The 57,671-nt window shown below is 43.1% G+C and carries 44 protein-coding genes (2 of these 44 cut by a window edge); 13 read left to right on the forward strand and 31 right to left on the reverse strand.

What is annotated here, in order from left to right; genetic code table 11:
* The 3 genes from PAENI_RS16605 to PAENI_RS16615 form a co-directional block, all read right to left on the reverse strand.
* Nucleotides 1-722, reverse strand: partial view of a glycoside hydrolase domain-containing protein gene (locus tag PAENI_RS16605; protein ID WP_149646052.1) — the beginning only. Its footprint begins 4,723 nt before the window's first position; the window shows 722 of its 5,445 coding nt (coding positions 1-722); its start codon is at nt 720-722; its stop codon lies beyond the left edge, outside the window.
* Nucleotides 723-907: 185 nt separating this feature from the next.
* Nucleotides 908-2,623 carry a cache domain-containing sensor histidine kinase gene (locus PAENI_RS16610; RefSeq protein WP_060623177.1) on the reverse strand — a complete coding sequence of 572 codons (1,716 nt, stop codon included), beginning with the start codon at nt 2,621-2,623 and terminating at the stop codon, nt 908-910.
* Nucleotides 2,620-4,191, reverse strand: a complete 1,572-nt coding sequence (locus tag PAENI_RS16615) for a response regulator transcription factor (RefSeq protein ID WP_149646053.1) — start codon at nt 4,189-4,191, stop codon at nt 2,620-2,622. Before PAENI_RS16615 ends, PAENI_RS16610 begins: the two co-directional genes overlap by 4 nt.
* A 244-nt stretch (nt 4,192-4,435) precedes the next feature.
* Here PAENI_RS16615 and PAENI_RS16620 point away from each other — a divergent pair, with 244 nt between their 5' ends.
* The 3 genes from PAENI_RS16620 (at nt 4,436) to PAENI_RS16630 (ending at nt 7,543) form a co-directional block, all read left to right on the forward strand.
* Nucleotides 4,436-5,755: an ABC transporter substrate-binding protein gene (locus PAENI_RS16620; protein ID WP_188114601.1), complete on the forward strand. Its 1,320-nt coding sequence runs from the start codon at nt 4,436-4,438 to the stop codon at nt 5,753-5,755.
* A 68-nt stretch (nt 5,756-5,823) separates the two neighbouring features.
* On the forward strand, nt 5,824-6,711 hold the full coding sequence (locus PAENI_RS16625; RefSeq protein ID WP_076286224.1) for a carbohydrate ABC transporter permease: 888 nt from the start codon (nt 5,824-5,826) through the stop codon (nt 6,709-6,711).
* 1 nt (nt 6,712) lies between these two features.
* Nucleotides 6,713-7,543: a carbohydrate ABC transporter permease gene (locus tag PAENI_RS16630; RefSeq protein ID WP_149646055.1), complete on the forward strand. Its 831-nt coding sequence runs from the start codon at nt 6,713-6,715 to the stop codon at nt 7,541-7,543.
* A gap of 271 nt (nt 7,544-7,814) precedes the next feature.
* On the opposite strand, the gene PAENI_RS16635 is transcribed toward PAENI_RS16630, so the two are convergent.
* Nucleotides 7,815-8,321, reverse strand: coding sequence for a DL-endopeptidase inhibitor IseA family protein (locus PAENI_RS16635; protein WP_188114602.1), 507 nt, complete (start codon nt 8,319-8,321; stop codon nt 7,815-7,817).
* A gap of 508 nt (nt 8,322-8,829) precedes the next feature.
* Here PAENI_RS16635 and PAENI_RS16640 point away from each other — a divergent pair.
* Nucleotides 8,830-9,405, forward strand: coding sequence for a hypothetical protein (locus tag PAENI_RS16640; RefSeq protein ID WP_149646057.1), 576 nt, complete (start codon nt 8,830-8,832; stop codon nt 9,403-9,405).
* Between the two features lie 254 nt (nt 9,406-9,659).
* Here PAENI_RS16640 and PAENI_RS16645 read toward each other — a convergent pair whose 3' ends face one another.
* The 7 genes from PAENI_RS16645 to PAENI_RS16675 form a co-directional block, all read right to left on the reverse strand.
* Complete coding sequence (locus PAENI_RS16645; protein ID WP_149646058.1) at nt 9,660-10,220, reverse strand: DUF4303 domain-containing protein; 561 nt, start codon at nt 10,218-10,220, stop codon at nt 9,660-9,662.
* Between the two features lie 42 nt (nt 10,221-10,262).
* Nucleotides 10,263-10,721, reverse strand: coding sequence for an SMI1/KNR4 family protein (locus PAENI_RS16650; protein WP_149646059.1), 459 nt, complete (start codon nt 10,719-10,721; stop codon nt 10,263-10,265).
* Between the two features lie 62 nt (nt 10,722-10,783).
* A complete protein-coding gene (locus tag PAENI_RS16655; protein WP_149646060.1) occupies nt 10,784-11,350 on the reverse strand; it encodes a hypothetical protein in 567 nt (188 codons plus the stop codon).
* A gap of 37 nt (nt 11,351-11,387) precedes the next feature.
* Nucleotides 11,388-12,137 (reverse strand): hypothetical protein, encoded by a 750-nt coding sequence (locus PAENI_RS16660; RefSeq protein ID WP_149646061.1) that lies wholly within the window; start codon nt 12,135-12,137, stop codon nt 11,388-11,390.
* Nucleotides 12,138-12,175: 38 nt separating this feature from the next.
* Nucleotides 12,176-13,183 (reverse strand): leucine-rich repeat domain-containing protein, encoded by a 1,008-nt coding sequence (locus PAENI_RS16665; protein WP_149646062.1) that lies wholly within the window; start codon nt 13,181-13,183, stop codon nt 12,176-12,178.
* Complete coding sequence (locus PAENI_RS16670; protein WP_149646063.1) at nt 13,146-13,814, reverse strand: hypothetical protein; 669 nt, start codon at nt 13,812-13,814, stop codon at nt 13,146-13,148. Before PAENI_RS16670 ends, PAENI_RS16665 begins: the two co-directional genes overlap by 38 nt.
* Before the next feature lie 68 nt (nt 13,815-13,882).
* Entirely contained in the window at nt 13,883-14,455 is a 573-nt protein-coding gene (locus tag PAENI_RS16675) for a hypothetical protein (RefSeq protein WP_149646064.1), read from the reverse strand.
* 340 nt (nt 14,456-14,795) lie between these two features.
* Between PAENI_RS16675 and PAENI_RS16680 the strand changes: the two genes are divergently transcribed.
* The 4 genes from PAENI_RS16680 (at nt 14,796) to paiA (ending at nt 17,555) form a co-directional block, all read left to right on the forward strand.
* The gene (locus tag PAENI_RS16680; RefSeq protein ID WP_149646065.1) at nt 14,796-15,503 is read left to right on the forward strand and encodes a glycosyltransferase family 2 protein; all 708 of its coding nucleotides are present in this window, start codon (nt 14,796-14,798) and stop codon (nt 15,501-15,503) included.
* Nucleotides 15,500-16,216, forward strand: a complete 717-nt coding sequence (locus PAENI_RS16685) for a glycosyltransferase family 2 protein (RefSeq protein ID WP_149646066.1) — start codon at nt 15,500-15,502, stop codon at nt 16,214-16,216. The genes PAENI_RS16680 and PAENI_RS16685 overlap by 4 nt, the downstream gene beginning before the upstream one ends.
* Nucleotides 16,217-16,558: 342 nt before the next feature.
* On the forward strand, nt 16,559-17,011 hold the full coding sequence (locus PAENI_RS16690; RefSeq protein WP_149646067.1) for a MarR family winged helix-turn-helix transcriptional regulator: 453 nt from the start codon (nt 16,559-16,561) through the stop codon (nt 17,009-17,011).
* Between the two features lie 25 nt (nt 17,012-17,036).
* A complete protein-coding gene (paiA, locus tag PAENI_RS16695; RefSeq protein WP_149646068.1) occupies nt 17,037-17,555 on the forward strand; it encodes a spermidine/spermine N(1)-acetyltransferase in 519 nt (172 codons plus the stop codon).
* Between the two features lie 93 nt (nt 17,556-17,648).
* Here paiA and PAENI_RS16700 read toward each other — a convergent pair whose 3' ends face one another.
* From PAENI_RS16700 to PAENI_RS16730, 7 genes are all read right to left on the reverse strand, one after another.
* On the reverse strand, nt 17,649-18,941 hold the full coding sequence (locus PAENI_RS16700) for a galactokinase (RefSeq protein ID WP_149646069.1): 1,293 nt from the start codon (nt 18,939-18,941) through the stop codon (nt 17,649-17,651).
* A gap of 245 nt (nt 18,942-19,186) precedes the next feature.
* Nucleotides 19,187-20,794 (reverse strand): S-layer homology domain-containing protein, encoded by a 1,608-nt coding sequence (locus PAENI_RS16705; protein WP_188114603.1) that lies wholly within the window; start codon nt 20,792-20,794, stop codon nt 19,187-19,189.
* A 135-nt stretch (nt 20,795-20,929) separates the two neighbouring features.
* Entirely contained in the window at nt 20,930-22,531 is a 1,602-nt protein-coding gene (locus tag PAENI_RS16710; RefSeq protein ID WP_149646071.1) for an ABC transporter permease, read from the reverse strand.
* Nucleotides 22,524-23,237: an ABC transporter ATP-binding protein gene (locus tag PAENI_RS16715; RefSeq protein WP_042189353.1), complete on the reverse strand. Its 714-nt coding sequence runs from the start codon at nt 23,235-23,237 to the stop codon at nt 22,524-22,526. Before PAENI_RS16715 ends, PAENI_RS16710 begins: the two co-directional genes overlap by 8 nt.
* A 197-nt stretch (nt 23,238-23,434) precedes the next feature.
* The gene (locus PAENI_RS16720; protein ID WP_149646072.1) at nt 23,435-24,214 is read right to left on the reverse strand and encodes a sporulation protein; all 780 of its coding nucleotides are present in this window, start codon (nt 24,212-24,214) and stop codon (nt 23,435-23,437) included.
* 153 nt (nt 24,215-24,367) lie between these two features.
* Nucleotides 24,368-26,107, reverse strand: coding sequence for an ABC transporter ATP-binding protein (locus PAENI_RS16725; RefSeq protein ID WP_149646073.1), 1,740 nt, complete (start codon nt 26,105-26,107; stop codon nt 24,368-24,370).
* Nucleotides 26,104-27,840 (reverse strand): ABC transporter ATP-binding protein, encoded by a 1,737-nt coding sequence (locus PAENI_RS16730; RefSeq protein ID WP_149646074.1) that lies wholly within the window; start codon nt 27,838-27,840, stop codon nt 26,104-26,106. Before PAENI_RS16730 ends, PAENI_RS16725 begins: the two co-directional genes overlap by 4 nt.
* A gap of 151 nt (nt 27,841-27,991) precedes the next feature.
* Here PAENI_RS16730 and PAENI_RS16735 point away from each other — a divergent pair, with 151 nt between their 5' ends.
* The 4 genes from PAENI_RS16735 to PAENI_RS16750 all read left to right on the forward strand — a co-directional run bounded on the left by PAENI_RS16735 (nt 27,992) and on the right by PAENI_RS16750 (nt 30,529).
* Nucleotides 27,992-28,861 carry a LysR family transcriptional regulator gene (locus PAENI_RS16735; protein WP_076286242.1) on the forward strand — a complete coding sequence of 290 codons (870 nt, stop codon included), beginning with the start codon at nt 27,992-27,994 and terminating at the stop codon, nt 28,859-28,861.
* 179 nt (nt 28,862-29,040) lie between these two features.
* On the forward strand, nt 29,041-29,691 hold the full coding sequence (locus PAENI_RS16740; protein ID WP_223178965.1) for a class I mannose-6-phosphate isomerase: 651 nt from the start codon (nt 29,041-29,043) through the stop codon (nt 29,689-29,691).
* Nucleotides 29,692-29,831: 140 nt separating this feature from the next.
* Nucleotides 29,832-30,071, forward strand: a complete 240-nt coding sequence (locus tag PAENI_RS16745) for a hypothetical protein (RefSeq protein WP_149646076.1) — start codon at nt 29,832-29,834, stop codon at nt 30,069-30,071.
* Nucleotides 30,072-30,100: 29 nt separating this feature from the next.
* Nucleotides 30,101-30,529, forward strand: a complete 429-nt coding sequence (locus tag PAENI_RS16750; protein WP_262495638.1) for an ROK family protein — start codon at nt 30,101-30,103, stop codon at nt 30,527-30,529.
* 57 nt (nt 30,530-30,586) lie between these two features.
* Here the strand turns inward: PAENI_RS16750 and PAENI_RS16755 are convergent, their stop codons facing one another.
* The 12 genes from PAENI_RS16755 to PAENI_RS16810 all read right to left on the reverse strand — a co-directional run bounded on the left by PAENI_RS16755 (nt 30,587) and on the right by PAENI_RS16810 (nt 54,821).
* Complete coding sequence (locus PAENI_RS16755; RefSeq protein WP_149646078.1) at nt 30,587-33,994, reverse strand: glycoside hydrolase family 2 protein; 3,408 nt, start codon at nt 33,992-33,994, stop codon at nt 30,587-30,589.
* Between the two features lie 129 nt (nt 33,995-34,123).
* Complete coding sequence (locus tag PAENI_RS16760) at nt 34,124-37,276, reverse strand: alpha-mannosidase (RefSeq protein ID WP_149646079.1); 3,153 nt, start codon at nt 37,274-37,276, stop codon at nt 34,124-34,126.
* A 37-nt stretch (nt 37,277-37,313) separates the two neighbouring features.
* On the reverse strand, nt 37,314-39,608 hold the full coding sequence (locus tag PAENI_RS16765) for a glycoside hydrolase family 3 N-terminal domain-containing protein (RefSeq protein ID WP_149646080.1): 2,295 nt from the start codon (nt 39,606-39,608) through the stop codon (nt 37,314-37,316).
* A 27-nt stretch (nt 39,609-39,635) separates the two neighbouring features.
* Nucleotides 39,636-42,080, reverse strand: coding sequence for a glycoside hydrolase family 38 N-terminal domain-containing protein (locus PAENI_RS16770; RefSeq protein ID WP_149646081.1), 2,445 nt, complete (start codon nt 42,078-42,080; stop codon nt 39,636-39,638).
* A gap of 24 nt (nt 42,081-42,104) precedes the next feature.
* Nucleotides 42,105-44,843 carry an alpha-mannosidase gene (locus PAENI_RS16775; protein ID WP_149646082.1) on the reverse strand — a complete coding sequence of 913 codons (2,739 nt, stop codon included), beginning with the start codon at nt 44,841-44,843 and terminating at the stop codon, nt 42,105-42,107.
* A 19-nt stretch (nt 44,844-44,862) separates the two neighbouring features.
* Nucleotides 44,863-46,182 (reverse strand): glycoside hydrolase family 125 protein, encoded by a 1,320-nt coding sequence (locus PAENI_RS16780; RefSeq protein ID WP_149646083.1) that lies wholly within the window; start codon nt 46,180-46,182, stop codon nt 44,863-44,865.
* Nucleotides 46,183-46,233: 51 nt separating this feature from the next.
* Nucleotides 46,234-47,220 (reverse strand): glycoside hydrolase family 130 protein, encoded by a 987-nt coding sequence (locus PAENI_RS16785; protein WP_149646084.1) that lies wholly within the window; start codon nt 47,218-47,220, stop codon nt 46,234-46,236.
* Between the two features lie 152 nt (nt 47,221-47,372).
* The gene (locus PAENI_RS16790; protein ID WP_149646085.1) at nt 47,373-48,437 is read right to left on the reverse strand and encodes a glycoside hydrolase family 18 protein; all 1,065 of its coding nucleotides are present in this window, start codon (nt 48,435-48,437) and stop codon (nt 47,373-47,375) included.
* Nucleotides 48,438-48,441: 4 nt separating this feature from the next.
* Nucleotides 48,442-51,057 carry a transglutaminase domain-containing protein gene (locus tag PAENI_RS16795; RefSeq protein WP_316502825.1) on the reverse strand — a complete coding sequence of 872 codons (2,616 nt, stop codon included), beginning with the start codon at nt 51,055-51,057 and terminating at the stop codon, nt 48,442-48,444.
* A 6-nt stretch (nt 51,058-51,063) separates the two neighbouring features.
* Nucleotides 51,064-52,089 (reverse strand): carbohydrate-binding family 9-like protein, encoded by a 1,026-nt coding sequence (locus PAENI_RS16800; RefSeq protein ID WP_149646178.1) that lies wholly within the window; start codon nt 52,087-52,089, stop codon nt 51,064-51,066.
* A 29-nt stretch (nt 52,090-52,118) separates the two neighbouring features.
* Complete coding sequence (locus PAENI_RS16805) at nt 52,119-53,405, reverse strand: alpha-L-fucosidase (RefSeq protein ID WP_149646086.1); 1,287 nt, start codon at nt 53,403-53,405, stop codon at nt 52,119-52,121.
* 27 nt (nt 53,406-53,432) lie between these two features.
* Nucleotides 53,433-54,821, reverse strand: a complete 1,389-nt coding sequence (locus tag PAENI_RS16810) for an alpha-L-fucosidase (protein ID WP_149646087.1) — start codon at nt 54,819-54,821, stop codon at nt 53,433-53,435.
* A gap of 216 nt (nt 54,822-55,037) precedes the next feature.
* On the opposite strand from PAENI_RS16810, the gene PAENI_RS16815 reads away from it, so the two are divergent.
* Nucleotides 55,038-57,302 (forward strand): helix-turn-helix domain-containing protein, encoded by a 2,265-nt coding sequence (locus tag PAENI_RS16815; protein ID WP_149646088.1) that lies wholly within the window; start codon nt 55,038-55,040, stop codon nt 57,300-57,302.
* 76 nt (nt 57,303-57,378) lie between these two features.
* Here PAENI_RS16815 and PAENI_RS16820 read toward each other — a convergent pair whose 3' ends face one another.
* Nucleotides 57,379-57,671, reverse strand: the 3' end of a protein-coding gene (locus tag PAENI_RS16820) for an extracellular solute-binding protein (protein WP_149646089.1). Its footprint extends 1,321 nt past the window's final position; the window shows 293 of its 1,614 coding nt (coding positions 1,322-1,614); its start codon lies off the right edge, out of view; the stop codon is at nt 57,379-57,381.

The following is a 57,671-nucleotide window of genomic DNA, read 5'->3' on the forward strand; positions in this document are numbered from 1 at the left end:
TAGTTCTCGCCAACGTCATAACTAGACTGAGTTAAAGGATCATCTACAATCTCAGGTGGATTACCTCCAATCATAAAACCATTCGTCATCGACCATTGATAATTAACGAAATTAGCCTCAGAGGTTGGAGGGATTGCAGCGTTAGCAACTTCAACGTTAATAGGTACTTGATAATCGCCCAAAGTTGATTTCACCGTAACTATACCGAAATAGAGGCCAGGAACAGCATCGGCAGGGACATAATTCGTTATTAAGATGGGCTGAGTTGAATTTGCTGCCACATCTATAGAGGGTTCGTTCGAAAGCGGGTCGGGAATTTCAGATAAGGGGTAGATTTGCGTGCCTACCAAATCCGGTCGATATTGATTGGGCTGCACGGTATCCTCAAGCATGTATTCTTCAAAATGATAGCTTAAGTTGCTGTTTGAGATCGTATTGCCAGGAGACACCAGATCGGAAAATTCAATTCCCGTAATCTTAAAATCGCTTGCACCTCTTACAACAATTTGCTCACTTTCGTATTCGTTTTTGGCTGAAACAAGATCAATGCTGTTTCCAGCATTTGCGGGAATCGTGCTGGTCCTATATACGGCTTTCAATGCATTTTCCACCCACACGTCCAGGTTGCTACTGTCAGCATGGACACTAGGCGCATTGCCCTGGAAAAATGTACTTACTAGAATCATGAAACAGATCATTGTATACATTGTCCGTTTGAACATAGATCAACCATCCTTTCATATTCATTTAATTTTAGAACACATTTAAAGCGCTCACATTATGCATTATAATCTCAATTGAAGTCTTGCTAAATAAGAGTATTTTTTGAAATCTAACAGATTTCGATTGTAAACCAAACTAAAACGCCTTTGACGTCCTTATAAGGACGCCAAAGGCGCTTATGTGATCATGAATCTTCTTCTCTGATGTGACGATACTGCGGTATGCGTACGATAACTGAAGTGCCAATCCCAGGTTGACTATGAATATTGATCCCGTACTCAGATCCAAATAAGAGCTGTAATCTTTCTTGCACATTTTTAATCCCATAGCCGGAACTTTCATGTTCAAGAATACGTGCGATCATATACGGTTCCATACCGACGCCATTATCCTCCACGACAAAAACAATATCCTCACCGTCAAGACTTGCCCGCAGGATGAGTTTACCTCGCCCCTCCCGCTTCAGATCGATGCCATGCATAATCGCATTTTCAACTATCGGCTGTAAAATCAAATGGATCATTTCAAATTGAAATACCTTGTCGTCGGCATCGAATTCTACGTCAAATCTTGAATTGTGCATCGCTAATTGAATATGTATGTATGCTTGCACGTTATTCCATTCATCTTGAATCGCTATAATCTGCTTTCCTTTATTTAAAGTCGTTCTGTAATAACTAGAAAGGTGATTCACCAAGTCACTAATTTCTTGGGCATCGATACGCAGCGCTTTGGAATTAATTAAAGATAATGAATTGTATAGAAAGTGGGGATTGATCTGAGCTTGCAGCGCTTTGAGTTCGGCCGACTTTTGCGTGACCTTTGTTTGATATACTTCCGAAATGAGTTGATTTATTTGTTTAAGCATAGAACCGAATCGATCGGTAAGCTGCCCGATTTCATCTTTGGAATTCGTGGAAACAACAACTGTAAGATCACCATCTTCCACCATCTTCATTTTGGTGTTTAATTTCTCGATTCCTCTTAACAGCGTCTCAGAGAACAAGAAGATAATAATACTGAGGAAAACCATACAGATGAGTACAATGATACCCGTGGCGCTTAAAATATTGCGAATGCCTGTATTGTATTGATCATCGGAAACCAAATAATGCAGGACCCAATCGGTTTGCGGAATATCTTTGTTTATAACTAGGTAGGATTCGCCACCTAAGCTTGCTTTTGAAGTACCACTCCTTGAAAGGGATTGAAGCTGAACATCATCCATCTGCGGGGCATGCTCTGTTAACACCGGCTGATTCTTTTGATCGGTAATAATGATGCCCCTACCTTCATTCATCTTGCCAATGAAATCACCGAAGATTTTATTGTAATCAAACCGGACGTAAAGTTCAGCGCTCACGATTTGAAGATCGATATCGCGAATCACTCGAGTGGCAAACAATTCTCCATCCTCGAACCACCACTTCGTTGACTCGCTGCTCTTTGTCGCTTCATACCAATCCTTATCCTTAACTGCTGAAGAAGGCGTAATGAAGTTTCCTAATTCGGATTGCCGATTCTCAGAATACAACATAATCTCAGTCATATCCCCAACCATATACATTAAATTAAAAAAAATAGGTTCAATTTTATCATTCAACGTCTTAAATTGAGCGTACAAATCCTGATCTGGATTACTCATCAAATCAAGAAGCGCAGGATGAAATACAATCGATTTCATGGATACATCCTGTCTCTGAAGACGGTAACTAATTTCTAACGCCAGCTTCCTCGCCTCGTTATCCGCGCTTTGCTGAACCTGGCTTTTCAATGAAGCTTTGGAACTTTGATAGGCATACAAGCCCAGTACAATCGTTGGCAGGAAGATAACAATCACATATGAAAGCAATAATTTCTGACGCAGGCGGATATTACGAATAAATTTGAGCAGACTCATCTTCTTCCGCCACCCTCCCGATATTGAATAGGAGTCAGGCCGTTATGCTGCTTAAACATTAAATTAAAATAGGAAGTATTCGCAAATCCAACTGTACTGGCAATATCAACAACTTTAATCGTTGAATCTCGCAGTAGCTCCTTCGCTCGCTCCATACGTACAGCTGTAATATATTTGATTAGGCTTTGACCTGTACTTTTTTTAAAGAGGAAACTTAAATAACTTGGCGATAAAAAGACACGATTAGCTAAATAGTCAACCCCAATATCATTTCCGTACTCCATCTGGATGAGTATCTGTACATCTTCAATTACTTTGCGGCATTGATCATCTGTATTCGTTTTAATTTGCAGCAAATGTTCCTGAAAAACGGATAAAATGACTTGCCTCAACTCAGCAATTGAATTGCAAAGTGCGATTCGCTCCAAACCTTCCTTTAGTAAACTGCTGCTTTTTTTGCCTTGAAGCTCTACTACTTTTTTCAATATTTCTGTAAATAAAAGTTTGGCATACATAGAACTAAAGCGCTTACTATTTCGCATACTCGCAATGAGATACTCTATTTGATGCTCGAGTGTACGATATTCATTTCGTGCAATGGAAGTATAAATCTCCTTAAGCATAAGCTCTAACGATTCGTCGTCTATATGGTCATGAATGCTTTCGGCATCTTTGGAACAAACGACACTTCTATCCATAAAAAACCGAAAATTCATTAACTCTTCCATTTGGGTGAACTCGTCATGAAGTCCCTCTAGCTTATCTACTGGACTACCGACAATAATTAAACATCGCCGGTCGAAGCGAGTCTCCAGCCATTCTTTAACCTTTTCTCCATAAGTCATAAGCTCTTGCCCGTTATCGCTGTTCTTTGAAGCGGGATCAATTACGACGAGCATGATGCTTTGGTATTCATTGATATGTAATAAAAGCATCTCATGTTTACTAGTCGATTGAAGAAATTCAAACGCTTCTGTATGATGTTGATCAAAAAAGTGATTTTGCAATCCAATCATAATCATATACATCCGCTTATTTTCCAGATGATTTAGTCCAGCAAAAGCTGCCCGTTCCTCATAATGGACGTCACTCTCACGACCTTGAATGAGATCAAACAGGAGCTTTTGTTTCTCATACGCCACTCCTTTATGAAAACCTTTGATCAGCAACTCGTCCTTCTCTCTCTGAAGTCGTTCGTCCTCTAGTATAGCGATTATGGATTGGAATACTTTGAGGAATTCCTTCACATCGATTGGCTTCAACATATAACTAACCGTTCCAAGTTGAATCGCTTTTTGTGCATATTCAAATTCCCCATAAGCACTGTAAATAAGCACCTTAAGGTCCGGTATGACTATCTTTGCCTGCTTGATTAACTCTAGACCGTCCATGAATGGCATGCGAATATCCGTGAATAACAGATCTACATGATGGCCCCTTATATATTCCAGCGCTACTTCCCCATCGTTGGCCTGAGCAACAGAAAAGGGTAGAGCATGCTTCTGAATAAGCCATTCAATAGCATCGATTTCGGCTTGTTGATCATCGACTACTAGAATATGATACATATTTTCCTCCTAACCGTTCATCGGGCGGTATTTACTCGCTTCCAGAGGATACTCACTACAAACCAAAGCATAGCACACTAGGCATTCCAATTCATACCATGTTACATTAACCACATGATTTGGTTTCTATTGTCAGATGGATTCTGTTAGATTTCGCAAAAATCTGTTATTTCGATGGAAATGGTATTTACATTACAATGAAATCTATACCGCAAAACAAATTTTAAATTTGGGAGGTCTTTGTATGAAGAGAACGTGGTTAATTCCCACTACTGCTTTACTCGCCTTGTCAATCCTCATAACAGGCTGCAGTTCCAACAGTACGAACAACAGCAGCACAAAGGAAAGTGCAACACCAAATGATACGGCGGCGCCGAAAGAATCAAAGGCTCCCGAACCGGTAAAAAAAGTGAAGGTTAGATTATCATATTGGAACAAAGAAGACAGTGTAAAGGCACTTCTGCAATTATTCAAAGATAAACTTCCCGATATAGATGTAGAGTATCAGTTCATCGATAACAAGACTTACGTAGATGTCATCAAGACCCAGCTTGCAGCAGGCGAAGGTCCTGACATTATCGGTGGAGTAATCGACGCAAATACCGTCAAGACAGGATATTTCGAAGATTTAACAGAACGTTATGCTAGCAAGTATTATGAAACCGGCACGTCCACCGCGACATTTGATAATAAACTGTACGGATTGCCGCAAGCTAGTTGGTTTAACGGGGTTTACTATAATGTTGATCTATTTGCCAAATATGACCTAAACGTACCAACAACGCTTGATGAGTATTTCCAAGTAGCTGAAGTACTTAAGAAAAATGGAATTAAACCGCAAGCAATCGGTCTAAAAAATCCTAACGTAGCAGGCCAGTCGTTCCTTGGTTTAGCACTTAATGAATTTATCGGCACAACCGAAGGAAAAAAATGGAACGATGATTTTGGTAAAGGAAGCTCAAAAATGGTCGATGCCCTGGAGCCTGCTTTGACGACATGGACCGAATACTTGAAACGTGGTGTCTTCACCAAAGATATGCTTGGGCTTGAAGAAGAACAAGCGATTGACGAGTTTACAAGTGGCAAGGCAGCTATGTTCCAAGCAGGACCTTGGTATATGGAAACCTTTAAGCAAAAGGCGCCTGACATGAAGATTGATATGTTCCCGAACCTGGGTACAAAAGGTGGCCCGGGTTGGATGGTCGGTGGTCCAGGGGTATCGTTTGGTTTGAATGCGAAGTCCAAAGTCAAGGATGCAGCGTACAAGGTGCTTGACCTGTTATCTACACCAGAAGGTCAGAATGCTTACTGGGTCGATAATAAAGGAGGTTCCTCTTTTTTGAAAGGGGTTACTTTTGAAATGCCAGCAGAGTACAACGGTGCTCAAGAAGCTTTCAAGGCGGGCAATGTCATGTACCCTGTTAATAATTGGGGCGTTGCTGGTCCTGCTTTCTCAGATCTAGGAAAAGGTATTCAAGAAATCATAGCAGGTACTAAAACACCTCTACAAGTGCTAGAAGCGGTAGACAAAAAAGCAGTTGAACTGTTGGAGAAATCTAAATAGGTCGTATAAATTACAAGGGGCAAAGCGATTTGCTCCTTGTACATCCTATAAGCTAAAGGTTGTTGCATATGAACAAACCAAACATTTTCAAACGAGAAATCAATTATGTTCTGCTTCTGCTTCCTGCCTTACTTATTTATTGTACCTTTTTCATATATCCGACGTTAAAGACCGCTGTATACAGCTTTACGAACTGGTCAGACGTGCATCCCGTTGTTGTCAAGTATGTTGGACTAAACAATTATATCGCTCTATTTAAAGATTCCCTCTATTTAACAGGGATTAGCAACACTTTAATCTATGCAGTACTCGCGATGCTCGGACAGAATTTGCTAGCCATTCCATTAGCGGTATTTCTCAATAAAAAATTAAAAACAAAAAATCTGCTGCGGGCTGCGTTCTTCCTTCCTGCGGTGTTCAGCGTATTGGTTATCGGTTTTCTCTGGAATTTTATGTACTCACCTTCCGACTTCGGCTTAATTAATCAACTAGTAGTGGCTCTTGGCTTCGAACGCATCAATTTTCTCGGAGATCCGCGACTTGCACTCTACTCAGTCATCATCGCCTCCGTATGGCAGTGGGTGGGTTACACAATGGTTATTTATTTGGCCAACTTACAGAGCATCTCAACAGATTATTATGAAGCGGCGAAGATCGACAGAGCGAACGGGTGGCAATTGTTCCGTTATATCACGCTTCCTCTACTGCTTCCAGCGATCACCTTCAATACGGTTATGGGGATGATAAACGGGATGAAGGTATTTGATATTGTTTATGCCTTGACTGGAGGTGGCCCGGGGTATTCTACTGAAACGATCGTATCACTCATGATCAAAAAAGGGCTCAGTGAAGGTTTCTATAGCTACGGAGCCGCATTCGGAATCGTCTTCGTGATCCTCGTTGGCTTCATCACCTTTCTTCACTTTACACTAATCAAAATGTGGGAGCGGCGGTAATATGAATCGATATACTAAAGGGTCTGCCGTTACTGAAATTCTCTTGATCGTCATAGCCGCGATTTTTTTGATCCCTATTTACTATTTGATTATCACGACTTTTAAAACCCCAGCTGATGCAGTCTCTAGTCCGATGGGCCTTCCAATTAATATCACATTCGACAACTACGTTCGCGCCTTTAAAGCAATGAACTACTTCCATGTGTTAGGAAATAACCTTCTCATTACGATTTCCTCCGTCGCGGGTATTGTTATGTTTTCTGCGATGGCTGCTTACAGCTTGGTACGACATACGAACCGCTTCAATCGCCTCGTGTTCCTTTTATTCATGGTTGGAATGATGGTACCGTACCAAATGGGGATCTTGGCACTTTATAAACAAGTATCCCAGCTTGGACTTATGAATTCCCACACGGGTGTTATTCTTATAGAAATTTGTTACAGCCTCCCGCTCTCTATCTTTTTAATTAAAAGCTTTATCGGTTCTACCGTTCCATTTGAACTGGAAGAAGCAGCAAAAGTAGACGGCTGTGGGGTGTGGAGAACTTTCTTGCAGATTGTGTTCCCGCTGCTTATGCCGGTGATTGCCACTGTAGCGATCGTGAATACGCTGGGTGTGTGGAATGATTTCATGACACCGCTCTTGTTCTTGCAATCCCGTTCAAAGGGTGTATTACTCTTAGAAGTGTTCCGCAATATTGGGCAATTCTCGACCGACTGGACGAATTTCTTCCCGATGATGCTCCTAGCGGTCGCACCACTCATTCTGTTCTACATTTTCATGCAAAAATATATCATTAACGGCATCACGTCCGGCTCGCTAAAGGGATAGGGAGTTAATGACAAGGGGTTCACACTGAATCATACAGTTGTCAGCAGAAAGTAAAATATTACACTGAACCTAGAAATTAAAACAGCGATAGCACAGGACGAGAAAAAAGTCCTAGGCTGTCGCTGTTTTATTGAAGTAACGTTTTCTGTTAGTTCAATAATTCATTTTACCGATTTGGCTACTATCCATCTCAATATAAAAGCTCTAGCTCTTCTTTCTGCAATCAGTTTTTTCAATGAATAAATTATCTCCCTATATAACAGGCGCTATTTTATTTTTTCCTTCTTAGTATCCTACTCTTTTTTTTGCATGGATCGTAACGGTAATCGGCATATCGGCTTCTGCGTAAATTGATCGTAAGTACTTGGGTGGATGGGTTGCGCAAGATGAAATAACGAATAGTTTCCCCATCAGCGATTGAGTCGCCTGGAATACCTAGAATAGCATCAACTATTATATTTGTGCTTGTCTGTTTTATAATTTTTAAACCCAACACTCTGTTAGGCAATCCCCCCGTATCTGCATCAGGAGAGTAAAGACGTCCTCGAATGTTTTTAAAACCTGCGGAGCAGATCATGCGATTTGCGTACACATTGTTCCAAAATTGGCGGTAATACCGAAAAATTTTGATTCGGGTCGAGAATCGCAAGGGAAGTCTGTAGTAATCAAAATCACCGATTCGAATCGGTGGACTGTTTAGATCATACGAAAAGACTACTTTCTCCCATGTCTTTTCCGCATTCTGAATAAATGCCATAAGTCGTTTTCTCGAAACCATGCCGTCTCCCTCCTTATCGCTCTTCCATTGCATTCTATGTATGTTACCTTATGGAAGGCACGGCAAGAATGGATCCTCGTATTTCATGATTTTTCATTTCATGATGTTTGCCGGCTCATAAGTAAAAACCTTATTTTTGAGACAGCAACTTGTAGCAAGGAACGATTACTGCTCGCACTTCACGCATTACAATCTTCGTTGTCAAGGAGCAAATGAAGATGATAGCGGATATCCGAGCATTGAAAAATAAAACAGATTTCATCCTTGTATACCTACATTTCGGGAGAGAATATCGATCATTTCCATGCAAGCTGCAGCACACAAAAAAAACGCGACTAAACCGTTCCTACCGGCAGCCGCGTCATTTCTTGCTAAGTAATTTCCTTATCTCTCTAGCAGTAAATCTAAATCCCGAAAGCCTGGAGTGCTTTTTCGATGAAATGTCCAAACGCATCTTTCCGGTAAAGCATATGTTGCAGATAACTGAATTTTCAAGGAGGGAAGCATATTGAATAAGAAAAGAAAACGTCAACTCCCCGTTCGCAAACAGCAGAACGAATTTATAACACCTGCAATTTTAAGACGAACGATACGAAATGTGCTGCCCTTCTATCGCGAAATCGTACGTAATCCAGCATACTCAGCTGCATGGGTACAAGCGGTGAATACGATTGATTTTGTGCAGATGGAAAGACTGTTTCAAAAGGTAAGCCATGCCCCAATTGCAGAATTGGGATCAGGGTACAGTTTCGGCTTTCGTACACCTATGCGGGATCGACTATACGTCAACGGTTTTTTTCTTGACCCCGCTCAAAGTAAGTATACAGTGGGAGAACATCTCGTAGTAGTACAAGCTATTCTTCCCTTATACCTCAGGTTGGCGACTGATATTCCATTTGCAACGCGTGTCACTGCCGCAATTAATTCAGGTAATACGACAAGACTGAACAGTTTAATTCGCGGATTAATACGCTCCCGTTTTTTACTAACTATCAGAGCACAAGATTCAGGCTTCAGAATCAGCTTTAGATTTCCGATCAGTCGCAAAATATATACTAATTACACCTTACTAGGAGTGGGCTAGTTAGTTGTGAAGACTGCCGGCTTTCACTGGTGGCAGCAACTGATTGAACTACTCGCGACTAAAGTGGCAAGATTCCTAAGTACGGGAGACTAACGTCTCCTAATGGATCAGCCCGTAAAAACACACCGTGCTTTGTATAAATCTCACCTACATATCAGAGTCTTTCTTGTAACAGAATCCGCTAATGAATTTGCAGTTATTGCTACTCCTGAACCTTCATTTATGGGTTTGACACTTCCCTTAAAGATGAGCTTCTACTCCGCCGCTTCCGTCAACCATGCTTGCATAACCGGTGAGTTCGCCCGATTTAAACGTAGGGCAATTTTGGTATTAACCTCATCCGGCGGCATGACTTCGACAAGGACGCATACTGACTCTCGCAGTTGATTCATTGCAAACACACCTTCATCATCGAGCATTTTCATTGCCAGCTCCATGGCCTTCAGCCTCAAATCAAACTCGCGATTCCCTTCGTCATTCTCAAGATCCGCAATGAAAGGACGCTCAGCAAATCGTTGTTTAACGTGATCAAAGTTCTCATCCCCGAAACAACAATAGGGTGAATCGGCATAGGACCATTTGATGAGTTCAGCAATCGTCGATCCCGGTGTGTCACTTTCGTCTCCTTGTCTGGTCGATTCCATCTCCAAAGCTTCCCACGACCAGGCGGAGATGCTAGGCGCATGTCCCTCGCCAGTAGTATTTAGCGTACAGTAATAATAATGTTCGCCATTTTCAAAAAGAGCACGAAATGACGTTCTGGCAGCAGCGGCGATTTCTATCGCCAGCATCTCTATTTCTTGCATCGGCTTCATGATAATGGTCCTCCTTTCCATTAGTCGATCAGCTCAGGTTATTTAAGAACGCTCGTCAATCAGCCGTTCTAGAAATTCCGCAAACGTTGAAGCATACTTGTCGATCAAATCATTCATGAGATCATAACACATGATCGAAAATTCCCCCTGTTTATCTCTAGTAGACGTATCAAAAAAATAAAGCTCGTCGCTATCCGGCACGAACAAGTCCAGTCTGTGGGGAAACCGACCTACCCACCATTCCTCGGCTTTATTCAGTCTATGTATGTAAAGAAGGTCGCCGTCGTAATACTCTCTATGTTCCGGAGCTGCGATCGCTAGAATATTGCCGTCTCCCAACCGGGCATTACCGTAATGAACCAGCCACCAGCGATAAGATGGCGGCAGGCAAAATCCTAATTCCTCTTCAGCTTCTGCTATCCAGCTTTCTTCCGCACCATGGCCAGGAAACCATTTTAAAGCGGAGGTCGTTTTCAGTTTTTCTGCCAAACGCTCATACATAAGTTCGATCCCCTCTCCTTATACATGGGTTTATTGTAAGTTTTGGATATCTCTCCAATCTTCTACAAATGATATGGCGGCGCTTTTCCTGCTACAATGTTATCAGGATGAACGTCAGTTGGCTCACAGTCATTCATACGGAGAAGGATATACTCAATCTCTTCTAATGGCATCTGCAATTTTTGGCTGACTTCATAAAGACCCATGTCTTGCGAAAGTAGTTTCCGTGCTTGATTTAACTTTCCATTTAGCCAATTGTTTTCAAGCATCCATTTTTTCACCAGATCCAGTAGTTGATTTTGAGTTTCCTTATCTGCATGCTTATTATATTTAGCGACTGACTCTGACAAATAGTTACAAAGGTGACTGCCTAATACCTCACGTTGCTCATGCTTGGACATCCGTTGGTACTGTTCATAACTTATGCTGATATCTAATTCGAGGGTATGATCCCTGCTATCAAAACGTCTGGATGTTGTTCGACCATAACTTTCAGGTAAAACACGCAATACAAAAAAGATATCATAGGGAAACTTCCATGTATTTGCTAATTCCTCTAAGGGCAGCAGCTCATCTCTCAATTGACCCACACACGTTCCATGTGTATCCAAAGTAAAAACTAGTTTCATACATACCTCCCTCTCCCACACTTAAGGAGTATCCGGATCATCTGTTATTTTCTGAGATCGCTTCGCAGCCTTTCGACAAGAGCCACTGCTCCATAACTTCAAACGCCTGCCCCGCATCCTGTTCATAGAAGACAGCCACCTCTTGCTGGTAGGCATAATTCAATCGTACATAGCCGCCCAGCTGCCGGTAGAACAGGAAACAAGCATAGGCATTCTCAATGGACAAATCCGGCGGAAATTCGTTTTGGCATAAGTCGGCCAGTTCGGGCAGCGTAAGCTGATCCTGTCCTTGTGGCAAACGCAAAAAGAGATGGCTCCGAGTGCCCGTCCACGGTTCATAGTAGATGCTCTCCCCTTGGCTGATTCCATACACCTGACGATATATTTCATCCAGCACCAAGGCGTACATCCCTTCGTCTTCCTGCTCCCGTGCCTGCAGGGAAATCGCCTTTACGTGCTCCGCATGCCGAGGTAGCCAGAGCAGCCTAGCTGTCTGGGGATGTACTGCCAGAAAATCACCGTCCACCGTTGTACCTATAACGATACACTCGCCGATCTGTTGCTCACTAATGGGGCTGTTTTCGTCATGCTCCCATAATCCGTACTCGGCAAAAGGTTTAAGCACCTCCGCATCGGGAAGCTGAACATTCAACCACCCTCTGTAAGTCCCTTCACCGAATCGCCGCAAAAACCGGAGGTAGCCCTGTGGATAAACAGTAACGTCTTCCTTCGCAAGTGCTTGGTTTTGGCCGTCAGATAGCGGTTTTGGCTGAGATACGATGTACATAAATAATCCTCCTGTTAACTGAACGATCCTACCTTTTATTAAAAACCCAATTTTGCTAAAGATTGTTGTATTTCCCGGTCTGCTTTACTTTTGAAAGTTGCAAACTCCACTGAAGATAAAGAATTCGGAAGTTTCTGATGGATAAAGGAATCAAAATCGATTGCCGTCTTGAGAATACGAAGCGTGTGCAGCAAAGGTAGTTGCTCCATTCCCGTCAAACGGGTTAAGCCTTTACAATTCCTAATAGAAAGTTCCTCCAGTGCCTTCATTTCCTGGTTAAAGCTGATTTCCTTCAGTTGGATTTGATCCTCAATAACAAGTCTCTTCAGCGCTTGAAAGGCTGTAATATTGGTCAGGTCATGGAAGCCGCGGACTCTAGTAATCTCCAGGTTCTCGATTGTATTCTCTTCAATTTCCTGAATGTGCTCCCGGCCTCCAAGCAAAATGCGAAGGTGCTCCAGCTTCCTCAGCCGGTTAATACAATGTAACGGCAGTTTGCTGATCGAATGCAGCGCGAGATAATTCAAGTTCTCCAGATAACCTATAGCATCAAGGTTTTTAACCTTACCCCCTACATGCAATTCCTCCAGATCAGAGAACTCTCTAAAATATTGCAGGTTGAGGGTCTTTTTATCCGAGATAATGTTTAATTTATTTAGAGAGTGCAACGTATCAATCCCCAGAATTTCCGAATTCTCCAGCTCGTATATGCCTATGCTCAAACTGCGCAGGTGATCCAGCTTCGCCAATGCTTCAGTGTTATGTGCCTGGGTGAGACTATCGAGGTGCAGCATTTTCACATGAGGAATCCGCAAGAGAGTATGACAATCAAAAGACAGCGAATAGTGGGCGTAGAAACGTACTCCGAAATCCTCATCCCAGCGCGCGCAAAGCTCATCCACTTCTTCCAATATGGAGCCATAAAAATCCGGGTGAGAAAATTGAATAATCACTTGGTTACCGTCGTGCAAATCCCGCTCGATCAGATCCCGGTCCAGCAGGGCAGGATTATTGATCAGAATTCTTTTTTTCCATATTTTTCGCATCCATTAATCCTCCTTTTTTGCCATTGATCACAAGCCCGTATTTACTGAAAATCCACGATTTGCTCAAATCGTGAATCGCATCATGGCTTATACGCACAGAAGGCTTTTGCTCCTTCATAGCATCTGCATCATGCGTCGAGAAGCGAAGCGGCTTTGTCATTTTATTAATGGAGTCTTTTATTTCATCGAAAAACTTATAAGTTAACGGCTTATGATCCCTGATATCCTCATAGATATAATACTTCCCGTTTTCATCTTCCAAATCCATTTGAAAGCCTTTAGGAAATGAAAGCAAGATACACGGCAATTCATCCTCTGCCCATTGTCCGTAATAGGGAAAATGGACACCTTCATTTCTCGCAAAAAATCCGGAGCTTTCATTATCAGACGCAACAGAAATGGAATAAACAAAGAATGGGTGACCATCATTCCTTTTTTCCTCTGCCGTAAAATAATGATAAAATGACTGATACGCCTCATACACCTGATTCTGGTCATGCTCTGTCTGGGCATAATTGGTTAGATAAAATTGCGCTTGCTTATGTTCAAAAAGCTTCAAAACGCTTTCAAACTCTTCCGGCCTTATGAAGAATCTAAGTTTATAAAATCCGCTGTTCTTTAATCTGTCCATTTCTTTTCTCTCACCGCCATGTTCTAAAGTGTCATCTCAGATGACCTTAGCCATTTGCTCATGTATTTTCAAAATTCATATTTCGCAAATCGTTCATTGAGAGTTTCTTCGTGCGGGATCCACTCCCAATCGCTCCATAATGACATTCTTACGAGTTCTGACAGCTTATCTACGGCTTGTGCCGGACTCGTAATGCTAATGAAGTCGTCAAAATCCTCATTGCGGATATCCAACGCTTTCTGCAAATAGTCATCGTTAAGACGCTCTTCTTTGAGTTGTTCATATTCATCCCTCGTCCACTGTTCACAAAAGATTCTTTCGGCCTCAATATCTCCATTCTCGAACAACGACAACTCGAATATTTCCTCATTTATATATCCGGCGGTCATCACTGGCTCCTCGATAAGCCGAGACAGCGTTTTGCCGATCTTCTTCACCGTACCCCATACAAAATAATCATGGAGCACGCTGATCCAGTACTCGTTGCTTTTGCTTACGTACATGACAACATTGAACTTTTGAGCCTCATTATTTGGCTTGCCTAATACTGTGGCATGCCCTTCGCTTAGCTCTCTTAATGCTTCGACAGTCTTATCAAGGTTGTTCGACTTGATATGCAAATTTGCGAATGATCTTCCCACGAGATGGCCTCCTCTAATCGCTTTCTTATTCAGACTGATTCTTATTTATATCCTATAGATTGTATCTAAGTATGTCTCTTATTTCCATTATAGTGATCATTTGTCCTGAGTCTTCCTACTTTTCACCTGAATTTTGAAAATGGCCTTTACTAGGGAGAGATACTGTATTGTTGCTTCAAGCTGAGCTAGATCTCGATAGCACAGTCATGACTGTGGTTTTGTGTTCTTTATAAAAATCCATTTTTGCATCCCTGAGGTTAATATGCCGTTACTCTATCCTAACTTGGACATATCGTATTATGAGACTTTTTCCAAAAAAAGCATCTGAGGGGTTGGTTAAATGAATGGTGTTTCCATTATTACCTGTACAAATCGTCAAAATTATTTAAACAACCTACTCCAAAATTACAACAGACAACGATATGCCCAAAAAGAACTCATCATTATTATCAATAACAATGCAATTCCACTATCTCCCTACCAACAGTTAGCTAAAAATCACAAAAACATAAAGATATTTCGTAAGCCAGAACATCAAACTCTGGGTTCATGCTTAAACTATGCCGTAACGAAATGCAAATATCATACCATCGCCAAATTCGATGACGACGATTATTATGCCCCTCATTATTTGACAGAAAGTATTCAGACATTAAATAGAACAAATGCTGATATTCTTGGAAAACGAGCTCACTATATGTATTTAAGTGGTTCAAAGACTTTAATCCTTCGTTTTGCACATGACGAACATCGAACAGTTTCCCATCTCCCAGGCGCTACACTCGTCTTCAAACGTAAAGTATTCGATCATGTAAAATTCCCTAATAAAAACGTGGGTGAAGATGATCTTTTTTGCAGCAGAAGCAGAAAGAAAGGTTATAAGGTTTATTCTGCGAGTAAGAATAACTTCGTAGCCATCCGTAGAAAAAACTCTTCAAAGCACACATGGATCATCAGTGATAGCACTTTAATAGCAAACCATAAGATCGTCCGTAATATTAAAAATTACAAAGCATTTGTTGGACGCAGTCCAAAGATCAAGTTATGAAACGGGCTCCAGATTCCACTATATCTGCTGTATCTATTCTGACCTGTACGAAACGAGCTGACTGTATAAATACACTGTTTGATAACTATCGACGACAAAATTTTAATCTTAAAGAACTTATCGTAATCATAAATAATGATAGTTTGAAGTTAGATGACTATAAAGCTGCTGCAAAAAAACATAAGAATGTGTGGGTTTTTAAAGTACCGGAACATCATTCTCTCGGTTATTGTTTGAATTTTGGTGTGCAATTAGCGAATTATAGTTATATTGCAAAATTTGATGATGACGATTATTACGCTTCCAACTATTTAACTGATAGCATGCAAATACTCCATAAGACTAAAGCAGATATCGTTGGAAAACGGGCTCACTATATGTATTTGAATGATAAGAAGTTACTTTTACTTCGTTACCTCCGAATGGAAAATAAATATGTAACCAATGTTCAAGGTGCGACCCTACTCATTAAACGCAAGGTGTTCAATCAGATCTCTTTTCCAAATCGGAACAGAGGTGAATGCGTTAAATTTTGTGCTGATTGCGCAGCTCATGGCTTTAAGATTTACGCAGGTAATAGGTATAACTTCGCAGCAATTCGTAGGAAAAACTCTAAAGATCACACCTGGATCATCAGCGACAAGAAGCTTTTATCCAAAAGAGTTAAAGTTATAAAAGTGAAAAACTTCAAAAAATACGTTACTCGAAACTGAATTAATGAAATACGAAATGCAGACTTTCGCCAGATCGAGTTATTTGCTGATGTTACCGGACACTGTTCAATAACGAGGGACTACCATTTGTGCGGTAATAACCCAATAAAAAGACTGGATGGCAACATAACCATGTTGCTATCCAGTCTTTTTATAAGGGCTTCCAATCGTGAAATACCAAGAGTTAGTTTTATAAATTTCTAATACATAGAAGTCACGCTTCACTTTACTCACCTCGCTATTTTATTTATTTATTTTTTATTGCAAATGCAACAATTATGAGATAAATTAATATATATTATTTATTGCATTTACAACAAAACACGCGCTAAGGAGTTATTTATGAAGGAAATCCTACGTGAAATTGGAATGATAGCTAGGGCATTAGATTCAATAAGCAATATAGAATTTGCAGAACATGACCTTACAAAAGGGCAATATTTGTACCTTGTTCGAATATGTGAAAACCCAGAAATAATTCAAGAAAAGTTAGCTGAGTTGATAAAAGTAGATCGAACAACAGCTTCACGTGCAATTAAGAAATTAGAAATTAATGGATTTATTGAAAAGAAAGAAGACAATCAAAATAAAAAAATAAAAAAACTATTTCCTACGGAGAAAGGGGTTACTTTGTACCCATACATAAAAAGGGAAAACGATTATTCCAATAAGGTCGCATTATCTGGATTCTCTGAGAGTGAAGTAGAAACTATGTTTACCTTGCTGCAGAGAGTCAGAAAAAATGTAGAAAAAGACTGGGAGTTAGTCAAAAAAGGAAACAAAAGAGATTATTGACTTAGTAAACGGAGGACAAATAAAAATGACCATAAATATAAAAAAGTGTACGTTTGAAGATTTAGGGTTACTCCAAGAAATCAGTGTTGAAACATTTAACGAAACATTTCAGAATCAAAACTCACCTGCAATTATGAATGCTTACTTAGATCGTGCTTTTAATTTGAAACAATTAGGAAAAGAATTATTGAATAATTGTTCGGAATTCTATTTTATTTTTTTGAATAAGGAAGTTGCTGGGTATTTAAAGCTAAACTTTAATGATGCCCAATCAGAAAAAATGGGTATTCATTCGCTTGAAATCGAGAGGATTTATATCAGGGGGAAATTTCATAAACGGGGACTAGGTAAATACCTGATGAATAAGGCTTTAGACATAGCAAAAGATCAGAATAAAGAGAAGATTTGGTTAGGCGTTTGGGAAAAAAATGAGAATGCAATTAAATTCTATGAAAAAATGAATTTCGTTCAAACAGGGACTCACTCTTTCTATATGGGTAATGAAGAACAAATAGATTTTATAATGACTAAAACACTCAGTTAATATTCTCATATTTCGTAAACTAGAACATCATCAGAAAAAAAATCGGCACCAAGTATATAGATATACGCTAACTAGGTGCCGACTGATAAACGCCTATAATAGATTTAAATTAATAGCACCATGCTTACGAATGCGGACAGGATAAATCTGCTCAACACCAAATGAGTGCATATATGCTTTATAGGAATCCGTGTATTCTTTTGGCAATAAAGCCATTATAACTCCTGCAAAACCGCCTCCATGTACCCTGCAGGCTCCTGCCCCCTTCTCCTTGATAAACAGCTCAGTTAATGCCAAATATAGTGTCACACCCTGTTCAGTAGGAGTAGAGTTAGAATAGCAATTTTGCAGCCATTTCCAGGATGAGTTTCCAGATTCATTTACGAGTCTTATGAAGCTGTTTGCATTATCGTCTGTCAAAGCTTCTACTTGTTGATCAACTCGAATGTTTTCCTCATAGAAATGCAGTGCTCTCAATACAGCTCTATCTCCAACACTCTCTCTAAGTTTGTCCAGGTTGTCCAATATATCTTGATTTTCTAAATCACGAAGCACATTTTTCCCAAGTTCTCGGGCAACAGCCTTCATTTCTGTTGGAATTGAGGAGTATTCTTCACTTAAATCTGCATGGTTTGCACCTGTGGGGACAATAAATAACTCATAACCTTTGTCAATGGATGAAAAATTTAATGTAGTGATCAGCGGAGCCTCGATGTTTTTAAAATCAATCGAAATTAGTCCCCCATATCCACAAGCAATTTGGTCGAGCAAACCCGATTGTTTGTTCCACTCTGAATTCTCTGCATATTGGCCTATCTTGGCACATGTAACGACATCCATCTCGTTATTGTTGTAGAAGAAATTAATAATAGAACATATCAACATCTCAAAAGAAGCTGATGAGCTTACACCTGCTGCACTTATGACATCACTTGTGATACAAACATCAAAACCGCCTAATTTATAACCGTAACGTTCAAAACCGTCCAAAATCCCTTTAACTAAGGTATATGTTCCTGAAAGGTTAAGGCTATTCCCACTCGAATTTAAATCAATAATGAAGTCTTCGTTATAGGTAATGCTTTTTATACGAATAATATTTTGATCATTTTTCGCAGCCGCTCCAATACAATCCATGTTTATACTGGCAGCAATTACTTTACCTAGATTATGATCTGTATGATTGCCACTAATTTCACTGCGCCCTGGTGAGCTAAAGAGAAACACTTCGCCCTCTGCAAATTTTTTTACATATTCCTGAACCAAGGTTTTATATCTTTGCTTTTGATCGTTAATGATAGATGGAACATCACCATACAGACTTTCTAGTGTTCTTTGAAATTCTTTTGATTCGATCAGTTGAATTGTTTCTGTAATTGATGGCATCCTTTGAATTCCTCCATATGTATAATTGATCAAGAAGAATATAGCATTTATTAATTATTTCATACTAGTGAAAAATGTAACTTTTATATGGATGATTATGACTTATAATTCCTCAAATATATATATTTAGTGTATATGTTGCGTGCCAAGAGCTTTCACCGTAACGCGCAGTTGTTGCGCTGTGATAACTAAATAAAAAGACTGAATGCCATAGCAAGATAGCTATATGCATCCAGTCTTTCTTTTTAAAAGGTATAATCGTAAAATTTCTCTGCATTACTTACGCTAGACCATATATCTGCGCTTTCCCCACCTATATACCAATAAGCAATTCCGGCTAGATTGTTCTTAACGCTTAAATCGTATTTTGCTATTAATGAACGGCCATCCTCAATCCAGATCGTGTGTTTTATGGACTGCTTTGAATAGTTGGCAACATATTGTCCTAAAGTCTCATTCCATACGGGCTTCATTCCATAGCTACTAATAATCTGATTTTGCTCCGGAAGCGAGATATACTTTGAAGACGAAACCGTACCATTCTGATTCAATATCCAATCACGATTATATAAAGGCAGTGCCAATATAACCTTATGGCTGGGTACGTCCTTTAGTACAGTATCCACTGCATGTTGATCAAAAGGAATAGAAGCATTGGGCCCTGGAAGCTTACTCCCGTCATAATGTTCGTCATAACCCATCATCACCATATAGTTCACTTGCTTTCCTAGTGCAGCGTAGTCAAAAGCATCTGTCCAATCTGTTCCAAGATCAGGAGAGACGTCTATTGATAGCTTCGCGTTAAGAGCATGCATTTTCTCAGCTAATAATGTAATGAACGAGGTCAAATACTCACGATCGTCAGGCGCTACATTTTCAAAATCAATGTTTAGTCCATCTAATCTATATTTACTCACTAAAGCTACTAATTGATTTACTGCAGTATTCCTTGTGGTTACACTCGACAACATTTGATGGGTCGCTTCTTGATCCGATCGATTGCCTACCATCGCCCATATTTTCTTATTATTCTTCTTTGCCCATGTGATCAGCGAAGTATCCGTTGAATCCGTTACTGCACCTGTTTTTCCTACATAATACCACCGTGGTGATAAGGTGTTAACGTTGGATTTCAGAACCGTATTCTCATATTGTGCCGTCGTCTGCCCATATTGCCAGCCTATAACGATTCGATCCTCCGGCTCATCATCGAGTTCTGCTGCCCAACTCTCATTTTGCAGCACTCGGTCAATGAGGACGGCCGTTTCCTGTCTAGTTATAGGATCAGAGGGTCGGAAATTCTTGCGATTATCCCCCTTCATTAAACCTAGATCATTTACAGTTGCAACAGCTGATCTTGCCCAGCTAGCAATTTCATTTCGATCATTGAACGAAGTTAGAGCATGAGTATGGTTTGTTTGCTTTAAAGCTTTGGCCATCCATACAGCCGCTTCCTGCCTGGTAACTGCTTTTGCTGGCGTGAAAGTAGTTGCCGATGTGCCGTTAGCCAGTTCAAGCTGAACAGCTGCCTGTATCCAGCCGTAATACCAAGCTTTTTTAGCTACATCTGTATAAGGAGATACTGGACTGACTGCCGGATCAAGCTTTAGCAGACGGTCAAGAACCGTAATGAATTCCGCTCTAGTAATCGATTTAGTAGGTGAGAAGCTTGTCGCCGTTGTGCCGGTTAATATGTTGCGGTGATACAAATCTATAATTTCATTTTTAGCATAACTAGTATCTATATCCTTAAAAGGCGCCTCATCATCAGCCGATATATGTTGAATAAATACTCCAGCTACAAGCACTACTACAAGTATCGTAATTACAAATCTACCAAATCTATTGTTCACGAGATGATCCTCCTCGGATATAATCTTCGAATTATACCAAGGATAGAAGCTATAAACACTGCTAAAATATTGGTAGAGCGCAAAAAAAATAGGGCATCCCACTAGCCGTTACGACTTTTAGGATCCCCCTATGATTTAAAGAGCCCGAAATAAAAGCTCCCCTTTGGATTGAATATATCGATACATCGCACCACAAACCACTATTATTAGTAATCCAATCCCTAACAATACGAGATTGCCATTCAGATCAGATAGCAGCAGACTCAAACCAAATGGAATCAGTAAGCTTATAAACCCTATCAACATCGCCACTAAGACGGATGCGCTTTGTTTGACTACCGATACTTCATTTGTCCACTCCAGTTTAGGTAACTTCAAGTTAACGAGTACACCAGTCATTGCAGTAAGACAAGCATAAAGGACCGGAATAACCAATAATAGCAAGCTTTCCACCCATCCCGTACCTAGGGATATCATAAGGAGCACACTACTTACAACCGCAATCGGCACGGTAATCGTAAGATTCACTGCAATTTTACTTAGCAATATCGTTAATGTCGGCACAGGTGCGCTTTTTAAAATCCAAATATTATTACCTTCGAGCGATATAGAACTGGATGTCGTACAGCTTAAAGTTACAAAAACGGAAACAAACAGTGGAGCCAGTCGATTCAGATAATTTGAAAGCTCTGGTATCTCAACGAGTTGTCCTAGTTGCTCTGCACTAACGAACAGTAAGGCGATCGCCAATACAAGTAACATTACCATGCCTATACTCGTGTTAAGTACATAGATAGAAGAACTAAAATAGCGACGCAGCTCTTTTTTATACAATGTATAAAGCGGTGAGGATACTGCAAGTGATTTCATTTGATATTTATTTTTTGAAAAAGAAGTCGTAAGACCTGTGTGGATCGCTTTATATTTGCTACCAAGCACGATGGTAAACAGCATAAAAGAAATCAGCGAAAATCCAATAAACAATACTAAGGAATCAAACTGAAACGAGCAAACCGCATTTACATACATAAGCGTCAAAGGATACAAGTTGTATATTTGATCAGCAATTTGAGCGCTCATATCCGCAAGTAATTGTGGATTGTTACCATTTATTTGACCTGAACCAACAATTATAGCAATAATTACAACAAAAGTTAGGATGAGCGTTATTATACGACTTCCTTTAAATCTTGAGGAAACCCAGCTGATCAGAGCACCTATAATCGTTGCAGCTATGATCGGCACTAATGGAATAAATAACAGTGTAATCAAAAAATACAAATAATATAGTACGCCGGGATTCACCTTTATAGCATAAACAATGCCTGCAGGTACCATCACCATCAAAGAGAAGAATAGGTTTAACACATAAAGCTGAGCCACCCGACTTGCTACAATATGACTCGTTTTGATTGGCAGCGACATTACGAGATCGTAGTCTTTGGAGCCAAATAATACACCACTAGCCTTATAGATCGTTGTAAAAAATCCGATTAAGCAAGTAACTGCCATCATTATCGCAAGGAGCAGCTCTGGCCGGCCAATCTGTTCAAGGGTCTCTGCTATCATATAGCTATAACCAAATGAAACCACAGCCATCATAACAATTCCAATTAGGATCCCGATGGTCAGCCACAGCATTTTTTGTCTTTCTTTCACATCACGTGTGTGCAAAGCTTTATTTAACCCAAAGGAAGAGATCAGCTGAATCTTCATCAATCTCCAGATATTAATCATGCTTAATCAACTCCAAAAATACATCTTCAAGGCTGCTGTCACCCTTCACCTCTTCTGTTTTCCCATGCGTAATCAATTCTCCCGCTTTGATAATGGCAATCTTATTACAGAGCTTCTCCGCTACATCCAGTACATGCGTTGAAAAAAAGATCGCACTGCCCTGACTGCAAATCTCCGTCATGATTTTTTTAAGCGTGTGTGCCGCTTTTGGATCAAGTCCCACAAAGGGCTCATCCAGAACTAACAGCTTCGGTTTATGTATCAGTGCTGAGATGATCGCGAGCTTCTGCTTCATACCATGAGAATACGAGGAGATTAAATCCCCCAAATGAGATGTAATCTCAAATTCATCACCATATTTCTTTATCAACAACTCCCGATCTGCTTTCGATACACTAAAAAGATCACCAATAAAATTCAAGTATTGAATGCCGGTCAGATGATCGTATAGATCTGGATTATCTGGAATATACGCAGTGATCGCTTTGCAGGCTAAAGGATCTTTTTTGATGGAATGTCCACCTATTTCGATATCCCCCTCTTCAAAATCAAGAACACCTACTACTGCCCGAATCGTCGTTGTTTTCCCCGCGCCGTTATGACCGATAAAGCCATAAATATCGCCTTTCTCGACCACTAAGTTCAAGTCATTCACTGCCTTCTTACCGCCCTTATAGCTCTTGGTAAAATGCTTTATTGTCAGCATCTTGGCACTCCCTCTCCGTTCGTATTCGTATTAGTAACTTTCATCATGCAATCAATGTCTACCGTTTCATACGTTATTAGGATAGTTTTACTATAGTACGTTTATCCTGTCCATTTAGTTCATTCCTTCATATAAATAAATTTTTCTTTATAAAAACGAAAAAGAAAGGGGTTCTCCCCTCTCTTTTATAATCCTGTTTATACGTACTTATGGATCGTTGCGAGCAGTTGATCAGCTACAGAGTCAACTCCGTAAGCAAGTTGATTGTGATCAAAGCGTATTTTCACAAAGCTCTCATCTGTATCAAGCGCATCGGCGAACAAACCAGCTAAACCACGCGCCTTACGATCAATCTGTAGGAGCAACTCAATGCCATCCTCATTTGGAAAGAAAACGATTTCTAATTCGTCTAGTTGATTCCGGAACTGTGAGGGGGGAACGAATTCAAATTCTTGAACAAAATCTAACCCATTGATCCTGCCGTAACGCGGTGCATATTCACAAGTCACTTCACGAATATGGAACCCGAGCTTATTCATCGCATCCAAAATAATAGCACAATATGGATGAGGGCCTACTTGAAGATAATCCTGATCCTTCGGATCAATTGCCTCTTTAATATCAAGTCCGGTTTGAATCCAAACCGGCGATCTACCTAACGTCACTGGCGTTATCGCCGGAAGCTGGAATGAGACAGGAAATTCATAGACCTGCTCCGCCACTACTTTGAATTTACTTGCTAACAGGAATTTGGATACCGTCGCTTCCACTTCCATCTTCTTATCGTTCAGCTCTTTCAAGTAACGTGTCTTAACGAATGCGTAGACGTCATCGACCTCCTGATCCACTCGGCCACCTTGAATTCGAACGGTACCACTGATCGTATCACCTGCGTTCACGAAATCTTGATGGAGCATGAGATCTACTTTAGCCGCTCCAATTCCGGCACTCGCGAGCATTCGTTTAAACATTGACATTGTAATGAATTCCCTCCCTAATATTTGCATATTTAAGGATACGAAGGGAACCACCTGAGGTTTCATTTACGGGACAGTAAATGCCATGCTACTGACAAAAAAGAAGCATCCTCACCCCAAATAGGGTCGAACACTTCTTTTTCCTCACAAAGTCTACGCTGAGGCGAACTGACTGTTATATAATCTGGCGTAATATCCACCGCTGGCTAGGAGTTGATCATGCGCACCACTCTCCACAATGTCTCCATCCTTCATAAAAAGAATAAGATCCGACTCTCGAATCGTTGACAATCGGTGGGCAATCACAAAGCTGGTCCGACCAGCGATCATAGTCAGAAAAGCTTTCTGAATCCGTACCTCAGTTAATGTATCAATACTGCTTGTAGCCTCGTCTAAGATGAGCATAGGCGGATCTACAAGCATTACTCGTGCAATGGTAAGTAACTGCTTCTGTCCTTGGGAGAGATTATCCCCTGAGCCACTGATCTTCGTATCATACCCTTCAGGCAGACGTTTAATGAAGCTATGAGCATTAGCAGCTTTAGCAGCAGCGATGATTTCCTCCTCTGTAGCCCCAGGTTTTCCGTAAGCAATATTATCTCTGATCGTGCCCCCAAAGAGCCAAGTATCCTGCAGCACCATCCCAAAATTACGTCGCAGACTGTCACGTGTAATGGTCTTAATATCCACACCATCAATCTTGATGGACCCACGGTCCACATCGTAGAAACGCATGAGCAGGTTTACCAGCGTCGTCTTCCCTGCTCCAGTCTGACCTACAATCGCAACTCGGGTACCGGGCTTCACTTCTAGACTGAAATCGTTAATCAAGGGACGTTTTGGATTATAAGCAAATGATACTTTTTCGAAGGTAATGGTTCCTTGACTTGTACTCATGATTTTGGCGCCCTTAGAATCAGCGGGTTCTGGTGTTAGATCGAGAATGGCGAAGATCCGCTGCGCAGAGGCAGTTGCCGATTGAAGCTGTGTAATCACACCTGTTATTTCATTAAACGGCTTAGCGAACAAGTTGGAGAAGATCAAGAAACTGGACAGATCCCCTACCGTGAAATGACCCCGAATTACCATAACACTACCGATCATAGCTATAACTGAGAACGTAACGTTATTTACTAGCCGCGTTGTCGGATTGGATAAGGAGCCATAAAATTGTGACTTCACACCAGTCTGATATAACGTCTCGTTTTGTTCTTCAAACTGAGACATTGCACGTTCTTCATAATGATAAGCGGTGACTACTTTTTGCCCGCCGATCATTTCCTCCACATAGCCATTGAGACCACCGAGAATCTTCGCCTGCTCTTTAAACATCTTTTGAGAGCGCATCGTAATAAATCTGGCCACAAAAAAGGTGGCGGGTGCTGACAGAAGAACTACTAAGGTCATCAGAGGACTGATGTACAACATAAGCACAATTGCCCCAACAATGGTGATGATCCCTGTAAGCAGTGTGGAGAAACCTTGCAGCAGTCCATCAGAGACGGCATCCATATCGTTAACAAACCGGCTGATACTGTCTCCTTGCGGGTGGTTGTCGTGAAATTTTAAAGGCAAAACATTTAATTTATCAAAAAGCTCCCGCCGTAAGTCATATACAGTCCGGTAGGCGATTCGATTCGTCAGATAGGTAAGGAGCCATCCGAAAAAGCTGCCGACAATATATACCGCTGCCAGAATCAAAAGCAGTCTAAGTACGGCGTCAAAATCCACCTCTCCCGGTCCGATCATAAAATCAATGGCTTTACCGATAAGTAGTGGTCCGATTAGACTGGCGATCACACTGAGTAACGCGCATATAACTGCCCCAATAGCTATTTTTCTATAATGTCCTGTATATACAATTAGTCTTTTCCAAATGTTGTTTTTGTTCATTGGCCCGACTCCTCACTCGATAGCTGGGACAGGCAGATTTCTTTGTACACTTCACAACCACGCATCAGCTCCTCATGGGTTCCGACACCGGCGATCCGCCCTTCCTCAAATACCATAATTTTATCCGCTTGCCTTACAGTGCTCACCCTCTGCGAGACAACGAGTACGGTCATTTGCTGGCTGCTCTCTTTGAGCGCTTTACGTAGAGCCGCATCAGTAGCGAAATCCAGCGCACTGGAGGAGTCATCCAGAATTAGAATCGACGGCTTACCTACCACTGCACGAGCTATGGTCAAGCGCTGCTTTTGCCCCCCGGATAAATTAAGTCCGCCACGTGATACCTGCGTATTCAATCCTTCTGGCAATTTACGAATAAACTCTTCCGCCTGAGCAACAAAGGCTGCTTGCATGATTTCTTCCTCGTTTGCGTCTTCCTTACCCCAACGAATATTCTCAGCGATGGTTCCTGTAAACAACACTGCTTTTTGCGGCACAATCCCTATTTTCTCTCGAAGCTGATGCAGCTTATAATCTCTGACATTCACTCCATCCACTTTAACTTCACCTTGCACTGCATCATAAAAACGTGGAATTAAGTTCACGAAAGTAGATTTACCAGAACCCGTACTGCCAATCAGCCCCACAGTTTCTCCGCGGTTAATGACTACCGAAATATCCTCTAATGCCAATTCTCCTGTTGTATTATAACCAAACGATACATGATCGAATGATATGACAGGAGCGGTATGATCAGGTTCAGTCATCACAACATTCCCGTCCTCGGACACGGATGCTTTGACACTCAGCACTTCATTCACACGATTGGCAGAAGATGAGGCTTTTGTAAAAATAATGACCAAGTTGGAGACCACTATAAGTGCCAGCAAGATTTGAGTGACGTAATTGATAAAGGCAATGATCTCACCTTGAGACAATCGCCCCCCATCAATGTGAATTCCACCTACCCATAAAATAGCTATGATCGCCGCGTTTACTACAAGTGTCGTCATAGGTCCAAGTAAAGCGGAAATCCGCGAGACCCGGATCGCTGTAGTGGTTAAATCCTCAGATGAGGCATCAAAACGTTCTTTTTCCGTACGTCTCTTCGCAAAAGCACGAATGACTCGAATCCCCGACAAATTCTCACTAAGAACGAGCGCAAGGGCATCCAGCTTCTGCTGGTATTTTCGATACAAAGGTGCACTTCGAGTGATAATAAAATATAATATAATGCCAAAAATCGGCGTTGCCGCTATTAAAATCAGCGATAATCTAAAATCCAAAATCATGGACATTATGATAGCCCCGATGCAGATAAACGGCGCACGAATAACAAGGCGAATCAGCATAGCCACTGCAATCTGCAGCTGGTTTACGTCATTGGTAATTCTGTTAATCAGCGTAGGCGTACCGAACTTATCCAGCTCAGCGTACGATAAAGATGTAATATGTTTGAACATTTTATTACGAAGCGTCGTGCCGAATCCCTGAGATGCTCGTGCTGCATAGTATTGGCACACCATGGAGCAACCGAAGCCAAGCAGAGACATCAGCACCATCAGGCCACCCATACGGTATACATAAGCACTGTCATGATTTCCTACCCCGTTATTGATGATTAACGCGACAATGGTAGGCAAAATCAGCTCCAGAATCGCTTCCATCAGCTTGAAGATTGGACCGATGATGGCTTCTTTTTTGTACGGTTTTAAATAGACTGCAATTTTAAACAACGTCATCCACACCCAACATAAGAAGTATTTAAGCACTTGAAATATGTATAATAACAGTTATGATTATGGCATATCTACTCACATATTAATAATATTTGATTCGTATCGCTCCCATACGATTAACATATCTCAAGTTCGGAGGATTCTTTTTATGGATATTAGACAGCTTAAATATTTTATGGCTATCGCTGAGGAAGGGCAGATTACTTCTGCAGCCAGAAAGCTGCAAATGGCTCAGCCTCCGCTCAGTCAACAGCTTAAGCTGCTTGAGGAAGAACTAGGCGTCAAGCTTGTAGATCGAGGTCCGCGCAGTGTACAACTTACCGAAGCAGGAGCCATTTTGCGTGACCGGGCTCAACAAATTCTGGAGCTAGCTGATTCCACTGCCCGGGAGCTCAATGATTTTGTCAAAGGCTTAAAAGGAACTCTCGCCATTGGCACTGTCTCTTCCTCAGGAGCGACCCTTCTCCAAGATCGACTATGTGAGTTTCACAAAACGTATCAAGGCGTTAAATTTGAAATCCATGAAGGGAATACCTTCAGAATCATCGACCTTTTGAACAAGGGCATTGTCGAGATTGGCATTGTCCGGACACCCTTTAATGCTACAAATTTAGAATGTCTTTACACACAAGCTGAGCCTATGATTGCCGTAATGACTCCAGAGTATGACTGGAAAACAGATGAAAACTTCGTTGAGATCGGTGAGTTAAAAGATAAGCCGCTCATTATCTACCGCCGTTTTGAGCAGCTTATCCGGGAAACCTGTCTTGAGAATGGTTTTGATCCGCTAATTTTCTGTATGAATGATGATGCGCGAACAACACTGCTCTGGGCAAATGCTGGTCTTGGCATCGGAATTATCCCCAAATCCGCTTTCGAATTAACGAGTAATCGTAATTTGATCTATAAAGAAATCAGTAGTGAGTCGCTTCGCACGCGGGTCGCCGCCGTCTGGATCAAGGATAAATACTTATCATCACTAGCTTCCAAGTTTATTGAAAGCTTTAAGAATGGTTAAACAACAGGCATGTTACTATATATGTAGCGATCGCACCGAAGAACTCTATTATTCTGGAATATCAAGGTGAGTACATCGAAATCCCCTTCCTTACTGTGATGCATTATGAGTATCTTGCCATTCTCGGCGAACGCAACGTTCAATTATTCGGAGATTACTTCCCGATTCGCTTCGACTAATTGGATACGATAGAGGGTGACAATTTATCTTGCCAAGTCCATCCTAAGCAATCGTATATTCGAAGTGAATTTAATGAATTTATGGAGCAGCAAGAATCCTATTACATTATGGAGAAGCAAGGAACATCCCATGTCTATTTGGGATTAACGGATACCTGCACCGAAGAAAATTTCTATCAAGCGGTGAAGACAGCGCAGGAAACGGCTATTCCTATCCCATTAAAAGACTATGTAAACGAGTTTGAAGCTGAAAAAGGCGACCTATTCCTCATTCCAACAGGTACAATGCATGCATCAGGAAAAAATAATCTTGTCCTCGAGATTTCATCAACAACATGGTGGTTTACGTTTAAAATCTATGATTTCTTGCGCAAAGGAATGGATGGTAAACCTCGTCCGATTAATATTGATCACGCCTTTCCGAATATTGATTTCTATAAGAAAACAGCGTGGGTGCAGGAGAATTTAATCGCTAAGCCCGTACTATTACAATCCCAAGGTCGCAACGAAATGGTGGAACTTGGTCAACGAGAGGATCTACTTTTCTATGTACACCGATTACATTTAACTGATAAATGGGAAGATCATACGGATCACCAAATGGTCATGTTCAATCTCGTAGAAGGTGAGAATTATATCCTGCGACAATGAATCCGTATCAGTCGAATTCCGGTATGCGGAGTCCTATATCCTGCCTGCTGCATTCGGTGCCTATCGAGTTGAGAATTTAGGTAGCCAGCCTTGTACGCTCATAAAAACTGTGGTATCCAAATCTTGGGATGTGAGCTTCCTTGAAGACTAAATTCGTTATCGCACTCGACGTTGGCGGGACCTTTATCAAGTCCAGTCTCGTCATGAATGGCTGCTCCATTCAAGCTTCTCAATTCCAAGTCCCTTCGCTTGCAAGTGAGGATGCCAGCACTACGCTCCAGCAATTCATGACGATCATGCAATACCAATATATGTTTGGAACAACATTATCGAACGATTTATCTGCTGCAGTGTTCCACAAGAACGTTTTATCTCTTTAACACTCGGCACAGGGCTGGGCTCTGCTTTCATTGATCAAGGAAAAATCCGAATTGAGGGTGAGGGAGTTCCTCGTAATGGAGAGCTCTATAATAAGCCTTATCGCCATACAATGATCGATGAAGTGTTCTCCCGTCCTGGTATTCTACATGCCGCACAGGAACGTGGATTTTGGATAGAAGGCATGGATGTGAAGGAGCTCGCTGATCTGGCAAGACAGGGAAACCTCGCCTATAAACAAGTATTCGAAGAATTTGGTTCGTGTCTAGCTGAGATGCTTGATCCCTATATCGTGGGCTTTGGAGCACAGCGACTCGTGCTTGGCGGACAAATCGCGAAAAGTTTTGATGTATTTGGACCTCCGCTCGAACAGGGACTACTACCACATCATCTATCTATTTATACATCTGAGCATGTTATAGAGAATACGTTCAAAGGTATTGATCAATTATTCTCATAAAAAATGGAAGGTGGGCTACCCATTATTTGAGTAGCCCACCTTTCATACTATCATACGTTATTTACCGTACTCTATAATCATTTGAGGATTATTAGTCATTCTGAACGTAGTCATTTGCGAATAACCTGATTCAATACGGATTGGTTCTCCGCAATAGTTCCCCCAGCCTAACGCTGGGTAATACCAGGCTTGATTGATAATAAGCTGTGCTATGATTTTTGCAGGAATGGTATCATTCAGAATTTCGAATGCCTCGATGACAACTTCCGCTCCCTCGTAATCGAAGGGGACTCCAATGGTAATCTTATGGTACGCGAGTGGAAGTTCTCTGCAAGTAAATCGTTGTTGGTACAGTGGCATACCAATATCACTATGTGTACCAATGATATGCTTGGGCTGATCATCTACGTGAACATGCATCGTTCCACCAGTTTTATGTTTCTTATACATGAACTGAACGCCTGTACCGTAAAATGAGAATTCAATGGTAGATCCCGGAGTATTCGAATGCCACACCGTACCTATGATAGCTTTTGAATCTTGTAGGTGCTGCCATTCACCCTTAATGGTTAATGAATCGGTATCCGCATAACTAACTAATGTAGGCGGTTGATACATATAAGCTATTCGAGCAGCCTCGTTTCCGTTGGATTCTACGCGTAGAGTGGCGTCCGTATCTGCTAGGCCAACAGCATAGAAGTGAATATACTCTCGCATCGTTTGGAAATCATTAGTAACTATTCCTTTAGTAGAATCGTCTTTACGTTCCAAATAATAGTTGCGCATATCGTCTTTCCATTCCCACGCAGGTTGCTCTCCGTAAACATCTGGTTGTTCATCACTAGCTTTACGAACCCGGTTGGCACGGCCGGTAAGTCTCCCTATATGATTCTCAGGATAAACACTGAATCGTCCTGATTTCTGCCATTCCACATAATCGATGTGCTCAGGCATATCGATTGCTACACCAAGTTCTTGTATCTCAAGCTCAAGTTCAACATTGTCCACCGTATAGCGAATTTCAAATTTACCACTTGCGAACAGCTTCTGAACAAATAAAACTTTTATGCCTAGTGTGTAATGACCAGTAGTTGTGACTACAATCTGCTGGTCATTCTCGCAAGTTTCTACATGAATGGAACCTGGAATCCAATTACCAAGCTCGACACCAGTCAAATTCAAATGCGGGCCACCTGTAAGTATGACTCGGTTTTGGAAAGTTGCTTGAGAGAGCATCGCTGATTCTTTGCAATATGTGAAAGAAACCATGTTGTTACGAATGAGATATTGCTCATCCGTTTCTTCGACCTTTAATGCTTCATACTGGGCATCACAGAATATGAACTGTCTTGTTGCAATTGGGAGCAGATATTCATCTACGACTATCCCATCCGATGTTTGAAACTGTAAATGTATGCGCTCTCGATCGCTCCAATCTCGTGCTGGAAGTTCGAGTTGCCCACTTGAGTATGGCTTAATATCAGGTCCATAGAAAGACGGTTGAGGAATAATTTGCCCATCCACGTGAATGCTGTAGCCAATGTTCACCTCATTCAGGTTAGTGTGATTGAACCAGTTACTAATTGAGATGATGAGTGGGGCATATCCTGGATTCCCAACGGTGCCTTCCTTAATCCGAATTGGGGAGTAGGCTTTCTTAGTCATCCAATATTCAGGCTTATGTCTGCGCCAGACATCACTCATATTACCCCATTCTCCGTATCCTGCGGCAGTACCAATTGAATGCTGTTGATGTCGTTCGGGGACACCATCAGGCAGGAAGAATATATCATCAATATTAGCCCACAATGCACCACCAAGCGCACCATGCGTATTGACAATCTTCTCCCATATCTTATATACACTCTCTCCCCAGAAGTTGCGTACGTTATTGTCTCGTTCAAGTTCCTCGATGTTATAGCAAGCGATATGTGCATATTCATCGTGAATAACAGGAGAAGAATAGTTAATTACGATATCTTTCTCAGACACCCCATAAGTAACTAAGTGGTAATCCATATCATTTGTATAATCAATATAATGTGCGCTGTAAATATCGGTTGTACTGCCATCCTCAACTAAGAACGGATAACTGAATTTAGTTGGCCGAGTCGTCTCCTCTTGCTGAACGTACTGCAGCTGTCTTCTGAATTTATCCCCTTCCTCATTAGCGCGCCAGCCACTCTCATTAGCTAAGGACCATATTATGACGCTAGGATGAGAACGATCACGTTCTATCATTTCTGCTAATTGATTCATATACCATGGTTCGTCATCCCGCCATGGTCCAGGTCCATTTGCATACTGGAAGTTAACGGCTGTTTCTTCCTCTACATACATGCCAAGCTCATCGCACGCCGCAAGAAACTCCTCCGATGGTGGATAGTGGGAGGTTCGTACGTAGTTAACATTTTGCTCTCGTAGCAATATGACATCCTGTATATCCATTTCTGGTGTTGTTGTTCTACCGAGCTTTGGATGGATACTATGGCGGCATGTGCCTCTTAATTTAATTCGTTCTCCATTAATGTAGATTTCTTTCGGATCTGTCCCGTTCTTTCCTGCGAAGCAGATTTGTCGGAATCCAACCTGTACTTCAGCTTGCTCGATCAATTGATGCTCATCGTCAAATAACTTGGCATGTAGGGTGTATAGATAGGGCTGCTCAGCATTCCATTTCTTTGGGTGTTGAATGTTGAAGGATATATCGAGGTGTTGTTGCTCAGGCTCAAAAAAGATAGAGTGCTCTTCAAGTGTTACGAGGGATTGTTGTTGGTCTGTTAGCTCCAATTGAACATAAGCAGCATTAGCTTGATTCAGTTCGGCACCTAATGATACATGCAAAAACGCGTTATTGTAAGCGGTGTCAAATTCAATGTCATAATGAAATCTAGTAAGATGCGCTTTGGGTACTGCAATAAGCTCAATCGACCTTAGAATCCCACCTATATTATGATGAGCGTATTTGCTACCAATTGAAGGGTCCCAAATATCATCGATGAATTCAACGATTACAGTAGTAGCTTGCCCAGCGTGGATCTGATCCGTAATATTACAATCCCATGTCGTAAATCCACCCAGATGATCACGGTTATAGAAGCCGTTTATCCATACTTTAGCTTTGGAATATATACCATGGAACCTTAATATTACATGCTTTCCATCGTAATCTTCTGGAATCACAAAAGAAGTTTTGTAGTAGTAAGGAGTGTCATTCTCGATATTAAAGCCTTGCATTACGACTTCACCAGGAACAATGATTTCATGCCAATCATAAGAATCGAGATTTTGTGCCTCAATATGGTCCATTGAGAGTGTATTCATACTGAAATACCATTGATTCTCAAGACATGTATTGAGACATATCACCGGATCTTTCGTGCCCGAAGTATAGGTAGGCTTCGTAATTATTGTAGGTCTTTTCCATGCTGTCGAATTGTTTAGTACTGATGTTGCCATGATCATGCTAATTCAACCTCCGAGCATATATTGATGGATGCCTAGCGTCAAAATCATACCGAAATGGACATAGGAAGAGAACGAACCGTAGTCGTCTTCCTATGTCTTTCAGATGCAGGATTCATCCAATTTTGACTATACAGTCTTAATCTTGATCGTTTTTATTTCATAAGGTGTAAAGGTCAGTTGCCAGCTGTCCATTAACATGACTTCTTCTTCCAAGGCATTCGATACATACACCGCTTGATGTGGATACGGCCACTTCAGCTCGATCGTCTCACGACCTCCAGCGGATTCATACATACGAAGAATGATGCCATCGTCATCCTCAGCCCATTTGACCGTCTCCAAGACAACATGCTCACTTGTAAAAGGAAGCAATGAACAACATCGATCCCATACATTCGTGCTCTGTAGCTCTGTAGCATCTACGGTGGATGCTGCAATATAAGCAGGTGGATGATTCAGCTCTGCTGCTGCTCGAAGTGTGTGTCCTTGGCGCCAATCGCCGGCATGTGGATACAGTGCATAGGTGAACTCATGATATCCCTGATCTGCCGATATATCCGGCCATCTTGGCGCACGTAGCAAGGAAAGACGAATCGTACTTCCTTGGGTATCATAACCATACTTACAATCATTCAGCACACTGACACCATAGCTATGCTCAGACACATCAGCGAAGCGATGACCACATACTTCATATTGCGCTTGATCCCAGCTTGTATTGCGATGTGTATTCCGCTCTAAAGCACCGAACGGTATTTCATAAGTGGCTCGACTTGTTACAACATCGAGTGGGAAGCCCACCTTCAGCAGCTTATGAGCTTCCTGCCAATCCACCTTTGTTCTAAACTCAATGCGAGCATGATGATGATATAGAACCATCTCCTGCTCAATCGTGGATTGTCCTATACGCCAACGGAAGCCTATAACATCAGCAACAGCTCCTGAGCTGATTAGCTTCTTCTCTAACAGAAATGCCTCTCCAGCAGACTGTTGCTCATAGCGCGGATCAATGTCCCACGCATCCCATAGCGTCGGACGATCATGGAAGAAATGAAACTGATTCGCCCGTTCACCCGCCTTCACAATCTCACGATTCGCTTGTTTATCGTATAAGCTTATTATTTCTCCTTGTTCATTGAAGCGTATACAATAGTAGGCTGTCTCCCACACATCAAGCAGCGCTGGTAATACTTTCGGCGATTCTGGCACTACAGTTACTTCATTTTCACGTACTAGAATCGTATTGTAGCCCATTGCCGGAACATTCGGTACACGAATTCGAAGGATCTTGGTCGTTCCATAGGTACTAACTTCATAATCCAATGATTCTCCATCCGTAGTCACGATCGATAAGCGATGCCATTCAATATTCGTAACACCTTGATCGATAAGATCCTGGGTAGTCAGCTCTAATACACAATCACGGCTCCAGCCCAAACTATTCAATACAAGGAACGGTGTTCCTTCCATCGTCCCTTGGATCTGAATATTTGTTGCAATGGCTGCCATCCCGGTCTGTAAGCTTGCTGTCCCACGCTCGAATACTTCCACATACTCTTTCATCGATGTCTCATACGTTTCTGTAATGGCAGAACCCGGAATAATATCATGGAACTGATTTAATAAAATCAACTTCCATCCCTCATGTAAATCCTGCTGTAACGTCGTTGCTTGTTCTACGCTCAGCGATGATCGGGCCAACGTAGACCATAACTCTGCTTCACGATACAGAACCTCAGCCTTCCGATTATTACGTTTGTTACGCCCATGTGTCGTATACGTACCTCGATGTAATTCAAGATACAGATCACCATGCCAGCTCGGTAAATTTGGATTCGCTTCCGAAACACCCGTGAAGAATGCCTCCGCGCTACTAAATTGAGAGGTGGGCTGACCGATCATGAGATCGGAGCGATGAATGTATTCGAGCATTTCCCGCGTGACACCGCCACCGCCATCCCCATGTCCGTACAATAACATTTGTTCCGGATGGTTAGCTTTCTCCCGATATGATTGCCAATGTTCATGAACATCCTTCGGCTGGGTATCCTCGTTCACCCCATGGTTGCAATACGATAGCAGCGGTGTTCCGTCAATGCCTACCCAATAAAACAAGTCATACGGAAATGGGTTCGTATCATTCCAATTCAGCTTCGTCGTCATGAAGTAACGCATGCCACCATGCTTCAAAATTTGCGGTAATGAGGCACAATAACCAAACGTATCCGGTAACCATTCTATAAAGGATCGCTTGCCAAATTCCTGTTGATAAAATCGTTGGCCGTAGAGCATTTGCCGCATCAATGATTCACCACTTGGTATATTGAGATCCGGCTCTACCCACATGCCACCGACGAGCTCCCAGCGACCTTCACGAATTCGTTCTCTCACACGCTCATATAAGACAGGATCATTCATCTTCAAATACTCGAAGAGTAACGGCTGACTTTGTGCATACCGATATTCAGGAAATTCATCCATTAAAGCATTTACAGTTGAGAACGTCCGACTCGTCTTACGCACTGTCTCACGACATGGCCACAGCCATGCAATATCAATATGAGATTGTCCTACCATATGGATGACACCTTCGCTATTGCCACCGATCTGTCTTATTTGTTCGACAAGGTGGTGTTCAATTGAAGCTGCGGCACCGCCTGCAATCTTCTCTTGTGATAGCAAAGTAAATGCATCCATAGCTGTATATAGAGCTTCCATCACGCGAGTACGACGAAAATCTGACGCTGGTAGCAATTCCGCACCATTCATAATGACGCTCACAGAATACATCAACGACTGCACTGTTGTGTTCACATAAACTAGCGTGCTATGAATCTTGCGAATGGGTGCATGAATGGTTGCTTGCTGATTTAAGGGATCCACAGGCTCCGGTACAGCATCAAACAGTTCAATCTCCACTTCGATTTGTTTGCCAACCCGTGCTGGTATCTTCACAAATGGATGATTTCGATCCAACCCCTGAAATGACTGCCCGTTAATACGAAGCAGTCCTTCTCCACCTGATCCAGAGGTGAAATATAAGCCTACTGCGTCATCAGCCCATTCGTACGGAATGGATAACGTCGTTCGCAGCATATACGTTGTACCTTGTTTGCTTGGGAATAAATCAAAAGCATCGCTTCCGACAAAGGGACGTTCCTCGGTATATTTACCAGGTAATATATATTCCGTTGCTTGTACGTCCCAGTCTTTAATGGGGATCGATTCGAGCCACTGTCGTTCAGATAACTCTCGAATGAACCGTTGTATTCTAATCATTAATAATCCCCCTGATCGTTCGTCCGCTTCATCGCACTCATTGTACAACCTGTAAATCGATGGACAATGTTTGCTCTACATTCGAGCCCGTATAAAGTTCAAATCGACCCGGCTCGACGATCCACGTTAAATCTGCTGAGACAAATTGCAGCTCCTGTGATGAAATAGTAAAGTGAACGGTACGCTTCTCCCCAGGCTCCAAATAAATTTTACAGAAGCCCTTCAGCTCCTTATCCGGGCGTGATATCGAACTAACACAGTCCTTGATGTACAATTGCACGACCTCGTGTCCAGCCATATCACCCGTATTCATCACATCCACTGAAACCGTACACGTACCTTCAACAGAAATACTTGGTTGATTCAATTGTATATTGTCATAGTGAAAGCTCGTGTAGCTAAGCCCATACCCAAATACATACTGCGGATGGAAATCCGTCTCTAAATATCGATGCCCACGCGAACGCTTCTTATTATAGTACACAGGTAATTGTCCCAGATGCTTCGGAATGGATAGCGTTAATCTTCCTGATGGGTTGTAGTCACCAAACAGGATATCCGCAATCGCATGACCGCCCTCTTGCCCTGGGTACCATGCCTCCACAATCGCATCAGCATGTTCATCAATCCATGGCTCAACAATTGGGCGACCATTGATATACACAACAATCAGCTTCTTGCCTAAACTGTGAAGCTCCTGCAACAGCTCGAGCTGTACTCCACATAAATTCAGTTGGGCACGATCAAAGCCTTCTCCACAATCCATATCACTTAGCATAAACGTATCGGTAATGACCGCAGCCCCAGTCTTCAAATCAATCGTACCTTCTCCAAAATCACGTGCACTCGATCCGCCTACAACAGCAATAATTGTCTCTGCTGAAGCCGCAGCTGCGATCGCCGCTTCGAATCCTTCCCGAGATGGGTCCTTCACTCGACAGCCTGGTGCATACACAACCTCACTAAAGCCTGAACACTTCGCGCGAACGCCATCCAACACGGTAACAATCTGCTCCCGCTCCTGCGGTGACGTATAATCGCCTAACTGGTTATACATATTGTTCGCGTTCGGTCCAATCACGGCGATCTTGCCACGGGATGGAGATAACGGTAATGCCTGTTCCTTATTCTTCAGTAACACAATGCCTTCGCGTGCAGCTTGCCGAGCCAATTCTCGATGAGAGGATTGACCAATAACCTGCTCTGCCAACGCTGGATTCGCATAAGGACGTTCGAATAATCCTAATTCAAATTTCAAGCGCAAGATTCGCTCCACCGCAAGATCTAGATCTGACACCGCGATCAATTGCTGATCAAGAGCAGATTGTAGATATTGACCAAAGGTCTCACCGGACATCTCCATATCTACGCCCGCTTTCAATGCTAGGCTGGCCGCTTCCTCTTCCGTCTCACAGATTTGATGACCATGTCTGAGCTGGCTCATCGCTCCACAATCCGTGATGACGAAGCCGTCAAAGCCCCACTTGTCACGTAAAATATGCGTCAACAGCTCTTTACTAGACGTACAAGGTACCCCATCAATTTCGTTATAGGCCGTCATAATGGATTTGGCTCCTGCCGCAACCGCACGCTGAAAAGGAAGTAAATCCTTCTCCATCAGCTCACGCATGCCCATACGTACGGTATCCGCATTACGCCCACCATCTGGACTACCATAAGCTACAAAATGCTTCAAGGTTGCAAGAATGGTATGATCCGTATTTAACGAATCCCCTTGCAACCCTTTCACCGCAGCTATTGCCATTTCACTAATCAAATAAGGATCTTCACCAAAGCATTCCTCTGTCCGCCCCCATCGCGGATCACGTGTCACGTCCAATACAGGAGAATAGGTAGCTGCTCCCCCTTGTGCACGAGTCTCTACCGCTACAGCTTGACAAACCTGTCGGAACAACTCTGTATTCCAGCTACTTCCTATGGTCAGTGGTACAGGGAACACCGTGTTCCCTATGGCCATATGTCCATGGGAGCATTCCTCACCAAATAGAATTGGAATGCCCAGTCGCGTATGCTCCATTGCATATCGCTGAATAAGATTAGTAACCTCGGCCCCTTCACGCAGGGACAAGCCTGTTTCAAGTGTAACCTCTGTCCATGGATCTGCTCGAAGCACACCATATAGTGAACCGACTCCACCATTCGCAATTGCGTCTTTAAATGTATCCGTGAGCTGAACATCTCCGTCGCCTTTTACATATGTCTTCCAGCCAAAAGGCTGGAGAAGCTGTCCAAGCTTCTCCTCCAGCGTCATTTCGGCCAACAAATCTGCAACACGCTCAGCAATAGATAACGAAGGGTTTTTATATTTCATTCGATATATACCTCCAGTTTTGTTGAGCTAGTGTTGGCGCCAAGCTAGAATGCCAGCATTCATTCCACGGCATGCATCCATGGAAGCATCCGGTTTGCTATAGTTCTCGCCCCAAGTGATGAAATATCTAAATTCATAGAAACCACCCAATGTCGCAGAGAAATTAGTTTCCCAATAGTTATTCATCACCCAAGCGTACAAATGAGCTGGATCCTGCTCTAGCTTCTCATCACCGTTAAGCAATCGATACCCATGTTCTAGCGAACCTAGCTGAATTAATGGAGTGTCTGGCATCGCGATCACAACGCCTTGCGATTCGGAAACATATACAGCTCCTTCTCCAACCGCTGTGTAATCTGCTAAGCTGCCTGGTAATTGATCCTTCCGCATCCGTGTCAACGCATCCATCTTATCCACCCATAAGTCATACTTATCCGTTGATAATGAGCCACCAAAAGGAAGTGAAACATATAAGTTTTCAGGCTTCCATACGCTCTCTTTATGCATACGTACGGCCACATCCACACGTGGACGATCCGCGTATACTGTTAAGAACAAGGAATAATGCTCACAGCCATCCACCTTATAGGTCAATTGAATAATGCCATACACCGGACCTTGCGTAATGAGCTCCGCACTAATTAACTCGCCCGTTGAAACGATCGCATCCGGTCCCTTCCGATTACGGCCCATCAGACGACGCACCTCGGTCATTTCTCCAACCTTCGTTGCAGGTGTAACATCATAGACTGGCGTAAAAGCTGCGTGCTGGCGATCAGCTCGAAGTAGCTCTTTTCCTGTCGTTTTATCGACCCACGAGGTGATCCCTTCGCCCTTTTTCCACGTGATGTGTACAAATGGAGTTTCTACATAGGAAGATGTCATGCGGAAATTCTTCACATCATGCGTAACATCCAGATCCATCACGCGATCGGATGCTAAATAATCGTTCATAAAAGCGGTTCCGATACTTGGTTTCACGGCGAAGATCTGAAGTACTCTCTCTTCATTTGGCTGCAATGTTACCGGAATCGTTACGATCACACCTCGAGATGCCAGACGAAGCTGTGCTGGAATGACCTCATTCGTCGTAATATCACGCACCTCGAAGCCATTCTTGATCTCATCGTGATACCATCCTTCGAGAATGAGATGCGCATAATCTTCTTGTACGAAATGATATGGATTATGAATTTTAAACTTCATAGGGCGCCCAGGAGCAAGTAATGCATCGCCCTTCGCCTCAAGAATGTCATACAACGCACGATGCGCAATCGTACTTGCATTGGCAGCAAAGGCTTCCTTCCGCAAGCCTAATTCCTGAACGAACGGATTCCAAGGCTCGGAAATGGATGAATGATAGCCCCATGTATGCTCAGCAAACATCGTTAACTGATATTCCATCTCCTTCATCGTCTCCGATGTAACGATTTCACAGTTCGGATCCAGCCTTCTAACCTTTTGATATACACGTTGTGCTTCACGGAATACTTGTACATGCTTCGGTGTTGAACCTACGCCATCCGTCCACCAGTCTGGCCAATCTCCACGATACACAGGAATATCTTCCGCATGCTGCTGTGCATGAGCACGAACTTCATCGAAGAAATCATCTAAAGTTGCCATCTGAATCTCAATATTTTCGCCGTGCTTCGCATTCCATTGACGAATGAAGGTCATCGTCTCCGCATTCGGTGGATTGTTATCCGTTGGTAGCCCTGAGAACATAGCCGGGAAGAAGTTAAAGGCATAGCCATCCTCTTGCAAACGCTCAATGTAGCGAAGTATACGCTGTTCAGCAATCTCGAATGTAGCGCCATGACTCATATCAAATTCATCTTTGATCGTATATTTCCCGCCCATACCAGGTACAAGCCCCAGATCATTACCGAATACATAATGCTCCCCACTCCAGGTCAGCAAGCGATCACCGGAAGGCATTTCCCACCAGAAAGGCTGCTGCTTCTTCCAGCAAGGAAACATTCCGTGATGGGTATGAATGCAGGTAGATAAATTATGAATACCGGCATCTAACAATGCCTGACCATACCCCCAGCTGAAGCCGTTAATGTCTGCAGTCATCGCTGATGTAATTGGAGCTTCAATGGAATATCCAAAATCTCGTACACGGGCAATCATCGATGTGAACAAATCTTTGCCGATTAATTCCGTCATATTCAAGTACGTACCGGACAAGCCGATATCACCACGCTTAACTCCGGCTACGAACTCTTCCTTTTCTTGCTCCGTTGCCCGACTCAGGAAGGTTTCGATAGGCCAAAACGTTTCACATACCCACTTAAACCCCTCCCATTCAGGTCGACGACCGGATTGAATTTCACGCAAAATGTGAAGCACCTGCCGGATAAAGTCTACATGATATTGTTGGATCTTCTCCTGACGCTCTGTGTAGCCGATATCGGTATGGGAATGATGAATTGCATAAATTTTCCAAGGTTTTGTGTTAGTCATCTTTTATTCTCCTCTACTTGGTGCTCATATCGATTTATTAAGAACAACAGTTACGATCTCGGCCGCCTTTACTTCAAGCTGGATGACAGCGTTTGAATCGGCCGTAAGCGCTTCCTCATGTGATTCGAGTATATTACTTTTATACGCCTGACTATAGTTCATACGAGGTTCGAAGGCTAAAGTCGTTGGTGAAGTGGTCATGTTGAACCAACGAATCGCAAGATCACCCGTTGCTTCAGCTACCTTCACGGAAGAGAGCTGCATGTCATTTCCACTCGCCTGCAACCATTGATGTTTCGGCTGAAGACTACCATTATGAATATCTGTCGATACAGTCATCCATGGTATTTGATATTGATAGGCAAGCGCATACGCTTCTTCAGCTACCGCAGAACCATGTGGAATAATCATGAGCTCCGCCTGAGCAGGACCTAGACATTGTGCTTCTGGTGTGTAGAAGACGCCCCAATCTCCAAGCTCACCTGTGCAGCGTAGCAATGTAACGGCAATCGTATTCCGTCCATCACGTAACACTTCGTATTCATTCAACCCTTTATTAGCGATGGTTAAGCCCGTCACGTCGTCCTTCACACTAACGAACGCTTGCTGATGTTGACTATTGTCTGGGTTCGTCCACTCACTCGAAGGTTCTGTGCTTCGTTTTGCGATCTCAAACATCGAATCCGCCTGATGCACATCGCTGATGAGATCCGTTGGGAACAGCATTCTGATGCGATGATCCTTCGCTTGATTATCGAAGGAGCTCTTCACTTGAAGTCCCTTACTATATTTCTCAAGCGTTACAGTCGTTGTTATATGGAGCTTCACGGTTTCGGTTGAACGTCCAGCCTGACGACTCGGGAACCACACGATGCCTTGCTGCTCTGCTGCGAGCAATTCATCCGCACTTACTGGAATGTCCCAATCATGAACGATTTGTACCGTACATGCGTATGGCTGATCGGATACGATAGAAATATCAGCTATAAGCGCTTCTGTCGTCAATACGTTCGTATTCTTCGGCTGACAATACATGTATTCATTTCCGATATCGCCGCTATTCTCATAAATACCGAGACCGCGATATACTTTACCATTTGCCTTATCCGTTAATGTGATCGAGCCATTATCTTCAATCCGTGCAGCAATAAACTCATTCTCTAGCGTCCGTTCATGAAGTAGCGAGCTTTCCTTTATTTCAGAATGTGGTCTCTCTACTACATCCTTCATCCAGGCATAAACTTGATGACCATTTGCAGGAACTGCTTCGACATGAAGCTCTAATCGAACACGTCGTGAGAAATACGGCTGACGAAATTTATCATCAGGCAAGTCATAACCGAAGTGGAGCCCCAGATCGGTTAGCTGATATTCTAGCTGACGCCCACCATGATCAATCACGCGATGAGGATGAATCTCGAGCGATGTCATCTGATTACGCATCTTCTCGATCGTTTCGCCTTCCCGGAAATAGATACGAGCAATATCCAGCTCCACCGTAACTACCCCACTGCGGTCAAGGCCTGTCGTATTAAACACAATGAATGGACATGCGTGATCCCCGTATTCAGCGAAGCATGATGTATCCACATGATTTGCGATCGACTCCATACTGTTCTGTACAATAGATTCTGTAACGTGACGACTCTTGTCGAATCGCGTTACCATCTCACGATGTACCTCATCCACACTACAGCCACAGATGCTATCATGCGGATGATTCTGCATGAGCGTCTTCCATGCATAAGTGAATAAGTGATGTGGATACGCATGTCCCAATTGATGAGCATAAGCAGATAACGGCTCAGCAACCTTCTCAAGCAAAGTCTGACCCTGCTGATTCATTTGCTTCAAATATATACGGGAGGAAGCCGTATTCACTAATGTTCCCCATCCATCTGTTCGCTGACTTCTAAGCTCCCCTTGGACGGTTGATAATTCACAATCAAGTGAACGATGCAGTGCATTCAGATAATCATTGAAATTGGAGTGAATAAACTCCGTGTCTGGATAGAGTTCACTAGCTGTCCGAATGGCTTCCGGCAAGTCCAGCTGAGCTGGCTGGTGATCACAGCCGTTCATATATAGTAGCTCGCTCGTCGATGCATATTTTTCCGCATCCGCTAGCTTCCGATCCCAATATGCCTTGGCTTCTACCGGATCTACTGGGACTTCATTTCCATTCGAGTACCAATTCGCAAATAGAATACCGAGTACCTTGGAGCCATCTGGGCCTTCCCAGATCAATTCGGAGTAAGACGATTCATAATCTCCATCCGATACCTCATTGTTGAAGCCCGTCGGCTTCACACCACGACCGAAGAAGGCGTTCTGAATACCTGACTGCTGCATCAGCTGTGGTGTCTGTCCACACAACCCGAAGGTATCAGGAAAGTATCCAATTTTGGATACTTCCCCATACTTCAGTGCATCTTGATGACCGATCTGCATATTTCTTACATTGGCTTCACTACTGGTGAGGAACGCATCCTGCAATATATACCATGGACCAATAAGGATTCGACCATTTTGAATATGACGCAACAGCCGCTCCTTCTGATCCGGTCTAACTTGAAGATAATCCTCGAGAATGATCGTCTGCCCATCCATGAAAAAGCTACGAAATTCTGACTCCTCTTCCAACCGATCTAGCAAACTATCTACCAATTGAACGAGACGAACATGATGCTTCTCATAGGGTAAATACCATTCACGATCCCAGTGCGAATGGGAAACGATATGTGCCGTTCTTTTCTTCGTCATGCCATTGCTCCCCCTCTCACTACAAGATACCTTCCTGCATCGCCTTGTACACGAGTTGAGAGAACAAGCTATTCGACCAAGCAAACCATTTTCTTGTGAAAATCGTTGGATCGTCGGAATGGAAGCCTTCATGCATATAGCCTGTATCCGCATCCGTCTTCTCCAGTAACTCGATCATCGCTAGCTTCTCTTCTGCTGTCGTTGCTGTGAGCCCTTGCATAGATAGAGACAAATGCCAAACATAACCTGCCGGTGTATGTGGACTACCAATACCTTTTGCTACTTTACCTTCAAAGTAATAAGGGTTTTCCTTGGATAACACAAATCTTCTCGTGTTCTGATAGATTTCATCCTCAGTTGTGCAATAGCCCAAGTAAGGAATCGAAATCAATCCCGGTGTTCCCGCATCATCCATGAGACAGTGGTTACCATAGCCATCCGTCTCAAAAGCATAAATCGGTCCGAATTGCGGATGACGATAAATACCGTATGTTTTGATCCCATGATCGATATCTGCTTCTAAATCCTTCAACTCTTGCAAAAATTCCATATCACGGAATACCCACTCCGCAAATTCCTGCATTTGGCGAAGTGTAACCACCGCGAACATATTTCCTGGAATGTTGTAGTGGAATTCGCATACATCATCGCTTGAACGGAAGCCTGACCACACCATTCCTGTATAGTTGACAGGCATTCCAAGACCTTTATTTCGTAAGGAATCCTCAGGAATACCGTTATTTCGAGTGAAGCGATATGGCGATTCTTCAAAGTGACGCTGTTCTGTGATGAACAAGTTATACATGATACGCATAGCCGATTTGAACCCAGCATCGAATATATCTGTAATCCCTGTTTCCTTCCATAGCGCATAAGCAAGCCGCATCGAGAAACATAAGGAGTCAATTTCAAATTTACGCTCCCATACCCAAGGGGACATATCTGTTATATCCGTAGTATTCCAATGCCAATCATTCGCAGATTCATTAAATGCATTCGCGTAAGGATCAATATGGATGTACTGTATATGACGCTTTACTAAGCCTTTAAGAATGCGTTGAAGATCTTCGTCCTCTTTGGCAAACGGTACATAATGAATGACCTGCTCTACCGAATCCCGTAACCAACAGGCTGGAATATCTCCTGTGATGACAAAAGTCGTTCCATCCTCTTTTAATTTCGTCGTCGTTTCCAAGGTATTCGGGAAGCAGTTCTTAAATAGCTGAAGTAGCTTCGGTCGATGCGCAAGCTTCTCTTCTGCTTCTTGTAGAACTTCTTGAATCGATTGTGGCAAGGTTAAGGATGGCATCGCAATTTTGGGTAATCTAAACTGTTCCATTGAAAAGCTCCTCTACAATTGAAATTCTGTTATTGCATCTGGATGATGTCGTTACAGCGGATACATATCCATATAGTCGAGCAGCTCATCCACAGTTGTGAAAGCTACGCCTGTTACGGTATCGGCACAGCCATAGTAAATGGCGATGCGACCTGTCTCGCTATCTGACAATGCTGCACATGGGAAAGTGACATTCGGTACATCTCCTACACACTCATACAATGTTTCTGGTCCAAGAATGTAATTCCGTGATCGTGCAAGCACCTTCCATGGTTCATTTAGATCTAATAACGCCGCGCCCATACGATAGACGAACCCGTTACATGTATTAATGACGCCATGATAGATCAACAACCAACCACGATCGGTTTCAATTGGAACCGGCCCTGGACCAATTTTCTTCGATTGCCATGCGGATGCGTCAGAATTAATCGTTCCCATCACATAACGATGTTTACCCCAATACGTTAAATCAGGACTCTCACTAAAGAAGATATCTCCAAATGGCGTATGGCCTGTATCACTTGGACGGCTTATCATGGCATACTTGCCATTTATTAAACGTGGGAAGAGCACGCCATTACGGTTATATGGCAAGAAAGCGTTTTCCAATTGATGAAATGTTTTGAAATCATACGTATAAGCAAGACCGATCGTTGGTCCATGATACCCGTTACACCATGAAATATAATATTTATCCTCGATTTTGCACACGCGTGGATCGTAGCGATATTCCCGCTTCGTTACATATTCGTCACCTTCGAATTGGAGCGGTTGCTCATTAATTTCCCAATGTAGCCCGTCCTGACTGAAGCCAGCGAATATATCCATACTTACGGATCTTGAGTCACAGCGAAATACCCCTGCAAATCCACCTTCAAACGGAATCACCGCAGAATTAAAAATACTGTTCGAGTTCACCTGTGCATCACGCTGAATAATCGGATTTTGAGTATACCGCCACACTGGGGCATTATAGCCACTCGGCTTATCCTGCCACGGCATATTTGGTAGTGCCTCACCAATAATTTTGCTCATTTCCTAAACTCCTCCCACGTCTTTGAATGTAGTCTACGGCCTGTCCTCAACTATCGAGTCGAGCCTTTCCCCCATACTGTAAATGATAATAAAGCGCATTAAAAGTCTATTTATTCGTAATCTAACGTTTGTTGACTAGGAAATCATGTTTGTTAACTAATTGAATGGGACACATCATTTCTGTCTCTCGATAGGCCTGCATACATCGCATCAAGCAGCGTATGTGTCTTGTCGCAGCTGTACTCCCAGAACATCGCACCCGCAAGCTGTTCACGTTGGACATAGTCACATTTATGTGTGATAGATTCCACGTCATCATAGGAAATAAACGTATCTCCGTTAAATAAATATGGCGCTTTGGCCTCATCATCCCAATGACGTGTGAACCCATTCTTATCGATATATTGGGCTAGAAGTTCTGTAAATTCCGGTCCATAGCCGCCTGTCGTACCCGCCATTTGTAGAAATCCATCCTTCTTGTTCGGCACCTGCTTCCACATCCGAGAATAGAAGGCCACGCCAATGACGATCTTCTCCCGAGGTACACCGGCCTGCATGAACATATTGACGGATGCTTCCGTACTAATTCGGAACAAGTCTCCCGTTGCATTGTACAGATTCGTGTGATGACCCGTTAGGATCTGGAATCCGCCACGCATATCGTAGGTCATCAATTGAATGAAATCTAAATATTGCTGAGCTTGATCCATCTCTGTACCATCGATATAATATTGATCTGCTCCTGCAGCGATCGTAAGCAAGTAATGTCTGCCCTCTGCTGCACCTTTCACATCTAACGCTTCTCGAATGGTCTTCAAGAGCAACGTAAAATGACGTTTATCATCCGGTGACGAAGCAATATCGGCTTCACTATAGCAGGGATATTCCCAGTCCAGATCGACACCATCGAATGGAAATTCTGCTACTACTCGCACAGCCGAAGCTGCGAATTTCTGACGTCCTTCTTCGGTTGATGCCGCCTCGGAGAAGCCCCCATTCCCCCATCCGCCAATCGAGAGCAGCAGCTGTAGATTCGGGTTCATCGCTTTAATCTCATGCAACTGATTCGTATTTTGTAAATGTGCCGTTGTAATCTGATCATCCAACACATAACCGAAGGCTACGTTCATATGCGTCAGCTTCATCACGTTATCACGTGTTAGGTCAGGTAATTTGGAATCGCTCACGTAGCCAGCTATAATCATTTGTTGATCCATCCTTTCACACCCTCGATAAAATTTGCATCGCTTCCTTACTGGCAGCAATCTTATATCCCGAAGACATATACCGAATCTGATCATCACGATCTAGAATCATCAGATGCGGGAAGCCCGCTTCACTCGCTTGGGCCATCGTAAAAAAATCAGGTAATAGACGATATGTTGAATCACGTACGAACACTGTCCTTGCTGGAAGATTTGGATAATCCGTTGGTTGAAAAGAACCCGTCCATTGCTTGTCACCCACCACAAGAATGATAGGGGCATCTAGCGCATCGAACGCATCCTTCAGCTCCGACAGTTCGCGAAGCAGATGCTTCGATGGTTCCCGTTCCGGTTCCAGCCATGCGACATAAGCACCTTGACTGCCCAGAAGCTCAGCGAAGGTCTGTTCCGATCCTGTCCATGTGCTCACTTGCTCGAATCGATCTACCTTACCATACACGGGAATGTCCTGCGTAGCTTGACGGTACTTCATCACCAGCTTCGTCTCTTCGGCTTTTGTCATTTCAAAATAGCTGAGCTTGGTCAGCACGGTTCCATCCTTCAAACGAATCCCCGTCGTCAGACGATATGCTCCCTGCTCCATCTCAAGGGGCGTATCATACAGGTTATTGGCGCCGTGCGGGTAGCTTAACGTTTTATATAAACCATTCTCCAGTCGAGCGATCGTAAAATTCTCATAGTATGACGCCGCTGGTTGCTCTATCGCTGCATCCTGCTCACGAAGAAGGATCAGAGTTCCGTTCGCAGTTTCTGCCCTACCTCCAGCGATCCCTTTCGTAAACGGGGCATCCACGAAGTGACCATCCACCATAAATTGCGGCTTAGCTTCAATGGGATGCAGTCGCGCTGGAATGCCTAGGCTACGACATATAGATACGAACATGATATCGAGAGAGCTACGATCTCCTACACGCAGTTCGAAAGTACCAATAGCCGTCCCCTTCCCTTGCAAATTCGGTAGATCATTCCAAATATCCCATGCTTCATCGATGAATTGAACAAGCTTCGTTGGAGCTTGACGGAACAATGCCACCTCTTCTGAAGTAAATGCTTGTTGGAAAAATGCACGATACGGTGTAATCAGTTCGTAATGAACACGAGGACATAAAAGGTACGGAACGAATACGTCCTCCGTGAAGTCACCACGTACAGCGAGCGCACCAGCCACATGATCTATAAGGGTGGGAAGGAATGTATCGATTAGGTCCTTGTCATGAACACACTCTAATAATCGTAATGCCCATTCTCCATATAGAGGTGTTGCTTTACTTAGAAAAGCTGCGATCTCAGCACTATTGCCACGCGCTGTCTGAAGTACGTTCCATACTCGATCCGCTGGTAAAGCAAGGGATTCTCCGAGCTTCCTTGCAGCTTCTTCATTCACGAATGTCGCTTCGTACTGTGCACGAATCGCAATCCCTTCCTCCAAACGCTTATTATGTTGCTCTATCCGTGCCTCAGACAAGTCCTCCATAACCTCTCCGTCACGCGCTGGAGGAGGAACCATATCATAGTCAACGAACGTTCCTGCCTGTGGCTGATGATCTTGGTTCAACACAAGCTCAATGCATTCATAATCAGCCACTGATATTTTCATTTCTCCCCACATGCCGTCCTTCGCTGCACGAATAATGAGGTCACCAAGACCTGTCTTGAACGAGGCTTCCCCCTGAATATTTGTCGGAATGATGGCAATCGGGAAAAATTCTGCCATGTTATATAACTGGAACTGTACATCAACATCGTGCACAGGCTGTCCACATGCATCTTGGACCTGTACCGTAATTGTCTTCGTAGCTGCATAATTTTCTAGTACATTAATTTCAGTGAACCATTCATCGGCGAGTGTAATATCTTCGGGTCCTTCATAATTCGCGAAAATACGTGTGTTAATGAGCATAGCTCGGCGCGCTGGTGGCCCAAACCATCCTTGATTATGACGCGCTTCCGGCTCACAAGCCCCAATAAAATACCATTCTCCGTCAGCCCATGCCTCCACCCATGCGTGGTTATCGTCACAATGCGCCCAACGTGGCGTATACACTTGACGTGCTGGGATCCCAATACTGCGAAGCGCAGCCACGGCTAGCGTAGATTCTTCCCCACAACGCCCACGCGCATTTCGCAGCATCGTTAGTGGAGAAATCGTCCGCAGATCGCTCCCAATGTACGTTGCCGTTTCGTGGCACCAGTAATTCGCCTCCAGAATCGCTTCCTTCATGGGCAGATTACGTGTTCGTTCCGCTAACTGTTCATGAATAATATGGCGATGCTCTTCAATGTTCTCGGTATTCACACGATACGGTAGCACGAAATGTAAAAAGAGATGATCAGGTACTTGCCATGGCATATCGCGGCGAATTTGCAGCATCGTTCTTACATGATTGAAGAAAAGCTCCCCGTTATAATCCGCCAAGTCATTGGCTGGCATATACGCAAAGAGAAGCTTCAATGCCCAAGCTTCTTCCGTCGTTAGCTCGTTCTCAAATACATGGAAGAGCTGCTGTTCACGTGATCTGGCGAGCAGCTTCTTGGCCTGAAACTTCTGCTCAATAAACGCTAAAGCTTCCTGTGACAATGAAAATACAGAAGTAGGGGTCGACATGGTCATGAATGTTTACTCCTTCCACAATAAGCCGTCTTCGCGAATATATAGGCGAGCGGTTCCATCGGTTGTTAAGGCTGAGATATGGAATGATTTACTCGTTATCTCCATATGAGGCTCGATGCTCCAATCATCTTCACCCCGCAGCAGCTCGAACGTTACTGCATAGTGTCCATGTGCTTCGTAATAATTACGTTCACGATAATACAGCTTACGGAGCTGCCATTTCACCAGTTCATCCGCAGGCATGTCGAATGACTGTGGGCCATCAACACCTACGAACATCACATAACCCCATAGCTCTGGATAATGCATATTGATAATTCCCTGAGGTGACCATACCCAGTTGTCTTCCGGATAAGGCATTCCGGTATCCGGGTTTATAACCTTGCAGTACTGATCGTCCACAACCTCAGTCCGCCATTCAACACGCGAGAAATTAACACGCCAGAATTCACCTGCAGTAGGTGGTTGTCCATTCGCAGCACATTCTTTCAAGCTACGCCATGGCATGGCAACTTCAATTGTCCATTTCCGCTGATCAGCATGCGGGTTATTTAACTCCCCCTCGATATGAACAGCCGTTTTCAAACCTTGGATATCCCATCCGTTGACCGGAGGTCCTCCGTCACGATATGGTTTCACAAGCAGTAAGTCCCACACCGTGTTCAAAGCGTTAATCTCAAACTCGTAATATTGATGTGAAGCCCCTGTTGGATCGATAAAAATCTCAAAATCATTATCATAGAAAATAACGGAATCACGTTCTGTCAGCGTACCCCAGATCTGATCCTCTATCAGCTCTGCACCAAAGTAAAAATACTCATCATCCCATAGCATCTTTACACGTGTCTGCTTCGCGGGTAACGGACGCAGATCCCCTTCAATATCTACGAAATCATCCGTCCATGTTGCATGCTGCCAAAAGGGCTTATCCAGCTTCCCATCTAGGACAAGCGCCTCCGTCGCTCTTCTGCATAAATAATGCTTAGGCACATATGTCACAACATGCGGTTCTGGTACTCCACTTCGATTCATCATCGTTGTCCTCTCCTTACTTTCGGCATTTAGTTATGCGTAACAACTGCGCCAGCGCCACCGTACATCCTAACCTCTTCATCAAATTCCAGCTTAAGCACGCTTACCTGTTCATGCATATCCTCTGGTGTCATATGAATCCAAGTCGTTCCCGGAATATCGAACCAGGGTACACCGCCATGAATTTCATGAGTGAGTTCTTTGCCCGAGTGTAGTACTGTAATTTTCTTGATCGGATTGCATAGTCCCTTGAGACAGATATTCTCCTTCGGCGTATCGTAGACGAATAAATATAAGGTCTTCTTGTCCGTGGATAAGGTACTCCCACCCAGATAATAGCGTGTCATAATTCCATCCTGTGTATCGTAGATTGCCTCCTCGTGTGCACGAATCCAGTCACCTAGTCCCAGGAGAATGTCCTCCTGTCTTGGATCAATCGTGCCATCCTCCATCGGACCAATATCTAGCAGCATGTTGCCACCCATACTGATGCAATCGCAGAACATACGAATGATTTGGTTTAAGGATTTATACTTGTCGTCTGTATGCACATAACCCCATGACGTATTGATGGTCGTACAGAATTCCCAAGCGCCTTCTGGGCGAGTAATGGGAACGCCTTGCTCTGGTGTCTTATAATCGCCATGCCCTTGCAAGCGTGAGTTGATAATCACATTCGGAGACAAGGATCTCAAATATTCCTTGAATGCTGGCAGCCCCCACTGTTCTGCACTACGCTCCCAGTCACCATCGAACCATAATAAATCGACAGTACCGTAATTCGTCATGATTTCACGTAGCTGATTATTGTTAAACGTGAGGAATTTCTGCCATGTCTCTTCATCCTGTATGCCATCTACCGGACTTGAGAAACGATTCACCTGACTCAAATCAGCCGGTACGACACCATTCTCGAATACGGAAGGATAGTCGGGATGAGACCAGTCAATTAAAGAATAATACATGCCTACATGCAGACCACGTTCACGGATCGCAGCGGACCATTCTTTTACAATATCGCGCTTGGCCGGTGTCGCCTTCATGACGCTCAAATCACTGTACTGCGTATCGAACAACGCAACACCATCATGATGCTTGGTTGTAAGTACAGCATATTTCGCACCTGACCTCGCAATAATATCTGCCCAATGCTTCGCATCGAATTTGGACGCTGTAAACCCATCCAACTGCTTCATGTACTCCTCATGCGACATTCTTCCGTTATAAAATGACCAGGATTCTGCTACTCCTTGCACAGCATAAATCCCATAATGAATGAAAATCCCTAGCTTTGCGTCCGTAAACCATTGTTCCATCTGCTCTTCCTCCCATAGTTCAACTCGTTATTTTATGCGAAATACATGTGCAATTGGGGCAACTCCCGTAAGCTCGCTCTCTGGTAAATGAACGATCAATCCCGTTGTTGATCGTTCGAATGTTAGATTTTCTTGTCCGCCAACAAGATCCATTTGCGTTACAGCCTGCTCGAGTGGAATACAAATTACTTTGCTCACCGTTTCCTGCTCTTTCGGGTACAAATGAATGGCATAGGTGATATCGCCTTTTTTCGTGAAATGTGTATTTCCAGCAGAGTATGGCGCGCATACGCGCGTTCCATAGATCGCCTCCCCATGAACGTTGAGCCAAGCGCCCATTCCTTTCATCCGATCCAACGCTGTTGGTGACAAGCGGCCATCTGGTTGTGGAGCGACATTAAGTGCCAGGTTTCCGCCTTTGGCTACAACTTCAACGAGCAAATGGATTAATTGACGTGTCGTCTTGTAGTGATCCTCGTACCGATAAGAGAACGCTGTCCCCATCGTAATACAGCTCTCCCATGGAATAAGCAGGGGATGCTCGGGCAACGTTTGTTCAGGTGTAACGACATTCTCATACGGGCCGCCAACGGTACGGTCTGCACTTAGCAGCCATGGCTGCTGCTGACGTGCCTTCTCCACCACTTCACCCAACCGAATATCCTGTGGATTATTCTTATTCTGTGGACATACCCACCCCGCATCCAACCAGAGCATTTCAATCCGGCCATATTTCGTCATCAATTCCATGATCTGATCATGTGTGAACTGTACGAATTGCTCCCATAGCCATGGATAATCTTGTGTTGGATACGAAGGACCTCGATTCATGAACGTCCCCGTCTCCATACCTGGGGCCCAGTATGTTGGTGTGTGCCAATCGGCTTTGGAGAAGTAGGCGGAGATCCCAAGTCCCTTGGCCCGAAAAGCATCAAATACGTTCTTACAAATATCCGCGTACTTATGTGCATGGAAAGGACAATCCTTGCCCGTAATGCGATAGTCTGTTGTCTGCGTGTCCCACATACAGAAGCCATCGTGATGCTTCGTCGTAAAGTTCAAATATTTAAAGCCACCCTCTGCCGCAACCTCTGCCCACTTCTCAGGTTCGAAACGGAGCGGATTAAAGGTTTTATTCAGCCCGAAGTATTGCCGCTTCAATTCCGCCGAATCAACTCCCCAATCAATATCATCTCGTGACCAATCTCCATCCTTATCACTAAGCGCCCACGATTCAACAAGTCCAAGCTGCGAATAAGGTCCCCAATGCATCATCAAGCCCAGCTTCTGATCCTTGAACCATTCCAGCTGATCTAATAGCTGCGAATCCTCCGGCTTAACGTACTCCTCCTCTGTGCTGTAATTGTGTACTCCTTCAACAACAATTTGCTCTTCTTCAACATTGATATCACTCATTTGCACAACCTCCATGCAGCTCTTTTGAGCCTGCGATTCTATTGATTTAGTACGATCGATTTCCCCGGAAAAATATTTGACATAAAAGTAAATATCAGCTATAAACATCCTATTATGGAAAATAAATAAGCATTCAAGCGCCGATCTGTATCTTGCTATATTCATAGCTTGATAGTAACATCTCCATGTATATGCCATGAAAAGGGGGAAAACACTTTGAACTATAACTATTTCAAATCGAAATTGTTTCTGAAATTCACCGGTTCGTATCTACTTATCCTTCTTATTCCACTCATTTTTGTAATCGTTTTCATTTACCGAAATGCTACCGACAATTTACAAAAGGAGATTGAAAACGCTCACTTTAATCAGCTCACCCAAATTAAAACGGTGGTGGATGGACGCATGAATGATTTAAGAGATATGGCGTCACGGATGTCATACGACGATCGTCTCGCTCATTATCGCATACTGGATCCTTATGAGAGCCGTGACGCGATAGCGGCACTAGATAGCTACAAATCTTCCAATTCCATTGTGGAGGATATATTTCTGTACTATCATCATGACCCTAATATTTATTCCAACCATGGCATGTATAGCCTGGATGTATTTCGTAGCTCCTATCAGTTTGGAAGCTGGAAGAATGATGAACTTGTGACTGCTTTAAACACGTCCAAATTCCCATCGATTCGACTTACGAATATGCTGAATCAAAATTCACCACTCGAGCAATCTGTATTAACCTATATCCTGCCGATCATTCCCAACACCTCAGATCCTTATGCTTCGGTCATGTACCTTATTAAAGAGAAAGAGTTGGCATATCTGATCGATTCCGTCCTCGGTAACTATCGAGGATTAACGTATATTTTTGATAATCATGGACGTGTTTTATCCTATAGTGGCCATGGAGATACAGCTAGCCAACAGGATATCCAACGGTTATCAGAGCTCCCACCCGGCATACATAATCTATCGATAAACAACGAAGATCATTCGGTTATTTCCGTCACATCGGATGTCAATGGCTGGTCATATGTGACTTTAATGGCGAGTAATCAATTTTTCAGCAGCGTGCTTAATGTTCGGAGCTTCATCATTATTTTATTCATTGTGATCGCCATTGTAGGAACAGCCATCGCTCTATTATTCGCTCGGATGCAATATCTTCCGATTGCAGAGCTGGTTCGCTTCACGAACAAAAAAACAGATACACCGGCCTCCGGAAATGAGCTCGAGTATATACGAACAACATTGCAGCAGTATAGCTCCAAGGTTGATCTACAAGAACCCTATGCACGCAACCATGTTCTCTCCATGCTATTAAAGCACGGGAATGCTCAACTGATGACGCCTGAAATATTCGAAACCTTTCATCTGCATTTCGACCAAAGTCATCATTTTGTCATGGTGATGGGCTGGGATGAATTAGAACAGCAACAACACCTGCAGTCGAGACATGAAGCATATCGCAAGCTTGCGCACATCGAATTCACATCGCTTACTGCACAAGTATACGGTGTAGAACTCCCACAGTTAGATCAGCTCGCACTCATTGTAAGCATGCAGCTCGCCGATGATGAAGCACATACTACACAGATCGTTCACATCGTGGATGCGATCCGTGACTATACGCTTGGCATGATTGATATCCACCCGATGATCGGTGTAGGTAAATGCTACGAGAGCCCTCAGCAGCTCAATCTATCCTTTATCGAGGCTTGCTCCGCCTTTGAATTGCGTAAATCGACCGAGCATGGAACCACCGTGTATTTTGAAAAGCTATCCAGTGCCCATGACCAAACGGTTTTACTTCCCAATAGCGAACAATTGAAGTTTGCACAAAGCTTGAAGCAGGGCAACTACGAAGTCGCTGAACAGATTATTCACACGACCATTCAAGACCTTGAAGATAAACAACGATCTACCTTGCTGATGCGATGCGTATTATTCGACCTGCTGAATACCATGCTCAAAGCTGCCGCTGATCTACATATCGATAATATGATGCAACATGCTCCACCCCATTTCATGAATGGTCCCGTAAACCTTATAGAGCAAAATTTCTGTCGATTAGCCGCACAGATTTGTACTCAGGTGGAGCAGACGCATAAAAAAGAAGAACATTCACTCATGGATCATATTGTTGCATTTATAGACCAGCACTATATAGATCATGCACTTAGCCTTGATTCTGTTTCGGTTGAGTTTACGATTTCACCTTCCCATCTCAGTCGTTCATTCAAGGATAAGGTCGGCATCAACTTCGTCCAATATATTTGGCAGAAACGATTAGACAAGGTCAAGGAGCAGCTCGTAATAACAAGTGATCCGTTAAAAGATATTATCCAACGCGTCGGTTACCTCGACACACCGAACTTTATTCGAAAATTCAAAAAGGAAACCGGTTATACCCCGGGCCAGTATCGACAGATGAATAGCACTCATCAAAGTAACAAGCCTAATGATACCGTATAATCCTTGCTTTCTAGTGGTCATCATAACTTCCCGGTCATGCCTAGCATGACCGGGAAGTTTTTCAATATGGAATAACTTACTTGGAAGCAGCCCAAGTATCGTATGCTTGTTGGTACGTCGATACGAGCTTCTCATACCCCATTTTTTTCATTTGTGCGATATATTTATCCCAATTGGATAATGGCTCTGCACCTGTAACGAATTTCGCTTCCATTTCCTTCACGTATTTATCCAAATCGGAACGGAGTGTTTTGATTTCGGTCTGTTGGTCTACCGTCAGGAATACCGATGGGAAGGGAACTTTCGCAATAGGTGTAAGCTTTGTAGCTGTTTCTTTGTCAATCCAGTCATCAAAGCTAGTACGAAGTC

Origin of the sequence: Paenibacillus sp. B2(2019) (assembly GCF_008370385.1) — a bacterium.
Taxonomy (GTDB): domain Bacteria; phylum Bacillota; class Bacilli; order Paenibacillales; family Paenibacillaceae; genus Paenibacillus_AQ.

Coding starts and splice junctions, on each gene's coding strand:
- PAENI_RS16785 (WP_149646084.1), bottom strand. CDS start 47,220: ATGAGCAAAATTATTGGTGAGGCACTACCAAATATGCCGTGGCAGGAT.
- PAENI_RS16805 (WP_149646086.1), bottom strand. CDS start 53,405: ATGGAACAATGGTTTACGGACGCAAAGCTAGGGATTTTCATTCATTAT.
- PAENI_RS16770 (WP_149646081.1), bottom strand. CDS start 42,080: ATGACTAACACAAAACCTTGGAAAATTTATGCAATTCATCATTCCCAT.
- PAENI_RS16710 (WP_149646071.1), bottom strand. CDS start 22,531: ATGATTAATATCTGGAGATTGATGAAGATTCAGCTGATCTCTTCCTTT.
- PAENI_RS16660 (WP_149646061.1), bottom strand. CDS start 12,137: ATGTACATCGTATCTCAGCCAAAACCGCTATCTGACGGCCAAAACCAA.
- PAENI_RS16620 (WP_188114601.1), top strand. CDS start 4,436: ATGAAGAGAACGTGGTTAATTCCCACTACTGCTTTACTCGCCTTGTCA.
- PAENI_RS16615 (WP_149646053.1), bottom strand. CDS start 4,191: ATGTATCATATTCTAGTAGTCGATGATCAACAAGCCGAAATCGATGCT.
- PAENI_RS16775 (WP_149646082.1), bottom strand. CDS start 44,843: ATGACGAAGAAAAGAACGGCACATATCGTTTCCCATTCGCACTGGGAT.
- PAENI_RS16725 (WP_149646073.1), bottom strand. CDS start 26,107: ATGAACAAAAACAACATTTGGAAAAGACTAATTGTATATACAGGACAT.
- PAENI_RS16665 (WP_149646062.1), bottom strand. CDS start 13,183: ATGCGAAAAATATGGAAAAAAAGAATTCTGATCAATAATCCTGCCCTG.
- PAENI_RS16810 (WP_149646087.1), bottom strand. CDS start 54,821: ATGAGTGATATCAATGTTGAAGAAGAGCAAATTGTTGTTGAAGGAGTA.
- PAENI_RS16760 (WP_149646079.1), bottom strand. CDS start 37,276: ATGATTAGAATACAACGGTTCATTCGAGAGTTATCTGAACGACAGTGG.
- PAENI_RS16765 (WP_149646080.1), bottom strand. CDS start 39,608: ATGAAATATAAAAACCCTTCGTTATCTATTGCTGAGCGTGTTGCAGAT.
- PAENI_RS16655 (WP_149646060.1), bottom strand. CDS start 11,350: ATGAAACTAGTTTTTACTTTGGATACACATGGAACGTGTGTGGGTCAA.
- PAENI_RS16685 (WP_149646066.1), top strand. CDS start 15,500: ATGAAACGGGCTCCAGATTCCACTATATCTGCTGTATCTATTCTGACC.
- PAENI_RS16780 (WP_149646083.1), bottom strand. CDS start 46,182: ATGGAACAGTTTAGATTACCCAAAATTGCGATGCCATCCTTAACCTTG.
- PAENI_RS16790 (WP_149646085.1), bottom strand. CDS start 48,437: ATGGATCAACAAATGATTATAGCTGGCTACGTGAGCGATTCCAAATTA.
- PAENI_RS16630 (WP_149646055.1), top strand. CDS start 6,713: ATGAATCGATATACTAAAGGGTCTGCCGTTACTGAAATTCTCTTGATC.
- PAENI_RS16625 (WP_076286224.1), top strand. CDS start 5,824: ATGAACAAACCAAACATTTTCAAACGAGAAATCAATTATGTTCTGCTT.
- PAENI_RS16610 (WP_060623177.1), bottom strand. CDS start 2,623: ATGAGTCTGCTCAAATTTATTCGTAATATCCGCCTGCGTCAGAAATTA.
- PAENI_RS16645 (WP_149646058.1), bottom strand. CDS start 10,220: ATGAAGCCGATGCAAGAAATAGAGATGCTGGCGATAGAAATCGCCGCT.
- PAENI_RS16720 (WP_149646072.1), bottom strand. CDS start 24,214: ATGTCAATGTTTAAACGAATGCTCGCGAGTGCCGGAATTGGAGCGGCT.
- paiA (WP_149646068.1), top strand. CDS start 17,037: ATGACCATAAATATAAAAAAGTGTACGTTTGAAGATTTAGGGTTACTC.
- PAENI_RS16680 (WP_149646065.1), top strand. CDS start 14,796: ATGAATGGTGTTTCCATTATTACCTGTACAAATCGTCAAAATTATTTA.
- PAENI_RS16670 (WP_149646063.1), bottom strand. CDS start 13,814: ATGGACAGATTAAAGAACAGCGGATTTTATAAACTTAGATTCTTCATA.
- PAENI_RS16795 (WP_316502825.1), bottom strand. CDS start 51,057: ATGACCATGTCGACCCCTACTTCTGTATTTTCATTGTCACAGGAAGCT.
- PAENI_RS16755 (WP_149646078.1), bottom strand. CDS start 33,994: ATGATCATGGCAACATCAGTACTAAACAATTCGACAGCATGGAAAAGA.
- PAENI_RS16690 (WP_149646067.1), top strand. CDS start 16,559: ATGAAGGAAATCCTACGTGAAATTGGAATGATAGCTAGGGCATTAGAT.
- PAENI_RS16700 (WP_149646069.1), bottom strand. CDS start 18,941: ATGCCATCAATTACAGAAACAATTCAACTGATCGAATCAAAAGAATTT.
- PAENI_RS16800 (WP_149646178.1), bottom strand. CDS start 52,089: ATGAATCGAAGTGGAGTACCAGAACCGCATGTTGTGACATATGTGCCT.
- PAENI_RS16735 (WP_076286242.1), top strand. CDS start 27,992: ATGGATATTAGACAGCTTAAATATTTTATGGCTATCGCTGAGGAAGGG.
- PAENI_RS16650 (WP_149646059.1), bottom strand. CDS start 10,721: ATGTATGAGCGTTTGGCAGAAAAACTGAAAACGACCTCCGCTTTAAAA.
- PAENI_RS16715 (WP_042189353.1), bottom strand. CDS start 23,237: ATGCTGACAATAAAGCATTTTACCAAGAGCTATAAGGGCGGTAAGAAG.
- PAENI_RS16635 (WP_188114602.1), bottom strand. CDS start 8,321: ATGGTTTCGAGAAAACGACTTATGGCATTTATTCAGAATGCGGAAAAG.